Genomic DNA, 57671 nt, shown 5'->3' on the forward strand with positions numbered 1-57671 from the left:
GAATGTTTGCTCATTCGTTCCAAGATTCGCATCTCGGATTTATTTGCTTGCGAAATTGACTTCGCTCTTTTGTTTTGGGTTCTTTTAAACCCGCACATTTTTGCGAAAACATTGTTCAGTTTTCAAGGTACTACCTGCTGCTTTAAAGCAGCTTTTTTATTTTGCCAGATTCAGTTGCTTTTGTCAAGCACTTTTTTCTGACTTATTTTTGCCGTCTTACCGGACAGCGTTTATTATCTTACTAAAACAATTGTCTTTTGTCAACTGCTTTTGCTTGATTTTTTTACCCTGTCTTCGTGCTCGCGCCTTGCGGCTCATTGCCCGACGACAGTTATTAATACTAGCAAGTATTTTTCTTTTTTGCAAGTCTTTTTTGCATTTTTTTGAAATAAAAATATTTCTTCATTATATTTGAATTATTTTTGCTCAATTAATTAGCCTAGCTTCGCCGTAATCTAGTTAGAATTGCCCCACAATTTCCTTGAAATATTTGTCTCATCTCTTCTTTATTTGTCACAATTTCGTATCTCAAAAATAGCAAACGTTATCTAAACTTAATCCTTTCGTATAACCTAATTAATTTAAAAGTTTTATAATACAACTATCTTTTTAAGGAGATTAAAACTATTTTGAATCATAAAATCATTACACTAGCCACGTCCTTAGTCATGGCCGTAACACCCCTAGCCGCTGTTTCTACTACACAAGTCGAAGCAGCTCCAAGCAGCTCGCAGACAGAGATGTATAACTTTGTCAGAAATACCTTGCAAAAACATCATGTTCGCGGCATTGTCACCGTTGTTAAAAACGGTGTACCACAGACAATTAGCTATGGTTATGCTTGGTATGGCAAGCGTATCGGTAACGGCAATAGCAAAGTCGTCTATCCGACAGCTTCTTTGCAAAAAGTAATAACTGCGGCCATGGTAGTACAATTAATTAACGAAACCAAGGGCACTAACAATGAATTTACTCAATATACCAAAATATCTCGCTGGTACCCTAACCTCAAAAATGCGGATAATATCACTGTAGGCAATCTGTTAACTCATACATCCGGCATTATGGCGACTAAAACCGAAGTAGACAGGGGCCGAAACTATTCGGAAGAAAAAGCAATTAACTGGGTAGTTAACAACATTAATTCTTCTCCATCTGACACAATAGGTAATTATCATTACAATAATAGTAATTATATTTTACTTACAGGCATTATCAGACAAATCACCGGTAGATCGTATGCGGATAATATCCAGAGCCGAATTATTGACAAGCTGAACTTGCAGAATACATATCTTTACCAAAACATTCCTAAGGGTAAAACAGACCCTATTTCATACTATTCAAATGGTGGTAAAAATTATCAGCAAGCCGCTTATCTTAAAAAGAGTTTAGTCTCACAGATTCCAGGTGCCGGCAATCTATTTACTACAACAGAAGAATATTACAAAATGCAAGTTGGTTTAACAGATGGCTCTATTCTTAGTAAAAACGATTTTTATTATCTAACACACTTAAAAAGCAAAGTAGTTAATTATTCGGGCGGACTTTATTTATATAATAACGATAATATTAAAAACGCCTATGGGAGTTTTAAAGGGGTTCATTTTGGTACCTGGATGCAGTTAACTGCAGATAATCAAAACGGTATTGTAATGTTTTTAAATCAAACTGATGATAATGAAAACAACCAAAAAGATGTAGGTTACGAAATATTGCAGCACATCAAACCTAATACTTTCGTCGCGCGTTAGTTTTAGTTATCAACTCTTTGATTTAGCTTAACTTCTATAATTATTTAATTGCGATAAATTCAGTTTAAAACAAATAAGAGTCAGGAGAATTTCCTAACTCTTATTTTTTACTTGTAATATTTATTAAAAGTTACTCTTTTTGACGTATTGGTTTTTCCCTACGATATAGTATAGCTTCCGGTGGATCTTAACGGCTGCGCCATAAGTTCTTACCTTTTGCCCCCTCTTTAAAGCTTTTCGCTGCAGACGCCTCAACTTTTTTAGCCGTTTTACTGTAAATATAGCTGTTGCGTCTTAGCTTGCGCTTAACGCCAGAAACATTAGTAGCTTTAACATAGCTGTCCTGGCCTAAATCGTAATACTTCTTGCCCTGAATAACTTTAGTGCCATAGGTCCAAATGGTCTTACCCATCAGGTATTTGCCCGTTTTACGGCCGCCATTTTGGTCGTACAGGTAGGAATTATGAAAAACAGTTCTCCTGACTGCAGCTTGTCCTGTGACATTTTTAGTGTAAATATAGGTGACACTTTGCGGATTGGCGGTATAAAAGCCAGTCGCATTAGCTGGTCTTTGGGTCAGCTTATAGCCAGCCAGAGCTACTTCTTGCGTAAGGTAACCTTCACCGACATTACCGGTTAAAATCTGATCAGGTGCAAGCTGCTTGCCGGTTTCATCTTGATAGTGGACCGTAACCGAGCCACCCACAATTGGTTGCCTGCCAGCAGCACCGCCAGGGTTAACCGGGGCATTTTTAGTGTAAACATAGGTGACTTCGGTTTCGGTACCAGAAAACTTGCCAGTTGGTTTTGTTTTCAAAGTATAACCTTTGATATCTTTAACAGCACTGTCGGGATAGGGGTCACCAATAGCACCTGTTAGTTGTTCATCGGTTATACCAGCAATTGGCTTGCCATCCTGGTCAACATAATGAGCTACGACCGTGACTAATTTAGCGTAAACATAGGTGACTTCGGTTTCCGTGCTGGAGAACTTGCCAGTTGGCTTTGTTTTCAAAGTATAACCCGGGATATCTTTAACAGCACTGCCCGGATAAGGGTCACCGATAGCACCTGTTAGTTGTTCATCGGTTACACCAGCAATTGGTTTACCATCCTGGTCAACGTAGTGCGCCAGCACCTTGACCTGGTTAGTGTAAACATAAGTGACTTCCTGAGAGGCATCTGTAAATGTTCCCTTAGCATTTGCAGGAGTGGTTTTTAACACATAGCCAGCAATATCTTGGGGTTCACTGCTGTAGGAGTCACCGAATTTTCCACTTAAAATTTGATCTGGAGCCAGTGTTGCACCAGTTTCATCACGGTAGTGGACTGTAACTGCTCCGCCTAACCTGACATACGTATCTTGGTCTCTGCTCCCGGAATAGTTACTCATTAATTGACTAGAAGTCCAGCTCTTATTTCCCTGGGGTTTATCTATTGTACCATTGCCTACGTTCAACCAAACCCCAGTTGCATCAAGGTCAGTTCCCCGCAAATAGTTCTTAGGACCCAGAACTAAGGTTGACAAATTAGGTAGACTTTTTAACATTTCACTTTTACTAGTTACCTGAGCCATCTGGAAACTACTGATATTTAAAGTTTTTAAGTTTGTGCAATTTAAAAACATCTGGTGCATATCAGTAACTTTAACAGTATCAAAATTACTTAAGTCTAGACTGGTTAAACTGTTAGTGCTAGCAAACATATAATACATAGTAGTAACTTTAGCAGTATTAAAATTACGCAAATCAAGACTGGTTAAACTTCGACAATTGGAAAACATAAAGCTCATATCAGTAACACTAGAGGTATCAAAACTGTGTAAGTCTATGCTTGATAACTTGTAACAACTGCTAAACATCATAGACATATTAGTTACTTTCTTGGTGTTAAAGCTACTCAGATCAAGATGCTCTAAACTATCACACGAACTAAACATACCATACATATTAGTCACTTCAGAAGTATCAACTTGATCTAAGCCTTCAATTTCAGTTAGACCACTAAGCGAATCAAACATCCAATAGACGTTGCCTACAAGCTTCAATGGCCCTGTAATCTTGATTTTTTTAATAGATTTATACACTTGATTATCGTAAAAAAGTTGATAAAGGCGTTGAGGATTAGTCACCGTACCACCTGGTATAGTTAATAAACCAGTAGCAGTATCCAAGGTTACCTTAAGTCCATTCCAAGAAGCTGTCAAAACAGACCGCGGGGTAATTCCTTTAGCTTCTTCGCCCGCAGCTGGCGGTTCATTAGAGTCTTGAGCTTCACTGTTAGGAGATGTTGAGGGCTGCGTTTCATTGCTAGCCGCAGCTGCAGAAGTAGGACTTGCTGGATTGTTATTAGCAGCAGCACTATCAGTTGAAGCTGCAGTCTGATTATTATTGCTAGCCGGTAAGGAGCTGCTTTGAGCTCCTTGCTTTTTAGCGGCAGAATCAACTAAAGTATCAGCTTTAACCGTGTCAGGAGACATAATAATTAAGCCCAAAGTAGCAGCAGCTAAGCTAGTAAATATTAATTTGCCCCGATGGCGGCAGTTGGATTTAGAATTCATTGTCAAACCATAATTAAACCTTTCACAAATTAAAGAAAAAAACATAAAGATAAAGTAATAATACCATTTTAAAAGTAAAAAAACCGTATATTGCTAGAAATATTTTAAAAGTAACAACAGTTACGAGCCAATTTTTATTATTCGAATAGGGTTCTCATACACAGAACAAGAGACTGGTAAGGTCTTTAGTATCAGATTTTAATTCCACCATTTCCAAATAATTTTGTACTTAAATATAACTATTTGGAATTCACATCAGACTATGACTGGCTTATTTGATCCTTGAATAATAAGATAGCAGCTACATTTCACGTTATTAGTGCTTGTGTTAAAAAGATTTACTTATGCGGAAATAAATTAGATATAATAAAAGCCCCGAAATTGTTTCAATTTCGGGGCTTTTAGTCACAAGGTAATTTATCAACTTTTTACTTTATGTTTAAGTTTTTAATATTTAAAAGTTAAAATTATTTTTCACGTTTCTTTTTGATTTTGTCATACAGATACATCGTATCAGAGATAGCGAAATAGACAAGTGTAATAAAAAATGCAACTGTAGCAATTTTAAGAGCCAAACTAAAATTAGTTAATGCTGTCCACATTAAAAAGACTACATATAGAGCCGCAATTGGTAAAACAACTCGATTAATTCGATGTTCTTGACGCATAGCATGAATTGCTTTATTTTGATCTGCATCTTTAAGGTTACGTTCTGCCATTTTGTTACCTCCTTTTTATGGCCTACTTATTTAAATTTTATAGTATTTTAACATAATATTGGTAAAATAGATAATTTTATTAATATTTATTTAATATTTTTTATCTGTGTTATCAAGTAAAAATTCTAGAATGGCGACTCTTGAAGCGTTACAGCTAACACAAAAAGTCTAAGAAAATTAATTCTTAGACTTTTTCTTATTCATTAAATAATAACTCATACATTTTTGTACTCAACGGCTTTTCTAACAATAAATTCATCCCTACCGCTACTTTTTTCTTCGGCCCTAGCAATTCTTCTTTGACCGTGTCTTTTTGAATATCTACCTGTCCTAAATAGTAAAACTGCTTGCCAATCGCATCACTCTTCTTAACAAAAAGTAGCAACTTCATTTGCGGCGTATTAAGCAATCTCTGCACCTCATCTGATTCTAGATGACGTGGCGATCGCGTATACCAGCGTAAACAGCGGCCGTCTTCTAGCGTATTATGGTATAAAGCATTGCGCTTTTTAGCCGAGTCTTTTTGATAAGTGATAAAAATAGGAGTTTCATGTTCGTCCACACGGTAGCCATACATTGGTGCAGAAACATCTAAGGGCCAATTGAGCAATCGACAAGCATCTTTACGATCATATTGCTCGTAAAGAGTAAATTGCTTCTGGTTATCATATTTTTGATTCATTGCCAAACCTGTTTTAATCACATCAACAAACAATTTTTTAAAAGTATTATTTTGCAAAAGAGACTGTGTCAATTGCGGTGCTAATGCATAATCTAATAAATCAGCTTTAACTACAAGCGGCTGGCCGCCATACTGTTCTTTTTTGGTTGTCTTGCCCTGCTTAATGTCAAAAAAGCTTAATGAAAGAATGTCTTCTACTGATGTCAGCACTTTCTCATTAACATAAGCACCATAATCATGCAGTTCTTTCTCAAATTCTTCTTGACTAACCTGCTCTTTTTCTAAAAGTAGCTTTAAAAGCAGCAGTTCATGCGGCCTTTTGCCATTCAATAATTCTTTAGTAACAAAAGATAAAACCGCACTTTCATAGCCATTCAATTTTACAGGCTCACCCATCTTGGCTAGAAACTCGCCATAATGTTCAAGACTATGATTATTCGCGAAGACCATTGGTGAAGTTGAACCGTAACGATAAAAATCAAATAGCAGGGGTGGACGACCTATTTTTTCAGCTAATTCTTGGTAAGACTGCCGCAATTCCTTAATACTGTCTAATTTAATCTTATCCAGTGAAGCCAAAATTTTGGCAGAAGCAATTTGGCTAAAGTTAATCGTTGAAACATCAATAAAGCTCGGGAGCACACTTTCTTCACGCGCCTTATCCTGCGAACGACTGTCATCCTGATTCAAAGCGATCGGAATTAAATAGTTATTTTTATAGTTACCAATAAAGTCAATGACCGTGACATAATCTTTGCCCGGATATTTACGCAAACCGCGACCCAGTTGCTGGATAAAAACAATACTGGACTGCGTATTCCGCAACATAATTATCTGATTTAAAGCCGGAATATCAATTCCTTCATTAAAGAGATCAACTGTAATAATGTAGTCAATTTTACCCTGTTCCAGCTGCCTGACCACTTGCAGTCTTCTTTTTTCACTATCTTCATTAGTTAATGCTACTGCCGGATGTTTACGCTCTGAAAAAGCCTGAGCTAATTCGCGTGCTTCTTCTTGGCGGCTGCAAAAGACCAGTCCTTTAGCTTGAGAGCCACAGTAGCCGTAGTAATCCAGCTGCTTTAAGACATAGTCAACCCGCTCCGGTGCCAGTAATCTGCGTAAGTTGGCGGTCTCATCAATGCTTGCACCATCAACTTCATAGTCCGCAACTCCCACATAATGAAAAGGAGCCAGCATTTTTTCTTCTAACGCTTCCCGCAAGCGGATTTCATAAGCTAAATTATAATCAAAGAGGCGGTAGACATCCTGATCGTCCATTCTTTCTGGCGTGGCAGTCATCCCCAGCCAAAACTGCGGCTTAAACTTGGCAAAAATTCTCTGGTAACTTGGTGCGGCTGCTCTATGAGCCTCATCAATCAGAATATAGTCAAAGGCTGTTGCACTTAGGCTGGCAAGGATATCCGGCTGACTTAAAGTCTGCACGGTGGCAAAAACATATTTGCGCTCAAGCTGGTGCTTATGTCCGGTTAACAAGCCATAATCGGCTAACTTCCCGCCAATTACTTGGTAAAAACTTTTTAAAGCTTTTTTGGCAATTTGTTCACGATGGACTACATAAAGAAACTTACGCGGTTTAAAATCTTTAACCGCAAAAGCCCCTAAATACGTCTTACCTGTTCCAGTTGCTGAAACTACCAGGCCGCGTTTTTGCCCACCATCAACTAGTTCCTTTAGTTCATGCAATGCTTCTACTTGCATCTTATTTGGTACAATTTTAGCTGCTTCATTAACATAAACCTGGGAATGCGGTTGTGGCTTTACCCAATTTTGTTCATATTCTCTTATCCAGCTTGCGGATAATGGCGTGCTCGTCTTTTTTAATTCATGCAGCTGTTGAGCAATTTGTGTTGTCAGTGTCGCATTATTCTTCGAACTAATTTTCAAAGCCCACTCATAGTTACTTAAAAGTGCCGCACGGGTAAAATTGGCACTGCCAATAACCAAAGTTTGCCAATCATCATGGTCAAAGAGATAACCTTTAGCATGAAAACCGGCTTGCGGCGTAATTTTTACCGTTAAGTTGCTAATCTTCATTAATTCACGGAAAACTTTGGGATTGTTAAATCCTAAATAGTCACCTGTAATTAACGTACCCGTAACGTTTCTTTTAGCCAAATCGGCCATGACTACTTTAAAGGGGACAAGCATATCCTGCGTCACAAAAGCCACTGCCCAGGAAAAAGTATTGCAACTGAGCAGCTCTTGCCGCAAAGTCAGCCAAATGTTTTCCTGTTTATTATTTTGCAGGAGCTTTGGTCCTAATACTTCATGTCCCGGATAACTGGAATCATATAAACCGTTAAGAATGGCATCTTGCAGAGGCTCATTCATTCACATCACCTCAAAATTATTTTACACAAAAGAAAAAGGAACCCAACCTGATGTGACCCTTAATTTGTCCTAATTTTAGGGATCACATCAACCCTTTGGCTCTCTTTTGTTAGCTATTTATAAGTCTATTTCTAATAAAATTGGGCAATGATCAGCGCGCGCTCCTGTGTCCATCATTTCAGAACGCTTGACCTTGTCAGCAACTCTATTGCTTGTCAGCCAGTAATCAATTCTCCAGCCTGAGTTGTTTGCTTTGGCAGTTCTTACCCTTTGAGCCCACCAAGAATAGACCCCTTCAACGTTGCCGTGAAGTTTTCTAAAAGTATCCGTAAAACCGGCTTTAAGCATTTTGGTAAAATCTGCCCGTTCTTCATCAGTAAAGCCGGCAGAATGATGGTTAGTATCAGGGTGCTTCAGGTCGATTTCATGGTGCGCACAATTATAATCACCACTAGCCAAGACCGGTTTTTCTTGATCTAGTTGTTGCAAATATGCGATGTATTTTTCATCCCACACTTGCCGGTCATCTAGGCGCTTAAGGCCATTACCAGAATTGGGGGTATATACTTGTGTGACAAAATACTCAGGAAACTCTAAAGTAATGATTCTGCCTTCGTGATCCATTGGCTCCGGTGCTCCAATAATAGGATAAGTTACTTTAGGCTTAAGTTCTTTTTTATATAAAAACATAGTCCCGGCGTAACCTTTACGAGCTGGTTCTTCTGATGAACGCCAGACTATATCATATTCAGGGAACTCTTTAGTTAATATTTTCAAATGTTTTTTAGTAGGACCTGTGGAGCGTAATTTGGTTTCTTGAATGGCAACAATATCTGCATTTTGGGCATGTATTTTTTCTAAAACCTTACGTGTCTCCACTGCACGCGAGGAAGTTCCGGTTAAAGCAGCATTTAGTGAGTCGATATTCCACGAAATTAAGATCATATTCTTCTCCTTATTATTCATTTCTTTCATTATATAGTTTTTTCACGGGGACTCAAAATTTCAGTAATTTTACCAGTATTATTTTGACATAAAATTTTATCTGATTAGCTCAAAAATGCTGTTATTTTTTTCACGACCTCGGCAAAAAAATTCGTAATTTTTTTAATATTGCTTAATCCCTTGATACACAATATTGTAAGCGATTACTACTGCAGCGCGGTTTTTGCAAAAATTTATTTTTCACAATTTTATATTTTTAAATCATTTTAAGCAAGTGTATAATAGCACAAGAGATAACAATAATAATCTTTGGAGGTTAGATTTTATGACTAAAATTTATGCTTATGCCATTCGTAAAGACGAGGAACCGTATGTTCATGAATGGAAGGAAGCTCACAAGGATGTTGAGGTTGATTACACTGACCAACTTCTTACCCCTGAAACAGCTGAATTAGCTAAAGGTGCTGATGGTGTCGTAACTTACCAGCAACTCGATTATAAAGCTGATACAATTGAAGCTTTAGATAAATTAGGTATTCATAACTGGTCAATCCGTAACGTTGGTATTGACAATATCGACCTAAAGAAAGCTAAAGAATTAGGCTTCAAGATCACTAATGTTCCTGTTTATTCACCAGATGCCATTGCTGAACATGCTGCCATTCAGGCTGCCAGAGTTTTACGACAAGATAAGGCAATGGACGAAAAAATCGCTAAGCATGATCTTCGCTGGGCACCTACAATTGGTCGCGAAGTACGTGACCAAACAGTTGGTGTTGTTGGTACTGGTCATATTGGTCAAGTATTCATGAGAATTATGGAAGGCTTTGGCGCTAAAGTTATTGCCTACGATATTTTCAAGAACCCAGAATTGGAAAAGAAGGGCTACTACGTTGACGACTTAGATGAGCTTTACGCTAAGGCTGACGTTATTTCACTTCACGTTCCTGATACTCCAGAAAATGTTCACATGATTAACGATGATTCAATCAAGAAGATGAAGGACGGCGTTGTGATCGTCAACGTTTCTCGTGGACCATTAGTTGATACAGATGCAGTTGTGCGCGGTCTTGATTCAGGCAAGATTTTTGGCTTTGTAATGGATACCTACGAAAACGAAGTTGGTATTTTCAACAGTGACTTTAGTGGCAAAGAATTTCCTGACAAGCGTCTGGCTGACTTAATCGCACGGCCAAATGTTTTGGTTACACCACACACAGCCTTCTACACTACTCACGCTGTACGCAACATGGTCGTTAAGGCCTTTGACAACAACTTGAAGTTAATTAAGGGTGAAAAAGCTGATACTCCAGTTGATTTAAATAAAGAGTTTTAATTTCTACACTTATTTCCCTTCTTAAATACACTTTTAACATTTCAAATAATACAAAAAGACACCAGATAAAATTATCTGATGTCTTTTTTAGGCTTAATTTAATTGGCAGAAGCATTAACAGCTTGAATTAATGCGTTTCTAAAGCCCATTTCTTCCAGTTTGGTGACGCCTCTGATGGTTGAACCACCTGGGGTAGTGACTTCATCTTTTAACTCTTCAGGCAGCTTTTTACTAGCTAATGCCAATTTACTGGTACCTAAAAGCATTTGGTTAATTATCTGGTACGATTCTGCCCGTTTAACGCCGTTTTGCACAGCAGCATCACTAAGAGCCGCAACCATCAAGTCAACGTAAGCAGGTGTGCACCCGGCTATCGTACCGTAGATACCCAGTAAGTTTTCGGGTACGACATATACTGTTCCCATTTGAGTAAAAATCTTTTTCACAGCAGCGATTATTTCCGCCCTTTCATCTGGCAGAAAACTAATAACAGTAATGCCAGCTCCAACTTGAACCGGTGTATTAGGTACAACTTTGGCAAAGGTAGTGCCTTGCGGAAGATTTTCATTAATCTGAGTCAGGTCACCGCCACCAGTTGACAAAATTATGCCATGATATTTTGGGCCTAAATTTTTGATGATGGTTGCAGTAATTGAGCCGCCCACTGCAACTACCACCGCTTGACAATCCTTAAAATCATCATAATTATTGATCAAGGTTAAGTGCAGCTTAGCTGCAAGTTTTTGCGCTGTGTGATGCTGTCCGCCGTCAAAAACATAGATATCTTCACTGGGATTTTTAGCATTTAACAAGCCCTTAATAATTGCGGCGCCAATCTTACCAGCCCCAATAAAGCCAATTTTCATCACTTATTCACCTTTTAAAAATCCGTTTGATCTGGATCGTTTGCTAACTTACCTGCTCCATGCAAACCATCAAGTTTAGCCATATCTTCTTCAGATATAGTAAAGTCAAAGACTTGTAAGTTGGATTCAAGACGCTCGCGGTGGACCGATTTTGGTAATGGAACAAAGCCATGTTGCAACGACCAGCGTAACAGGACTTGTGCTGGACTTTTATCATAGTGTTGGGCTACAGAAACTACTGTTTCGTTGGCAAATAAATCTCCTCTGCCTAGTGGTGAGTAAGCTTCACTGAGAATACCCAGCTCTTTGTTATAAGCTGTTACGTCTTCCTCCATATCACTAGGATTCAAGTAAATTTGATTTACAGCCGGACGAATTTTGGCAGTTTTCAGTAGTTCAGCCAAATGCTTGCGTCTAAAATTAGAGACCCCAATTGCACGAATTTTCCCTGCCTGCACTGCCTCTTCCATTGCCTGCCAGCTCTCCGCATTTAATTCAGCCCAGTGATCACGCACAGGAGCAGGATTAGGCCAATGGATTAGATACAAATCAAGATAATCCAAGTCTAACTTAGTCAAGCTTTCGTCAATGGCAGCTTTAGTTTTTTGATAGCCGTGATGATCGTTCCACAACTTAGTGGTTACAAACAAATCATGTCTGTTCACTCCACTTACTTTGATCCCCCGACCAATACTTTCTTCGTTACCATATGCGGCAGCAGTATCAATTAGCCGGTAGCCTAGATCCAGTGCATTCTCAACGGTTTTTTGAGCAACTTCACCGTCAGGAGTTTGCCAGGTTCCCAGTCCGATAACCGGTATTTTGACGCCATTATTTAGTTCATAAGTATCATTTAAAGAATGAATTTTGCTAGTCATAATTTTTCACCTCTCCCATCATTATACCGGATTGAACTATACTTCTACAGTAAAAGATAGCAATTATTGCGGTTGTTTTTGGAAGTCGCTTTTAAGTAAAGCTACAAATTCAGGATAGGTAGTTACTTCGTATAACGGATGTAAGTTCATCGTGTTTTTCCGTTTCCGGTGGTTATACCAAATACTGTCAAAGCCATATTTTTCTGCACCTAGTATGTCTGACTGCAAACCGTCACCAAAGAAAACTGTTTGTTCCGGGCCGATTTTAGTATGAGCAAAAAAGTAGTCAAAGATACGGGCATCAGGTTTAGCAAATCCTGCTTCTTCTGATGTCACAATCAACGAAAAATAATTAGCGATTCCGGCTAATTGTAGCCGATGTCTTTGCATATATGCTTCGCCATTGCTTAAAATAGTCAATGCATAATTTTGTTTTTTGGCATAGCGTAAAGTATCAACTACACCCGGAAGCAGTTTGTGAGCTTCGCCAAAATAAGAGCGGTATTCGTTCATTACTGCTAAGCCGTCAATTTCAATCCCGAATTTAGCCTGAATAAAATTGGCAAAAGCTATTTTACTCAGCTGCTCATAGTCGATCTTGCCCTGCTCAAGCTCACGCCACAGACCTTGATTATATGCATGATAGTCCCGCTGCAGCTCATCAGTTAACGGCCATTGGTGCGCTTTAAAAAGACTCTGCAGAGCAAAACTTTCTGTAGCAGCAAAGTCAATTAAAGTATCATCAACATCAAAAATTATTTGTTTATAACGCAAGCATGTTCTTCCTCTCCAACTATTCCTCAGAATATAACACGTATTCACTAAAAATTAGTGTGGAGATTCATTATAACAATATTTCACAGATAAAGAACAAAATTAACTATTTTTAAATTTTGGGTTACATTGCTACTGTAATTTCACAAAATCAGCTATAATATCCTTTAATTTTAGCAAAAGGGGTGATTGGGCATGTTTACACTATTATTGGTTTTGTTTCTCATTTGGCTTTTTATCAAAATGGGTCTTGGCTTTTTTAAAATTCTATTTTTCCTTCTGACCTGTGCTCTGACCTTCTTTTTCTTTGTTCAATTACTGATTCCGGTAGCTGTTTTTCTGGGAGTCATTTTTCTCATATTTACCCTAGTTAGACGCTAGTTTATCTCCAAAATTAAACATATATTCAAGCATAATAAGTATCATTTTTAACTTATTATGCTTTTTTATATTTGCGAATGCTATATGATTTTTTATTAACCTCGATAACTTACTCGCACATCACGTTGTGACTTTTACTTGTGTTTGAGACTAAATTTTTCTCTATCAAATACAAGATATTGTGGTATAGTTCTATTGGACACCATAGATAATGTATCTGTGGAACAATAATTAATTTTAAGGAGTGACTTTGAATATGAAAAATACGAGCATAACGTTGGATCAGGGCTACATTGATCAAGTGAAACAAAATGTCACCCCCCATTGGGGAGAACTTGGCTGGGTTACTTATAAACGAACCTATGCCAGATGGCTTCCGGAAAAAAATCGTTCCGAAAATTGGGACGAAACGGTTAAACGTGTAATTGAGGGCAACATTAACCTTGATCCTCGTCTCAAAGGCACTCCTTCAAAAGAAGTAGTCGCTGAACTAACAAACGAAGCCAAGGATTTATTTAAACTAGTGTACGGTTTAGGAGCAACGCCTTCTGGACGTAATCTGTGGGTTTCCGGCACCGACTACCAAAAGCGCAATGGTGACTCGTTAAATAATTGCTGGTTTATTGCTATTCGGCCACAAAAATACGGTGATAGCCATATAGTTCCCGACTATTTAGGTCAAACGCAAGAAGCAGTTTCAATGCCTTTTTCATTTCTTTTTGACGAATCAATGAAAGGTGGCGGCGTTGGCTTTTCTGTTGTCCAAGACAATATTAAAAAGATTCCTACAGTTGATAATAAAATTGATTTAACGGTTGTAATTGATAAAAAGAGTGCTTCATACGCTGATTCAGTTAAAATTGGTGCAACGGATAAAGATGAGTGGGCCAAGCAAAGCAAGGACAAATCAGATTACGTTTATTACAATTTGCCTGATACTCGCGAAGGTTGGGTTTTAGCTAATGCCCGTTTAATCGACATGCACTTCAATCAAACTAATCCCGAGAATAAGACCAAGCTGGTACTTGACATCAGCAGAATTCGTCCTTACGGAGCTAAAATTCACGGCTTTGGCGGTACCGCTTCTGGTCCTATGCCATTAGTGGAAATGTTTTTCGATATTAACAACATTATTAACAACCGGGCTGACGGCAACTTAACTTCTGTTGATTGTACGGATATCTGCAACCTGATTGGTAAAACAGTCGTTGCTGGTAATGTAAGAAGGTCAGCGGAACTAGCTTTAGGTACAAGCACCGACCAAGACTTTATCACTATGAAACAAGATAAAGACAAACTTTACCACCACCGTTGGGCCTCAAACAACAGTGTAGCCATTGATTCTAACTTTGATGAATATGAACCAATCGCAAACGGTATTAGAGAAAATGGTGAACCGGGAATAGTTAACCTGGATTTATCTCGTAATTATGGCCGGATCATTGACGGTTATCAAAAAGATATTGACGGTGATGTTGAAGGTACTAACCCTTGTGGAGAAATTTCCTTGGGTAATGGTGAACCATGCAACCTGTTTGAAGTATTCCCGTATATTGCCGAACAAGAAAACTGGGATTTAAAAGATGTTTTCAGATTGGCAACTCGCTTTGCTAAACGAGTAACCTTTAGTAGCTACGACTGGGAGATATCCCGCAATATCATTTCCAAGAACCGGAGAATTGGTGTTTCAATGTCAGGCATTCAGGACTGGCTCTTAAATGATCTGGGTCACCGCGTTGTTACCGGCTTTGAAGACAGCGTTGATGAAGAAACCGGTGAAAAAATCAAGAAGCCAATTTACGATCCTCAGGGAATTAAAATGGTCACTTCCGCTTACCAAGCCGTCGTTGATGCTGATAAGGAATACAGCAAGACCTTAAACTGCAACGAGTCGATTAAACATACTACTGTTAAGCCTTCAGGTACTGTCGCCAAATTAGCCGGAGCTTCTGAAGGGATGCACTTCCACTATGCCGGTTACCTCATTCAACGGATTCGCTTCCAAGCTTCAGATCCACTGCTTAAAGCGCTCGATGCCTGTGGTTACTACTCAGAACCAGATATCTACTCACCAAACACAACTTGTGTCGAATTCCCATTGCGTGCAGCTCACGCCGACAGCAAGAACTTTGCCTCAGCTGGTACGGTTTCAATTGAAGAACAGTTTGCAACACAAGCCTTTTTGCAAACTTACTGGTCAGATAACGCAGTCAGTTGTACGGTTACCTTCCAAAGCGATGAAGGGGACAAGATTACACCACTGTTTAAACAATACCGGCATGTGATTAAGTCAACTTCTTTATTGCCATATTATGGTGGCTCACTGAAACAAGCGCCAAAAGAACCTATTGACAAAGAAAAATATGAAGAAAGAAAAGCTGAGATCACCGGTGATGTTGCTCAAGTATTTGCCGAGCAAAACGATGATCAAAAAGATTTGGAGTTAGTCGATCAAACCGACTGTGAATCTGGTGCATGTCCTGTTAAATAAATTAAGTAGGCGAAATTTTAGTCATGAAAAAAAGTAAATTACCAGTAATTGCCAGCGTCGCCGCTATTTTTGCCTTTAGCCTATCTGGTTGTCAGAACAACCAGACAAAGCCAAAACCTAAGACAAATAATAATATTGCCGTTAGCTATGTTTTAGCTGCTAAAAATGATACTGAAAAAAAGACAGTTAAAGTGCCGCAAAAATCTACTGTAATGACCGGCTTGAAAAAGGCGTGGAAAGTTGACAGTAATAAAGGCTTTATCACGGCAATTGACGGTAAAAAGCAAAATGCTAAAAAGAAAATTTACTGGACTTACACTATCAATGGCAAATACGCTACCAAGGGTGCTAACCAGCAAAAAGTCGCAAATAAAGACAAAGTTAAGTTTACTTTAGCCAAAATGAAGTAAAACTATTGGCCGTGCAAGTGACTAAGTACGAACTATTTTAGTGCTTGCACAAAAATATTAATAGATTGGGAGTTTATATATGAAAAGAAGCAAATTATCAGTTTTGACCGGAATAGCCACCATTTTTACCTTTACCTTTGCAGGCTATGAAACAACTCAAAATGTCCAACAGGTTGATGCCAGCAGTAAGATCAAAGTTACTTACACTCTAAAAGTACATAATAAGACCTACAAGAAGAAGACTATTAAATTGCCAAAGCATTCAACTGTAATGCGTGGTTTAAAAAAATGCTGGAAAATAAAGAGTGACCATGGACTTATTACTTCAATAGCTGGTAAGAGCCAAAATCCAAGTAAAAAAATCTATTGGACTTACAAAATAAATGGTAAGTTCGCTCAAAAAGGTGCCGCAATCCAAAAGTTGGCAAATAAAGATAAGGTTAAGTTTACTTTAGCAAAAGTTAATTTCTAATTTGTTATGGCACGTAATTCAACTAAGAAATTAGCATTACTAGCGATTTTAACAGCCATGTGCGTAGCGCTGAGAATTTTTAAAATAATTCCTGTGCCTAATGTCCAGCCGGTAACCGATATTTTAATGATTGTAACGTTGAATATCGGCTTCGGCTTTGGCTTTGCCTTAGCTCTTTTAACCATGGTGGTCTCCAACATTTACTTAGGCTTTGGCATTTGGACTGTGGCGCAAGTTTTAGCCTTTGGCGGCTGCGTCTTAACCGTTGCTTTGCTGGATAAATTCACGCCATTGAAAAAGCATTTTACTTTGCAACTAATTCTCGCCGTTTTTCTCGGTTGGGAATATGGCTGTTTTGTCGACTTTGGTATGTCTATTTTCGGCGGCTTTAACGCATTCTTGGCCTACTGGGCTGGTAGTTTAGTCTTTGATACCTACCACGCCATTGGTAATTTGGTATTCTACCCGATTCTCTACAAGCCACTGAATATTGCGCTTGATCATTACAAACGGAGGCTTTTATGACGATTAAAATTTATACTAAGGTAGGCGATCAAGGCTTTACCAAACAGGTTACCGGTAAAATGGTTCCTAAATATGACCTGCAAATTGTTGCTGTCGGTGATATTGATGAACTTGATTCATACCTCGGTGTCGTAATTGCCAATTTGTCTGCTAAATGCCAAGAATTGCATGATCCTATCCAAAACTTACAGCGGGACTTATATGAACTAGAAAGCGATATTGTTGTCAAAAGGCACGAAGAGATTACACCTGAAACAGTGACCAAGCTAGAAAAGAAAATCGACGAACTTAATAAGAAAATACCCCAAACAACCCATTTCATTTTGCCTGGCGGTTCAGTTACGGCAACTCATTTACATTATGCTCGGACAGTTGCCAGACGGGCTGAACGTTCCATGGTTAAATTAAACGCCGAAGAGCAAAAGTTAGCTCCTGCTTGTTTAAAGTATATCAACCGTTTATCAGATTACCTTTTCATTCTAGCACGCTATGCCAACGTACTGGATGGCGTTCCTGAAGTCAAAAGTAAAATCAAATAAGTTTATTAGCATTTAAAAAAGTGAAGTAGTTCCAACTAAGAATTACTCCACTTTTTCTTTATCTTAAATTAGTATTTTACTGCCACCAGAGTTTAATTAAACCTTGTGTGCCCAAATAACCTAAGTGCTTTTCATCAACAAGTATCTCATATAACTTCTTAGCTTCTGCAGTAGCCGGCAAGTCAATTTTCATTTCTTTTGCTGTCTCTAAAGCAATGCGCAAGTCTTTCAAAAAATGCTTACTGAAAAAGCCTGGGGTATAGTCACCTTTTAAAACTCTCGGACCGTAGTTACTTAAACTCCAGTTAGCAGCACTACCAGCACCAACAGTTTTAAGGACGGCTTCAAGATCAAGGCCGGCCTTTTTGGCATAAACCAGCATTTCTGTCATGCCAGTCATGGTGCCTGCAATCATGATCTGGTTAGCCATTTTAGTATTCTGTCCCGCACCAGCTGGTCCAAAATAGTGAACTTGCTTGCCGAAATCCTTAAAAATAGGTTCCAAGTTTTGGTATGCGGACTCATCACCACCAACCATGATGGTCAGTGTACCGTTTTTTGCTCCGAGGTCACCTCCTGAAACGGGAGCATCAAGGACTTTAGCACCCTGCTTTTCACCCGCAGTGAAAATCTTTTGCGCTAAAGCCGGCTTGGAAGTGGTCATGTCTACCAGATTTTTGCCCTTAACTTCAGCTTGTAAAATACCGTTATCGCCGAAATAAACTTGCTCAACATCAGTTGGAAAACCAACAATCGTGAAAATGGTATCAGTTTGTTCAACTACAGCTTTAGGATTTTCACACCAAGTAGCACCTTTTGCAACCAGATTATCGGTCTTACTCTTTGTCCTGTTATAGACCCACAGTTTGTGACCAGCTTTTAATAAGTTAAGGCAAATTGCGTTACCCATTACGCCAGTGCCAATAAAACCTATTTTCATCATTAACATCTCCCTTATTAAAACGTTTTCTGGACAATTTAATCATACCACTAACTTATCTTTAATAAGCAGGTATTTAGATTTTGATTAATAAATAGTTCTGCCTGTCCACCATATTCCGGCATCCCTAAAAAAAGTAAAGTTTTTAATGGCCCATTTACAATTAGCTAAATATTCTAATTTATGCTCAAAATGATATTTGATCATATTTTCCAACAATACTAATACATTTTGATAAAAAATAGTTTAAGCCTTATTTTAATGCTTTAGCAGCTTTAACAAAATGCCGCGCTTCTTTATAAGCCTGTTGTTCAATGCAGATCATTAAGAGATTGTAAATTACTCTTAATAATTCTTCTTGCTGGCGCAGCCTTGAAGCGCCCTTTAATTTTTCAACTATTTTTTACCTATTAGCAAATTGCTTTTCAAGTCATAAATCAGGATTAAATCAATTGCAAACATATCTGTAATTATAGTTTAAACGGTGCCATATCATTTTTAACTAAAAAATTAGGTTACTATTTGACTTAACCTTAACTTTAAGTACTACAATTTTGATAATTATAAAATTTATCCTGCTGAACATAGCAATTTATATAAATGTCAGCTCGTTACCACAATAAAGTATTTTATAATTATAATTAATAAATATGAAATAAATTAGTGCAGGGAGGCACTTTTATATGAACAAACATGAAGATTTCTTATTAAACCAAATTGCCGGACCCCAAGATCTTAAAAAATTAAGCATCCCTGAAATGGAAAAATTAGCCCAGGAAATCAGAACATTAATCTTAGAAAAAGATGCGGCTGAAGGCGGGCATCTTGGTCCCGACTTAGGAATTGTGGAGGCCACAATTGCCTACCATTATGTCTTTAATGCACCCGAAGACAAAATTATTTGGGACGTTTCGCACCAAACATATCCCCATAAAATGTTAACTGGACGGGCACAGGCCTGGCTTGATCCCGACCACTATGAAGATGTCACTCCATATACTAATCCGGACGAAAGTCCTTATGATTACTATTCAATCGGCCATACTTCAACCTCTATTGCGCTAGCAACAGGTATGGCTAAGGCCCGCGATTTAATGGGCAAGCATGAAAACATCATGGCTTTAATTGGTGATGGTTCGATGACTGGCGGACTGGCCTTTGAAGGCTTAAACAATGCTGCAATTGAAAAACATAACTTGGTAGTTGTAGTTAATGATAATCAATGGTCAATTGATGAAAATGTTGGCGGCTTAGTGACTGCTCTGAAGAAATTACGTGATTCAAACGGCCAGACTGCCGAAAATCCGTTTACAGCTATGGGCTTTGATTACCGCTATGTCGCAGACGGTAATAACCTGACTGATATGATTGCCGCTTTTAAGGCAGTTAAAGATATTGATCATCCCATTTTATTACACATTAATACGTTGAAGGGCAAGGGCTATGAGCCTGCAGTTTCTGATGAAGAAGCTCATCACTGGGTATCACCGTTTAATTTACAAAATGATCAACCACTTGCTCCAGAAAGTCAGGAGCCTACCCCTAATTCAGTGGCGCTTGACGTGATTAAAGATGAGATTAAAGCAGGAAAAAGCGTCATGGCGATTGATGCAGCCATTCCGGGTGTCTTTGACCTGGAAGAGTTTAAAAAAGAATTTCCCGATCATTACACGGACGTGGGCATTGCTGAACAAGAGTCTGTTGCTTTTGCCACGGGGTTTGCCAAAGAAGGTGGGATTCCAGTTCTAATGGAAAATTCTACTTTCTTACAGCGTGCTTTTGACCAACTTTCTCACGATACGGCTGCCAACGACCTGCCCGTTGTAATGTTAGTAGCTGGTGGCAGAATCTCTAATCAATCTAAGACGCACTTGGGAATCTTTGACCAAGTAATGATTTCTAACTTGCCTAACTGGATTTATCTGGCTCCTACTACACTAGAAGAAGAAAAAGCAATGATCAAGTGGGCTATTAGCCAAAGAAAACACCCCGTTGCTATTAAAATGCCGGCTAATGTGCCAGATTCAGACGAACAAACAATAGCGACTGATTATTCAGAAATTAAGTATCGGGTTAAACCAGGTAAAGATGTGGCTGTCTTAGCTCTGGGAGATTTTTATCAACTAGGAAAAGATGTAGCAAATAAGTTAGGAGCAACCCTAGTCAATCCACTTTCTGCTAATATTTTAGATAAACGAGCCCTAGACCAGTTAGCTGCTAATCATCAAGTAATTGTTACGCTTGAGGATAATTCGTTAGATGGCGGCTTCGGGCAAAAAGTGGCTTCTTATCTGGGCAAAGAAAAAGTTAAGGTGCTCAATTACGGTCAAAACCGCGTTTATACCGATCAAACTCCAGTTAAAGAAATTTACCAGCAAAATCATTTAACTACTGCTCAAATTGTGGCGGATGTACAGCAGCTTTTATAATTGCAAACTATGGCTGCAAGGAGTTGATTAATAATGACTAAAAAACATAAAACTATCATAGCAGGCACATTGCTATTAGTGTTATTGCTACTTGCGGTTTACATCTTCAAAAACAACTACCAAAAAGAAAATGGTGCCAGCTTTCGCATCGCTACGCCGACACTTTTTGTACATGGCTGGGGCAGCAGTTACCATGCTGAAGAAAGTATGGTCGCTTATGCCCAAAAAAGTCATGCTACTAATTCTGTTATTCGTGCCGATGTTAGCTCTAAAGGTAAAGTCACTTTACTAGGGACAATTAAAAAACGGGCCAAGAACCCGATAGTTGAAGTCAATCTTCAAAATAATAAGAGCATTTTTGCCGGATTAAGTAATCAAACTTCTGCCATGAATAAAAGCAGCAATTATATTAAAGACGTAATTAATGCACTGCAAAAAAGGTATCGTTTTAATCGCATCAATTTAGTAGGACATTCAATGGGTAATTTACAAATTGCCTATTACTTGCGCAATAATGCCACTAATGCGCACATGCCTCAACTAAATAAACAGGTTTCGATTGCTGGTCATTATAATGGCTATGTTGGGGAACAAGGAGCACCAAATAAAACTGTCTTAAATCGCGCTGGCAAACCGCAAAAAATGAGTGCAGGCTACCGCGGACTTATAAGTTTGAGAAAAAAATTTCCTCAAAAAGCCGCAGTTTTAAATATCTATGGTGATATGGGGTCTGGCAGTGATGGTGATGTCACCGTTAACTCTGCCCGTTCTTACCGTTACTTAGTCAGTAAACGCGCCCGTTCATATCAAGAAAAAGAAATCAGAGGTCCTCGCGCCCAACATAGTAAATTACATGAAAACACACAAGTTGACCGTTTGCTAGTTAACTTTCTCTGGTAATTAGCTTACTGTATTTTACCTTGATCATATAAACTTATTTTGTTTTTTAACCGCGCAATGGTAACTTGAATATTTTTGTCTTGCTTTTCTAGCCTATGCAATTCTTTGACTAAAATTTGCCGTCTGGGTTTCTTAGTATCACTGCCCTGCTGCATCAATTTAGTATATTCCAGCAAATCATTTACCGGAATTTTCACCTGACGCATGCACTTAATAAAACTAATCCAAGTAAGATCTTTTTCTTCGTAGTTTCTGACGCCATGTTCCTTCTTTATCGCAGGTATTAAGCCCATCTTTTCATAGTATCTGAGAGTTACAGGAGTCAAATCTACTTTTTCAGCCACTTCTGATATTTTCATTATTGTTCCTCTTTCTGATAGACCTAAACTTAGATTTAAGTTTAAGCATTAGCTAAAAAAATATTGAGCTAAACACAGCGATTGTTCTTGCTTGTTTTACCTAATATTGATTGAAAAGTAACCTATAGTTAATAGTTATAGGCGCTTTTTATCTTTCGATTTTACCGATTAGTTAAAATTTTAGTCATACTACTTTTTTATGTAAAATACTTTTTAAACATGATCTTGTATAACTTGTTTGCATTAAAGGGACTTTTTAGCGGCAAAAACAATTTAGCAAGGAGAAGATAATATGGAACTAAGAGTTTTAAATTACTTTGTAGCCGTGGCCCAAGAAGGCAATATGACCCGTGCTGCCAGAAAGCTGCTTATCTCCCAGCCAGCTTTATCAAGACAAATTGCTGAACTGGAGGGCGAACTTGGCGTTAAATTGTTTAGCCGTAAGTCGCGGCATTTAGCTTTAACTCCAGCAGGTCATTATTTACTTGAACAGGCACAAGAAATTTTAGATTTAACTGCTAAAACCAAAAGAAACTTGACAAAAGCTTCTTTTATTAGTGGCGACTTGACCATCGCTGCGGGAGAAAGCCTCGGGATGCAGCGGGTCATGAATGTGGTCAGCGCAATTATTAAAGAGCATCCTTCTGTTAAAATTCACTTATTAAGTGGGGACTACAGTTATGCCGAACGCAAGTTAGACAACGGGACGGTTGACTTTGCAGTCATTATTGGCAACGTTCCTTTAGCTAATTACGCCTCTTTAACTTTACCCGAAAGAGATACTTGGGGAATTTTAATGCCTGCTAATGATCCTTTAGCGCAAAAAGCAGTGATCAAACCAGGAGATTTACAAGGACGCTCTTTATTAAATTCACAGCAAGCGCAAAAAATGCACCTTTTTCAAAACTGGCTAGGAAATTATTACGATTCAGTCAATTTTATTGGCAGTTACAATTTAAATTTTAACGGTACTTTGATGGTTAAGAATCATGCCGCATTAATGCTTACTCTAGATAAATTAGCTGATACTTCGAAAAATTCGGGCATTACGTTTAGAAAATTACAGCCAGAGCTGCAGCAAGCTATTAGGGTAGTTTGGAAACGTGAAGTTAACTTATCACCAGTTGCAGAATTATTTTTAAAATTATTGCAGGAATCAATTTTTGAGTAATAGGATTTAATGCAATAAAAGAAAAAGAGTTTAAGAGACTTAAAAAGCCCTATAGCCATAAGCTACAGAGCTTTTTAGTGTTAGCTGCCAGTACTTTGGTATTTTTGTAAAAACACTCGCCATAACTGATAAATTAGGATAAAAAAGAATACACAGGCGCCAGGAATTAGTAAAAGCCAGACCCACTCGTGCTTAACTGCAATTTTTTCTTGTGGAATTGAAGCAACCCAGCCGATTGGCAAGATAAAGGTCATAATTAGCCTTAAAGCCGACGAATAGATCGCTAACGGGTATTTACTCATGTCAAAAAAGTCAAATGTTGTTTCTGCCAAGTTGGCTAAACCATTAGAAAGTAGTGCAACGATATTACCTAATACAGCTAGTCCTAAGAAGATGAGAGAAGTAAAAAGCGAGATAAAAATAAACATGACCGTGATATACCACGGATTATGTAACTGAATATCCACAATTATCAACAACAAAAGCGCAACAATTAAATCGCCCCACGCATCTTCATCGACTCGTTCATTAACAAGCTGAAATAAAGGATTGACGGGTTTAATTAAGATTGTATCTAAGCGCCCGTCATGAATATAATCAGAAATGTTGAGTGCATTGATAAAAAAGCAGCGAAAAATAGCAAAAGCTAAAGTTGCCAAGGCATAAGTTAAAAGCAGCTGTGCAAAACTATAGCCTTTAATGCGGGGCACAATATTAAAAATAAATCTTAAAGCGAGGATATTAAGCAAGTTTTGAATGATCATCCCTGCTAGCGCAAAATAAAAGTCCAGGTCATAAACAGCAAGTGATTTTAAATTTACTTTTAAATAAGTGGCTAACAATTTTAAATATCTCATTATTACCCTCCTTGAATCACAGTTGAAACAACGGAGCGCTTAAACAAGAATTTAAAAAGCACGTTGAACAGGATAATGTAGAAAAGCTGGATCAAAACTACTTGAATAAATAAACTCCACGATGGCTTTTGTGCCAGCATTCCTACTGCACCAAATGAATACTGAAATGGTAAAAAAGATGCCAGCTTTTTAATTATTGCAGGATAAAAATTGGCAGGAAACATGTTGCCGGCTAATACCAGCAGTATTGCTTCTTTAAAAGTGGAGATGCCCCAAATACTATAGGTATAAAAAGAAAATGTTCCTAGGAGTAGCTCCAGTTCAAAATACAATAAATACGCCAAAGTGGTTGTTACTAAGACCATGAAAATTGTGCTCACTGCAATTTGAAAATTCAGAATCCATAAAAAAACTAATAAATCCACTGTACCAATCACTGCAAATTTGACAACTGAATAGCCAATACTTTCCCACAGTAGCTGCGTTGCAAATGCTACTGGTTTTAACAGGTCAAGTGCAATATCACCAGAACGAACTTTATCATTCACATCGTAGCTGGTTTTAGGAAAAAGCACGGTCAAAAGCTGCATTAATACCAAATAACTAATTGTTTGTTTAAATTCACCGTTTGGCTTGCCAGTTAGAACAGCTTGCCACAAAAAATACTGTACGGTAAGCGAAATTAAAGATGAAAACAGCCAGAAAATCAAAGCATATTTTGAGGCTAGACCTTTTTTTATTCCTATTTTAATGAGCATTAGCCTATATTTCATTGCTGCACCTCCTGCTGTTTGAGGTGCGCCAATAAATATGCCAATTTATTGCTCTTAACTTCAATATTGGCAACTGGGATGCGGGCAGTAATTGTACTTAACACTTCTTTCAGATTTTCTTGCTTAATGCCTGCAATCTGATATGAACCGTTTTTAAGCTGCATCATGTTGGGCCATTGCTTAATTAAATCAGCACTTAATTTATCTGCACTGGTAAACGTGACCGTTGTGGGCACATCTAATTCTGCTAGTTGTAGACTACTTTGATCTAATACCAACTGACCTTTATTCAAAATTAAAATGCGTGAGCATACTTTGGCTACTTCATCGAGATCGTGCGAAGTGAAAATGATCGTTTTATCAGTTAATTGTTGTAAAAATTGCGTGATGCTATTTTTAGTCAGAACGTCAAGTCCAATTGTGGGTTCATCTAAAATAAGCAGTTCAGGATCGTGAATAAGAGCTGCAATAAATTCAGCCTTCATCCTTTGACCCAAACTAAGGTTGCGCACCGGTTGCGTTAAAAACTCGGTAGCCTGCAACATCCGCGCTAACTTTGTTACCCGTTTGGTAAAAATATCCTCCGGTACTTGATATATTTCACGGTTGAGTTTGAAGGTGTCTATTGCGGGCAAGTCCCAGCGTAATTGGCTTCTTTGCCCGAATACTACTCCTATTTTAGCCGCATTTTTTTGTCTGTTATTAAGCGGATCTCTACCAAAAGTCTTGATACTGCCGCCATCAGGCTGCAAAATACCTAAAATCATTTTGATCAAGGTTGACTTGCCGGAACCATTTAACCCCACTAAGCCAACATGATCTCCTTGATGAATCTCTAGAGAAACATTTTTTACTGCGTCAAAAATGCGATATTCTTTGTGAAACAGCTTAGCTGCTTTCACCTTACGATACCGTTTCGCCAGGTTCTTGGTTTCAATTATCATTAATTATTCCCCAATACTTAATTCAGAGTGCAGATTTCTTCCCCAAATAAAAACCAGCACTCACCTTGAACCGGCGTTTCCAAATCATAGCGCCATTATAGCGCTTAATTCTTATTTTTCCAAACTCCTGCAGTTACTTTGAAAACAAAGCCAAGATAAAAATGGCCACAATTACCAAGATATCTGCGAACTTCATCTTTTCTTTAAGGAAAATATCGCCAAAGATGACACTGTATAAAGAGGTCATGTTTAAAAAGATCCAGGCAATGCTTGAGTTGGGTGAAGACGTTGCCAAAGTATAAGTTACTTGCGCTAAAAGAGTCAAAATCGCCCGGGAACCATAAATTAGATAAACCTTACCTTTGAGATTTTCAGCGCTGATCTTGAGAGTCCTGTTTTTATAAATAAAAGTAATTAAGGTAATTAAACAACGCACATAAATTGTCATGATAGTAAAAAAGACCAGATCAATCGGTTTGATAAGGCCTTTGGTTAATAACGGTGAAAGTGCTGCTTGAATAATCAACAAGGGCGCAATTACGGCAAAAGTCGTCAACAAGTTTTTCAAATTTAAATTATTATGACGCTGCTCGAAAACAATATAAATAACTACTATTACAGTGGAAATAATAGAAACTAAATATGAAGATTTGCTAAAGTAGCCCATAGTCAGCAAGATGGCCCAAGGAATAAAAAGATCGGTCACCTTGCTCAAAAGCACAGACTGCATAATTGAAACTTTTTTGAACACATAGCTGTAACCATAGGCAACTATCTGCGCCAAAAAAGCATATAAAAGGACTTTAATAATATAGTTGTTGGTTATTCTGGGACTGGGAAAACTGTGCAGGACGTAAATTAGAAAGAAAGTTACTAAAACCGAACTGCATATATTATTTAAGAAGTTCACATCGATTGAACTTTGCTTCCGATACCCCATTTGGTAACGGTCAATAACTGATATTATTCCCCTGGAAAATGAAGAAATAGTGGCAAAAATAATCAACCAAATATTACTGATAATCATGGTTCCTCCAAATGACAAATTTTGTTTAAAACTATTATTAATATTTTGGTCTTTGCAGCCACAATTAAAAAGTCAGAGAAATAGTTATTACCAGTAACTAGACATTGTTCAGTTACTAAAATCCAGCCATTGGACATACAAAGTTTAAATGTATTCAAATGATATCCACTAAAGACTAATCATAAAAATACAGTATTTGGTTTAAATAGTATTTTATTATACACCAAGTTTTAAACTTGATCTTTATATTTATGCTTAATTTATATTCTTCCCTTAGACCATAACAAAAAAAGACTATAAAAGAGCTTTTTTATTGACAAAATTTCATTACAGTACTAGATTATAAACTGTAAGCGGATACTTTTAATCTTTTTTAAAGATATGAGTTATCATTATTATGAACGATTTTTAAAGAATATTGAAAGGAGATGTTATATGTTTTATGAAAAGAAAAAATAAAAAAAAGTTAACCGCTAAGTTAACTCTTGTTTCTATGGTATTACCGTTTGCAATACTTAATCTCTTTCCATATCAGAGCATTACTAACGATTACCATATATCCATTAGTATTAATGTACAATAATTTATCAATTATTGCAAGAATTAAATAAATATAGAAACTTATTTATGTTTCTTGAGTTATCATTATTGTTTTAGATGGTTGTTAGATCAATAATGGTTAATCATTAGTATTAATAATAACTTCGCCAATTTGTAATTTAAATTAGCATAATTATTAATTATAGTTTTGGGCTGACTTCTGATATTCGTCAAAGTCAGCCTTTTTGTCACTTAAAATTCATTTTTCTAACTCATTGTTCTTTACAAGTAAGTAACTACTTACTATAATATTTATTTGTGAGTGATTACTCACTTTAGGAGGAAATATGAACAATTTTATTGAAATTCATAACTTAGTTAAAAAATATGGTAAAGAAATCATTTTGAACAATGTTAATTTAACACTTAAAAAAGGCGAAATCATCGGGTTAATTGGTCCTTCTGGTGCAGGAAAAACAACAACAATAAAAACTGCTTTAGGAATGGAAAAGGCGGACTCGGGATCTGCCTTAGTTTTAGGAAAGCAGATGCCGAATAGAAAAATTTTAGGTGAAATTGGCTACATGGCGCAATCAGACGCCCTATATACTTCACTAACAGGAGCAGAAAACCTGGAATTTTTTGGTGAAATGAAGGGTGTTGCTAAAAAAGATATAGCAGAACAAATTGAATATGTTGCTGAGGTTGTTGATTTAACAGATGCATTAGATAAATATGTTAAAGAGTATTCCGGAGGCATGATGCGCCGCCTGTCGCTAGCAATTGCCCTACTTTCTTATCCTAAATTACTTGTTCTAGATGAGCCCACTGTCGGAATTGATCCCGCTTTACGTAGAAAAATCTGGCATGAATTAAATAATTTACGCAGTCAAGGCTGCAGCGTATTAATCACCACTCATGTTATGGATGAGGCTGAAAAAACTGACCGCGTCGCCTTGCTTCTTCATGGTGAAATTATTGCTTTTGATCATCCGCAAGTTCTTGAACAGAATTATGGCGTACCAACTATTGAAGATGTCTTTTTAAAAGCAGAACAAAAGGAAGGAGAAAAATAATGAGAGTAACAGCAATTGTCAAAAAAGTTTTAAAAGAACTTTTTCGTGATAAAAGAACTTTAGCAATGATTTTTCTGGCACCAATTTTAGTCTTGTGGTTGATGAATGTAATGTTTGCTTCCAATTCATCAACCAATGCTAAGCTGGCAGTGGTTGATGTCCCTCATCAAGTAAACAAAAACTTAGACAAAGTGGATCACGTTTCCATAAAACAATATACCGACAGAACTCAAGCAAGAAAGAAACTAAAACAAAATAAAATCGATGGTGTGATCTACTACCACCACAATAAATACTATGTAGATTATGCTAATACGGATTCGAGCAAAACTGCTCTGACCAAACAAGCTTTGAAAGCTGCAATCACAGGGCAGTCAATTACCAAAATAAAACTTGCATTAACTCGAAGTCAAAAACAATTAGTTAAATTATCTAAACAATTAGCTATTGTAGCGCAAAAAAATGGTATGCAGGTACCGACTAAACCAAGTGTGCAAAAGAAACCTAAACAAAAGAAGGCAAAAAAAGCTAAGATTATCAATAAGTATTACTACGGTAACAGTGATACAGGCTTTTTTAATAAGATTGAGCCCATCTTAGTTGCCTTCTTTATCTTCCTGTTTGTTTTTCTTATTTCAGGAATGGCATTGTTAAAAGAAAGAACCACAGGGACTTTGGACAGATTATTGGCCACTCCCGTTAAAAGAAGTGAGATCATCTATGGTTATATGATTAGTTATGGCATAGTTGCTGTCATTCAATCAATAATCATTATTGGTGTCACAATCTGGTTATTAAATATTGAAGTAGCAGGCAATGTGTTGTGGGTAATTTTAATTAGTATTCTAGTAGCAATGGTTGCTTTAGCTTTCGGTTTCTTGCTATCAACCATTGCAGAATCAGAATTTCAAATGATGCAGTTTATCCCACTTGTAGTTGTGCCACAAATATTCTTCTCAGGTATTATTCCCCTCGATTCAATGGCGAACTGGGTATCTTACCTGGGTAAAATACTGCCACTAACTTATGCGGGAGACGCATTAAATCAAGTAATACTTTACGGCCGCGGATTTGAATCATTTGCTGGCGATATGCTAGCTTTATTAATATTTATAGTTGTCTTAGTAGCATTAAACATTGTTGGCTTAAAACGGTACCGCAAAGTATAATTAAGCTAAAAGCAGAAAAAGGTGATATTTTTGGTCCAAGTTATTTCCGCATATGAAAAAGAACTAAACAATGAAAAAATTCCAGCCGGGAAAAAGAAGGTATTGTTAGCAGCACTTGATTTATTTTCAAATCAAGGCTTTCATGCTACTACCACCTCTAAAATCGCAAAAGCGGCTGAAGTGAGCGAAGCCACAATTTACAAATATTTTCAGTCTAAAGATGATTTGCTAAAAAAACTGCTCAGTCCCTTATTTATTGAATTACAGCAAGACTTTATTGGTAGTCTTTCCCAATATCAAACTTTGGACGCATTGGTCACTTTTATTGTCAAAGACCGACTTGAATTTATTAAAACCAACTTTGATTTTATCAAGCTGCTTTTACAAGAAATACTGACTGACCCCAAATTATTGCAATATTTTAAAGATCTAATCAGTAAGGAAACTGATTTTATTAATGTGTTCAACAGTTGGAAACAAAAATTTTCTGAAATTGACTCGAGCTTAACTCCAATTGAAATAATTAGAATAATTATTGGACCTATAGGAGCCTTTGCCTTACAAACAGATCTCTTTAATTACCAAGATTCAGACGCTGCTACTAATTATGCCTTAATCAAAAAGCAAATAATCGCTGGACTAACCAATTAAGAGCAGTTTAGTTTCACATAAAAAGACTAGGATTTTTTCACCCCAGTCTTTTTATATTATTTACGCTTTACTATATGCCAGTCCTCGTTTTAGTCTCTTCCAAAAACTGGTATCTTCTGTTTGTAAAATTACGCCTTGATAGATTTTACTAATGTATACTGTTAAACCAACAATACTTACTATTAAAATTACCAGCGACAGAATAACTTCCATATTACCAGCATGACCGTTAATTATACGAATTGGCATCATAAATGAGGAAAAGAATGGCACATAGGATAATACTTGCGGCAGAATTTGTTCGGGGTTGGAAATAAAGGCAAGCGACAGGAAAAAGGCAATAAGGGAAATCATCGTAGTGCCTTGAGCGGCTTTTGAAGAATCTTCTGGCTTGGCTACTAAAGCTCCTGAAAAAGCTGCCAATATCGTATAAATAATTACACCAAGAATCAGGAAAATGAGATTGACATTTACCAAATTGCCCAGAATTTTATTTATTACTACCTGGTTGTCATGCATGAAAGACGCCGTAATTTTTGCATGTAAAGCCCAACGGTAAGTGGCCCAGCCGCCAACAATATAGATTAAAAGTTGCGTAATAATTACACCAAAAATACCCAGAATTTTGCCTAAGAAATATTTTGCCGCAGTTGTACTGGAGAAAATGATTTCCATAATCTTCGTACCCTTTTCAGAAGCTATTTCTTGAGCTGTAATGCTACTGTAGGAAAGCAAAACCATGTAAACGACCATAATCACTATAATTAATGACACCATTTTAGCCAGTTTATCGCCCAGCTGCTTTTTCTGGAGGATCTCACTATACTGCGGTTGCTGTTGTAAGGCCTTAAGCTGATGTGGTGCTAATTGCGCCTTTTGCAAATTCAGTTGACTCTGCAAGACTTGTAAATAGCTTTTTACTTTGGGCTTTAGTTCATCATCAATAGATGATATTCCATGATAAATGGCCTTAACTTGGTTTTTTTGCATGCCAAATACCAGGTAACCATCAATCTTTTCTTTTTTGACAGCCTTTTTAGCAGATTCAGCGGTTTTAATTTTAGCATCAACATATTTATCATTATTTTTAATAAAGTTTTGGCGAACTTGCTCATTGGAACTGATAACTGCAATCTGGCTGTCTGGATCAGAACTAGCACCGATAGCTCCTCCTAAAGCACTACATCCAATTATGAAAAATGGGCCCAGAATCAAAAGCAGAAAAGACCAAGACTTAACTTGATGCCAATAAGTTTGCAGCGTTACGGTCCATAACTTATTCATGTTGTTCACCAGCTTCCATTCTAAATATTTCGTCAAGTGTTGGTGGTTGTTGCCGAAATTCTTCAATATATTCTCCATTTGTTAAGGCATCAAAGACTTCCGCACCACTATTTTCATCGTCAATTCGTAAAAGATATTGACCATGCGCTTTCTTTTCCACTTTTTTAACGTGAGGGAGCTGCAGCAATTCTGCAAGCGACTTATTTGTTTTGCAGTAAATTTCCGTTTTACCAAATGAGTCACGAACAGCGTCAACTGTACCACTTAAAACAACTTGTCCCTTTTTCAACATGATCAAACTATCGCAGATTTCTTCAACATTTGACATATCATGACTGGAAAAAATAATTGCTGCATTATTCTTTTTAGCATCTAAAACTGCGTTTTTAAGCAAATCTGCATTTACCGGATCCAAACCACTAAAGGGCTCATCCAAAATAATTAACTTGGGCTGATGAATTAAAGTACAAATTAACTGCACTTTCTGCTGATTACCCTTCGAAAGTGTTTTTATTTTGTCACTTTTCTTACCCTGGACATCAAAGCGTTTTAACCATTTATCAATTTGCGGTTTTATTTCTTTTGCCGGACAACTTTTTAGCTGCGCCAAATAAACAATTTGTTGTTCAATAGTCATTTTGGGTAGTAAACTGCGTTCTTCTGGTAAGTAGCCGATAGTATCGAAAGTTTTCTCAGTAATGGGCTGATCTTCCCAAGTAATTTTTCCTTCATAGTGCAGAAAGTTTAAAATACTATGGAAAGTCGTAGTTTTCCCTGCGCCATTTTGACCAATCAAACCCATGATTTCACCAGGCTGAATGGTAAAGTTAACGTCTTTAAGAGCCTGAAAATCACCAAAGCGCTTACTTAAATGCTCTACTTTTAGCATAGCTCCCTCCTTTATTCTAATAACAATATAAGCAGATTTTACTATATGCACTAATATAAGCGCAATACTTTTTTTAAGCAGACTTAAAGCAATAATATTTACACTACTACTTTCATTCATTTTTTATTGGGTTTTAGTCCAAAGTAAAAGGCTAATAAATTATGTTAACGAAGCATTAATTTATTAGCCTTTTAAAGTTTATGATCAAATATTTTTAGTGGAAGTTTGTAATTGCCTGTGCAATAGGTACTGAGCCATTGGTAATATCAAATTCCTTTTGGTGTAATTTTCCCGTTAAAATAATGTTAGCAACTGTTTTGGCCACATCTTGACGAGTAATTGTCATATCTGCAATAGAATCAGTAAAATGACTTGCTACTTTAATTTTCCCTGTTGCCTTTTGATTAGTCAGTGCAACTGGTCGTAAAATTGTGTAGTCCAGTGAGCTGTGTAACAACCATTGATCAGCATAATATTTTGCCGCATAGTAATAATTTTGCGGTCCTGCTGCTGGTGTATTATCCGACCAAAAGCTGCGATCGTCAGATTTAATTGCACTAATCATGATAAAACGGTGAACGCCAGTTTCTTTTGCCGCGTTAATTGCTTTGACTGCTCCATCAAGGTCAATCATCATCGTTGCATTAGCACCGGTTTTGCCACCTGAACCCGCCGCAAACACTACTACATCGACCGTTTGCATGGCTTTTGCCAATTGCCCTTGCGGTCCTGCTAGATCAATAAATGCGGTAGTAATTCCCTTTTCTTGATAGGCTTTTTCCTGCTCATGGGAGCGCAAACCGGCAATGACCTGGCAAGTCGTACTTTCTTGTAGCATTTTTACCAATAATTGCCCAATCTGTCCGTGAGCACCAATTATCAGAACTTTCATTTCAATCACTCCATCCACAATAGTTCATTTTATTATAGTTTAACCGCGTATTTCAAAAATGCATTATAAAAGGGCTCTTGACTAATCACTATTAGTTTTAGAACCCTTTTAGATAATTCAAATGTTTTATTAATTAATCATATCATTATATATTAGCTAAATTCTTCTTCTTGGGAGCATTCTTAGGACTATCAGCGTCATTCTCCTTATAGCCAAAGAAGTAAGTTAAAGCAAATGCTGCAATAATAGTAACAATAGAAGCAATCCAGAAGTTTAACAAGTTGTTTGGATTGCCTTGCCCAGCTTTAGGAACAAAGGATGGAAAGCCAATCAGGCTGCCAGTAAAGCCATACATATCAACTTTAAGCAGACCGTTGACCAGACCACCAATGGCAGCACCAAGACTTGAAGTCATAAATACACGACCATACTTTAAGTTAACACCGTACATTGCCGGTTCAGTAATACCAACAGCCGCGGAAATAGCAGCACTTAAAGATAAGCCCTTTAGGTCAGGATTGTGCTTTGTCTTAAACCAAACAGCAAGGGCGCCGGCACCTTGGGCGATCATTGTTACTGAAACAATACCGTTTAAGATACTGTGTCCAGTAGCTGCTATATCATTCGCAATAATTGGCACTACTGCCCAGTGCAGTCCGAAGATAACCAGTATCTGGTAAAGACCACCGATAATGAGACCAGAAAGTGCAGTGTTGACAGTTAACAGCCATTGCAATACTTTAGCAATTCCCGTAGAAATAAATGAAATTACAGGACCCACAATAATTAAGACTGTCATCCCTACTAAAAAGATTTCTACTAGCGGAGTAAAAATTTGTCTTAATGTGACTGGCATCCACTTTTTAATCCACGGTTCAATCTTAGCAGCCATCCAAGCCGCAAAAATCATTGGGAAAATTGAATAAGTATATTGTGGAATATGAATTGGAATACCAAAGAAATTGGCATTAATACCAACGCCAGCTAGAAAGTAACTGAATTTACCACTGGCATAAATTTTTACTAAATCAGGATAAATCAGAAAGCCGCCGATAATAGAAACAACTACCGGGTTAGAACCTAATCTTTGAGCAGCAGTAAAGCCAACGATTAAAGGCAGGAAGTAAAACGACGCATCCCCCATCGCATTGATAATAGTGTAAGTTGGAGAAGCCGTAGACATGTGGCAAAAGTTAGTTAAAATGTTGAGAATACCTTTTAACATACCACTGGCTGCCAGCAAACCAATCACAGGCATCATAGAGCCGGTAATTACGCCTATTAACTGGAAGAAGCCATTTTTAATCTTGCCACCAAGAGATTGATTAGTCTCTGGAGCAGGAGCAGCAGGTGCAGGCTCACCTTGTCCAGCATATTCAGGCCCAAGTAGTTTAATTAGCTCGTCGTAAACATCTTCTACCGTTTGCCCAATTACTATCTGATATTGGTTATTAGCACGAGTAACATCTATTACTCCTTTAATGTTGTTAACTTCATCATCATTCGGAATGCTATCATCGTTTAAAGTAAACCGCAAACGAGTAAAACAGTGCATAACGTTTTTAACATTATCGGCGCCGCCAACAGCCTGAACAATTTCACGCGCTGTAGTTTGATATTTATTTTCATTTTTATTAGCTGTAGCTGGTGCTGCTTTAGCCTGTTTTAATGTAATAGTAGCAGCTGATTCGCCAGCAGCTTTAGTACCCAGAGCAAGGTCAATGCCAGCTAGAACATCTTGAGTATTTGTAATTGCCAAGATGACGGTATCATCTTTTTGAGCATCTTTAATCGCTTGCAGATCCATCGTCCCCAATTGCTGTCCCGCTTTTACCTCAGAGTTTGCTGCTACTTGCAAATCAAATGGTTTGCCGTTAAGTTCGACAGTATCTATGCCAAAGTGAAGCATAACTTCCACACCGTCTGCAGTCTGCAGGCCAAGTGCGTGCTTAGTTTCAGCCACCATTATCACTTTACCTGTTACAGGCGAGACAATCTTCCCAGAGCTAGGTTTAACGGCAAAACCTTCACCTAGCTTCTTCTGAGAAAAAACCGGATCATTAACATCCTCGAGGTTAATGACCTCACCGGCAACAGGTGCCAGTATTTTTATCGTATTACTCATAATTACGCCTCCATGAAACAACCATATAGCAGGTCGTCATATATATTGATAACGCTTTCCTTAAGATTATAGTTCTTGTATAGACAAGTGTCAACAAATTGCTTATTATATTGTTGTAATAAATAATTTTGTATTATTTACCAGACTAGACAGGTTAAAAATTAACATAAGGTGGTATGATTAGTGTTAAAAGGTGGATAACAAATAATGAGAGCTAAATATTTACAAATTGCGGCAGATTTAACGAATAAAATTAGGCATGAGCAGTATGTTGCCGGTGATTTCTTGCCAAGTGAACCAGCACTATCAGAGCTATATAATGTTTCACGTGAAACCATCAGGAAATCTTTAAATGAACTCTTAGATGCTGGCCTAATTCAAAAAATAAAAGGTAAAGGTTCAGTAGTTATTAATGCCGCGCGCATTGCCTTCCCAATCTCTAATATTGAATCCTTTGATGAACTTAATAAACAAAAGCAAATGCATGCTACGACCAAAATATTGGAATTAAAAGACACGCAGGTGCCTTTGACTATTATTAAGCATTTATCTTTAACAGAAACTGCTGCAACTTATGTGTCCCGTTTACGATTAATCAATGATGAACCAATTGTGGTTGATGAAGATTATATTTTAAAAAAATATGTACCTAAAATCTCGGCTAAGCAAGCTCAAAGCTCGTTATATCAGTATTTTGAAGATGATTTAGGACTTGAAATTGATTATGCCACTAAAACTATTACCGTAGAACCAGCCAGTCAAAACGTAATGAAACAGTTGCAGCTTACCGATACCAACTTGGTTGTAGTAGTGCGCAGTTTAACCTATTTAAAAGATACATCTTTTTTTCAATATACTATTTCCCAACATCGGCCCGACAAATTTAAATTTGTAGACTTTGCACATAGAAAAGCACAAAATGGAGGACTTATATTATGAGTTTAGCTGACAAAGTGATTTACCAAATATATCCCAAATCATTTTATGACAGCAATGGTGACGGGATCGGTGACTTAAGGGGGATTATCCAAAAAATTCCTTACTTAAAGAAATTAAATATTGATATGATTTGGTTTAATCCGTTTTTTGTATCTCCCCAGAATGATAATGGTTATGATATTGCTGATTACTATAGTATTGATCCACTGTTTGGTACAATGGCTGACTTTGAAGAACTAGTCACAAAGCTTGGGCAAAATCATATTGGTGTGATGCTAGATATGGTCTTAAATCATTGTTCTACTGATCACATTTGGTTTAAAAAAGCCTTAGCTGGAGACGAATATTATCAGAAGTTTTTCTACATTAGAAAGCCTAAAGCAGATGGCAGTATGCCCAACAATTGGACATCTAAATTTGGTGGCTCAGCCTGGGCACCTTTTGGAAATAGTGGTAAATATTATCTTCATTTATACGACAAAACTCAAGCTGATTTGGACTGGCACAATCCTGCAGTGAGAAAAGAACTATTTAAGGTAGTTAACTTTTGGCGTGACAAAGGGGTTAAAGGCTTTCGCTTTGATGTAATTAATGTTATTGGCAAAGATGAAAAACTTACTGACGCACCCCAGAACACCGCCAGTAAGCTAATGTATACTGATCAGCCCATAGTCCATCAATATCTAAAAGAATTAAATCAAAAAACTTTTGGTCAGCAGCCAGATACAATTACTGTCGGGGAAATGTCATCGACGACTATTGCTAATTCTGTTGCTTACACTAGAAAAGATAATCATGAGCTGTCAATGGTTTTCACTTTTCATCATCTAAAAGTTGATTACAAAGATGGCCAGAAATGGACCAGGATACCTTTTGACTTTTCCGCTTTAAAAAATGCTCTTAACGAGTGGCAGATTGGAATGAGTCAAGGTGGCGGCTGGAATGCTCTCTTTTGGAACAATCATGATCAGCCTTGGGCCTTAAGTCGTTTTGGTGATCCTATTAATTTTCGCGAAAAATCTGCAGAAATGCTGGCTACCGTAATGCATCTATTACGTGGTACACCTTATATTTATCAAGGTGAAGAAATTGGCATGGTCAATCCTAATTACCAGACAATCACTGACTATGTAGATGTAGAAACGCTTAACGCTTATGACGAGCTTAAACAGGAAGGCTTAAGTGACGCCCAAGCTCTGGTAATTATTCAGGCTAAATCTCGTGATAATAGCAGAACCCCCATGCACTGGGATGACACTGCTAATGCCGGTTTTACTACAGGAACTCCTTGGCTTAGGCCTAAAGATCAAGATAAAATTAATGTTGCAGCTGAATTGGATCACGGTGAGATTTTCCCTTATTATCAAAAACTGATTTACTTGAGAAAACATTATCCCATTATCGCCAAGGGAAGTTATGAACCGCTTGACTTGGATCATCCACAAATTTTTGCTTATTGCAGACTTTATCACGGGCAAACCTTACTGGTAATTAATAACTTTTATGGTAAAAAAATTACTTATAGCTTGCCTGACACTTATCAAGGACAACAAGCACAAACATTGATTAGCAATTATCATAAAAATTTACAGGAAGTACCAAAAACTGTAGAGTTACATCCTTATGAATCACTGGCCTTGTTAATATAGATTAACGCAAAAATACCTCCAAATTTGTCCTAAATTTGGAGGTATTATCTTTGAAAATCGAATCTATTTTTGTTTATCAAAAATACCTAGCCGATAAGTAAATCATTAGCTTTAACTTCTGCACCGTCGTCCTGGTTCAGTTTGATTTCTTTTTCATATCCACTAGTGAACACAACAATGACAGTAGGGTCTAATTTGTTATCAGTTACTACGTTCTTATCAAATACTTCTAATTTTTGACCTTGAGTTACCTCGTCATCTTGGTTTACCATCACTTCAAAGCCTTCTCCTTTTAAGTTCACAGTATCAATCCCAATATGAATAAGAATTTCGACACCTTGTGCAGTTTTTATACCTACGGCATGCTTTGTCTTGGGAAGAGCCTCAATTTTACCTGCTACAGGTGCATAAACGGTTACTTTATCCTCATCTGGAATAATGGCAAAACCGTCTCCCAGCATTTTTTGTGCAAAAGCCGGATCGTTTACCTTTTCAATTTTTTCAAGTTTGCCACTAATTGGTGCAGTGACCGTAAAGTCTTCCTGCTTCTCTTGTTTCTTACCAAACCACTTAAACATTCTTCTGACCTTCTACTTTCATTAATCTTAAGTAATTAATTTCATGTTTTATTACAATTTTAGCTTTCTAACTATTAACAAATATATACTTTTAATCAAGAAAAACTAGTAATGAAAAAACATTTTCTTGTTTTTTAAGAAAATCACTCCAAAAGTGCTTTTTCCGTTAACTCTCGATATAGCAGCTTGTTCATACTTAATTCACAAAAAAATCCAATACGTAACAGTAAAAATACTTCTCTCTAATCTCATCTTTAACAAGAGAATTCTGTACTATTCAAAATCAAAATTAAAATCTTGAATAAACTTGATAAATTGATAGACAATTCTTTTCGCATTATTTTTCTGTGTAATGGCTACTAAATCAACTTGCGGTTCCCAGTCAAGGGGAACATAGGCTAAGCTGCTGTCAAGTTCAGGATAAATACAGTAAAGACCTAATCCCAGACCTTGATTTGCCTTAAGCAAAACATTTAAAGAAGATATTTCAGCGGCATAAGTAATATTTAAATCTCTATTCAGATGAATAATCTTATTTTGTAAATTAATGATATCTGTCGCTGCCCATCTGTTATCTAAAAACAGTAATTTTTCACTCTGAAAATCCGTCAATTTAATTATACTTTTTTTACTCAAAGAGTTATTTCGAGGAACAATTACTTTGAACAGCTCTGTTTCAATTGGATAGACCTTAATATTATTTAAATCTTCAGCTTCCAATCCAGTTGTCAGCATAACATCCAAATTGTTAGACACCAATTGCTGCTTTAATTCGTTGCGATTCAAATTTACCAGTACAAATTTAACTTGAGGGAACATTTTTTGAAATTGACTTAGCCAAAGGGGAATATATTTATCATTAAAAGGATTATATGAATAGCCAAAATTTATTTGCAATCTTTCTTTTTTATCTTTTTCCTGAATCTCCTGTACTGCAGAATTATAGTTATTAATTAATGGCCTTATTTTTTGATAAAAAACTTCACCACTTTTCGTTACATTAACATAGCGCTTGTTACGATTAAACAACTTAACGCCAATTTCATCCTCGATAGCATTAATATCATGTGTGACAGTTGGCTGGGTTACATGAATTGCCTTAGCAGTTTTGGTAAAATTTTTTGTTTCAACTAAATTAACAAAAGTAACAAGTTTTTTTATATCCATATCTTTTTCCTTATAAGTTATTTCTATTATTAATAACTGATATTAATTTCACTTATAATTATAAATAAAATATACTATTTTTGTAAACGGTTTATACAATAAATAAGGAGATCAAAAATGGTTAAACATACAGAAGAAGCTACCAGTGCCTGGATTACCGAAACAGCTAAAAAAGTTAATGCTGCTAAGGGTACAGATTATGTAGAATTAGATCAAGGATTATTAACTGTTGACCAAATCGATGCATTGCTCAACTGCTTGCCACTTGAATTAATCACTATTGACAAAGACGATCGTTATGTCTATTGCAATAATGAAATTCCTAAGAAAATGTTACTTTCACCTCGGTGGCCTGAAAAACTTGGCCAAACTTTATCTGAAGTTCACAAAAAGACTTCAATGCCTCATGTTCAAGAAATAATGGATTACGCCAAGACTGGCCAAACCTATAAACTTATTAAACCAAGTGATAACGAATATATGGTTGCCTCTTTTAAGAATATGACTGACAAAAATGATCAATATGCTGGCGTGACTGAATGGATTGTTGATTTATTACCAATCATTAACTGGTACCTAAAACAAACGGGACAGAAACTGGTTCCTGATGAAACTAAAAAGGCAACCGATGTAGATTCCGGTGCCTCAATGCAGTCATAAATAAAATTTTTATGTTTCTTAGCCCCTAGCTGTGGACTAATTTCTGATATTCTATCGGAGTTAGTCCTTTTTAGTTTGACCCTATTTTTTCATTGTAGTAGTCACTGTATTACGATTCAATTTAGATTCTTAAACATAAAAGTTAATGCTTTTTCTCTGTTATAATGAAGCTGGAGGCAACAGCCTATCTGATATGGATAGGAGGTGGTTCCAATGGAAATAGCAAAATTATTTATACAATTTTTTCTTGATTTGCTTAGAGAACTAACAGTTTTCTTAGTTAAAAAACGCTGGCTAAACGACAAGAAAAAAAAGAAGTAAGTTGCCTTCCTTCTTTAATAATTAGCATGCAAAAAAGCTCTATTGTTGGGATAGAGCTTTTTGTGTGATTCCAGTGGGATCGCTAAACTATTTATACATTTATATTTTAGCATAAAATTGTTGCAAAAAGAAAACAAAAGTAACGAAAAGCTAACAAAAGTGCCTAAAAAAGAGAATTACCAATTTTCAAAGTAATAGTTCTTAATCGTTATCTTTATTAAATTCACATGACACCCTGTGCCGCAATCATTTCCTTATTTTTGCAGGGGACAATTAGCACTCAATCTACAACTCTACATTTTCCAATGAGTGCAGAACGTTTTTAGTATCTTGTAACACATCCGCAATAATTTGTTTAACGGGTTTTGTTTCTTTAATTAGGCTCAAATCCTGACCAACCATAATTGCGCCATTTTGCGTATCACCTTGATACATCCCCATTTTGATAGTTTTAGCATCAAGACCAGCTTCTTTTTGAGCTGCTTCAGCCTTCAGATGAGTAGCTTCTAAGTCTTTGATCTGATCAGAAAGGTTATTGGCAATCATTCTAAAAGGCGCGTCATTAGCATAAGAAACTTCAGCAGTAGCCATATCTCCTGCAGCAATAATTGCTTGTTTTGCTTTATCACTAATCGGTAACTCATCTGCTACTAAAAAAGCAGTGCCCATTTCTATCCCTTCGGCTCCTAAAGCAAATGCTGCAGCACCACTATGGCCATCTACAATACCACCAGCAGCTACTACAGGAATATTAACTGCCGCTACCACTTGTGGTACTAAAGCCATTGTGGACTCAAAAGAAACATGGCCGCCACCTTCCCAGCCTTTGACAACTACCAAATCAGCTCCTGCTTTTTCTGCAGTGACCGCATCAGCCAAATAACTGGCCTTGACAATTATTTTCATCCCGAGTTTATGCCAACGAGGGAAATACTTTTGGCATAAAGCGCCATTAAGCCGCATAGCGTCAGCATAAACTACAGGCGGCTTGGTTGCTGCTAATACTTCATCTGCTTGCTCAACAATTCCCTCTTGCATGATTGCGTTAACGGCAAACGGCTTTTCAGTCAATTTTTTAGTCTGGTTAATTTCTGCAATGCTGGCATCTTTAGGCATATAACCTAAGCCCAATACGCCCAAACCACCAGCGTTTGAGACTGCAGATACTAAAGGAGAAAGTGAAGTAAACGCCATTGCACCCTGAATTACGGGCTTTTCAATTCCTAATGCTTCTTTTACTCTATTTACCATTTAGTTTTTACCTCCATCACTTATAAATTTGCTAAAATTAGCATAACGATTCCTTGGTTAAGGTGTAATGACAAATATTTAAATTTTGTCGAGTCAGAAGAAGGCATTACTTAATGGAAAAGCAAAATCCCAGTTTAGAGTTACGCCTAAGTAACGCGTTATTTAGCTTGTTAAGTGATAAAGATTATGAACAAATCACAATCTCAGATATCACCAGAAAAACTAAAGTGGCCAGAACAACTTTTTACATTTGTTTTGACAATAAAGATGAATTGCTGCGCTTTTCTATTAACCGGTATATGATTCCGTTTGTAGCCGGTTTGCGCAACTCACTTGAACTTAAACCTAAAGACAACATGACTAGAACTATCGCTGCACTGAGGGACATAGCACCACAAATTAAATTTCTGCCGCTTTTGCTTAGCATCAAAACCGCAACATTTAATCCCAGTCGCGAAATCGAAAATAATGTTAAAAAAGAAATCAGGCAGATATTACAAAAACAGCAAATTGATCCCGCTATTTTAGAATACTTTGCCAGTCTTTATTTTGTCAGTTTATTAGAAACACAAAAATGGTGGGCCCAACATCCCAAGGTTGCCCCAGCTAAAGTCGCTCAACTAATTCACCAAAGCTGCTATCACGGACTTATTTCACTTCTTAATTAACAAAAAAAAGAACCAAGTAGTTATTAGCTTCTTAGTTCTATTTGTTAATATATAGTAATGCATTGCTGATTAATACACCTTGCAACCAAAATAGTCTGTTCAGCTTAATCAGTTTTATTACCTCTTATAAATCAAAAGGATAGTTACTCTTGATTTAACAAGATATTGCCTGATCGCATTTTCTTAAATGCAATATCAATATCATCTGTATCTGCAATGTGTAACATTTCACTGTAGGTACCTTGAAAAACACATTTTTTGTTCCCAACGAATACAATATGCGCCTGCATGAAATCTAATTTATCCAGCTGGTGTAAAGTCATAATGACTTTTTTCTTTTTCTCAACAACTAAAGATACAATTAAGTCTAGAATTAAATTTTCAATATAACTGTCAATTCCACTAAGAGGTTCATCGAATAAATATAATTCCCGCTCCATTATGCTAGTACAATAAACCATAACAGATTGGTATTCCCCACCGGATAAAGACCTTAGTTTAGTATTTATTAATTCCTTTATGATCTCATTATAAAAACTAACTTGTGCATTAGTGACTGCAACAGTATGATCATTCATCGATTTAAAAAAATTTATTACTTGTTTTACTGTCAGTTCATCAAAGAAAGACATGTTTTGAAATTTATAAATAATATTAGGCATAGAAGGAAAATCTATCATAGCTGTAGCAGGACGATCAATAAAGCCGTAAATTAGATTAAGTAAAGTCGTTTTACCAGCACCATTACCGCCAATTATTACATTTAACTGATCGGCAATAAATTTTGCGTTAAAATCGGCAAAGATTTCTTTATTTTTATAAGAAAAGTTCAAATGCTTAATTTCCATATTGTCTCCTTACAACTATTTTTCAAAAACTGTAGAAATATTTTGTTTCGCAATAAAAATCATCCCAAATACGACATAAATTAGAATAACGATCAACAAATTAACAAGAGTAGCCCAATTTACTCTAGAAAACATCATTTGCATTATTACTTCATACCCCTTCATTAGGTATTTAACAGGTGTACATAGCAATAACAAATTTAATATTTTGTTTTTTGCTTCAACAGCTGACACCATGAATGAGGCCAAAATAATCAATGTAATAACAATATTGTAAGTTTGCAATTTTAATTTTGTTGTTAACAAAAAATACAAGCCCATAGTTAAAGGCAAAACCAACACAGTCGCAGCTATGATAGTGGTTAACAGTAAATAACCCAGATAGGCAAAAGACTTAAACATTAGTGCGGTAATTAAGTTAAATAGAAATAATTCTATTATTAAAAACGTCCATTGCGATAAAAATTGACTAATCAGTACTAGATATTTTGAATTGGTTACCATGTAAATAACTTTATAATAGCCATAGTCACGATACTCAACCATTGCCAGAATCACTGAGTTTAGAACAGTTGTTAAAGCAATATAGGCAAAATAGTATGCACTGCCGCTAATTAGTTTACTCTTACTGACAGTATAGTTATTAATAAAAACCGGAGCGTTAGATATAGCAAAATATATAACTGGAAAGACAATGTTAAACATTAAAGCAATTTTGTTGCTAAAAGCATTAATAAGGAAAATCTTGTAGAGCGAATAAAATTTTTTCATATAGAAATCTCCGTGAATATTACCTAACATTTTTGAAATAGTCTAAACTTATCGCCTAAAAGGTGTACTCAAATTTAACTAAGAATCAAAATTCAGCTAATTTTCATTTCAAATAGATTCTCAGCTTAGCAGCAACAGTCAGTTTACTAATAGTCTTCAATGTATAATAATTATTAAAATTATATGTTATTTTTATATGCCAGTCAATTAAATTTCATATTTTTGATATTTAAAGTTATAAACATACTCCTTTTAGTCTTCCTAGATTATTTTATATTGCAGTTGCTATTACACAAATTAAGTTTTACTACAAAGTCTACTAAATTAACCTGTAGCTTTTTGCCAAAACAAAAAGAACAAGCGGTTAATGCGCCACTTGTCCTTAATTATATTAAATTAAATCCTATTCCTTTACCCCAATTTCTTCATTCAGCCAGTAAACTCTGCCGTCATCCGTTCTGTTTAAAAAATGATTCTCAATTAGGTCTCGTCTTCTAGTAACATAGTCTGACACAAAGTGCATTAAAATCAGGTTCACTTCCTGCTCAGAATATTTTTTAGCTGGTTCAAATTTAGTTGCCAAATATTGTAAAATTAGCAGCCGGTTTTTAGCCTTACCAGGCCAAACTTTAACAACTCCATTATCATCAATATAGCGCATTAATACTTCTTTATTCTTCATTTTCTCCATTTAAATTAATTATTCGATCAAACAATGATTTTTCAGTAGCAGAAATTTTATGAGCCACTTCAATTACTGCCAAATTAGGCTTTTTTAATAACGTTTTATGAATTGCAAGTGACAGCTCTGGATCAAGGGCACTAGTAGCCTCATCTGCCAGCAATACGGGCCGTTCAGAGAGAAAAGCACGTGCAATTTCAATTCTTTGGATTTGTCCGCCGGATAAATTTGCCCCCTTTTCACCAACTTGATAGTCCCAGCCTTTTTCATCTACGAGCTCTGTTAGTCCCGCCGCTTCGACTGCTTTAGCCAAACTTGCTGGGGAAACCTTTCGACCTAATAAAATATTAAATTTGATTGTATCATCAAAGATAAATGGCTTTTGGTTGACGTAACTAAAATTATCGTGAGCTGCGGCCCAATTACCGGTAACATCTTTATCATCAATAAAGACATGCCCCTCACTGGGCTTAATTTTACCCAACATTAAGTTTAACAGTGTAGTTTTACCCCAGCCACTAGGTGCCATGAGTAAAATTTTTTCGTTAGGTGCTACCGTCAAGTTAAGATGAGCAAAAATCTTTCTTCCACCTTGACTATAAGTGGCATCTTCAACTTTCAAGCCAGTAAATTGACCAGTTTTCGCACTTTTAATACTGTCAGCTGAAAAAGACAGAGCCTGCTCTACTTTATTCCACATTGGTTTAGTAGACTTAATAGCATTTAATTGCTGAAAAATATTAACTATCGGATTAATAAATTCATTTGATAGTTGCACTATCATAATTAAGGTACCAACACCGATCTGTCCTTGCAGCATTAAGATAGCACCTACTAAAAATGGTAGTATAAAGCTGAAAATATCTGCGAAAGCCATAATGACTTCTCCCGCTGCAGCTTGTGTGAAGTTTAATGACTTCAATGCCTCTTCCATTCTTTTTGCACTGTTAACGACTTTACTAATAGTCGAACTTTGGGCATCGTACAATCCAACAGTTTGCGCTCCGTTTAGCCCGTCATTCACACTCTGGGTATACGAAACATTATTTGTCTCCCAGACTTTTGCTTTGGCTTGAATAGTTTTGGTAAATGCTCTTTGCACCAGTCCGGGAATTAAAGTAGTTACCATAAAAATTAATGTTAAAATCCAGGAATTGATTAAACCAACCACAACTGACAGTAGAAAAGAAGCTAATTCTGCAATGATCATTAGTTCATTTGTAGTCTTAGACGTTTCAATTTGTTTCAGATCGTTGGTCATCAGACTTAAACCATCCTTTTGTGAGTCACTACGCTGTTCAATCAGATAGCTCATCGTTTTCTCTTTAAGATAAACATTGACATCTTGAATAATAGAACACTTGATATAGCGGTATACAAAATTAGACAACATAATAATTAAGATTGTTGCAGCACCAATGCCAGCAATTTTAATTAAATTACTACTGTCGCCTTGACGATATTGCGCTGCATTTAACATGATCTTGGTGACATAAGCAATCACAACATTGCCAAACGCACTGACTATTGCTAAAAGTGTGTATGCACCTAATTTCCATTTAGGCGCAAATTTTAATGAAGATTGCATTTTTCTACTCCTTTTTCATTATTAAAACAGTTAAGATATTTTTTGATTAGCTATATTAAAGCATGACTAATTTTTGAATATCTTTCTTTTCTCATATATGAGAAAAAAGTGCCATAATATAGCAAAAAGGACAAAACAACATGCAATCAGGAATTGAATTTAAACAATTAAGAAGAAAACAGCATATTACGCTTAAAGAAGCAGCTAAAGGTATTTGTTCCATTCAAATGCTTTCTCGCTGGGAAAATAATCAAGGACACATGGATTTTAATCGGGTATTAAAATTGTGTGAAAAGCTTAGTTTATCCGCAACTGAATATATTGCGCTTGCCAAACTAGACCCGCAGGATCATATTGCACTTATTTTAGAAGAATCTTGGAGTAACCACGATAAAGACTATTTGGAAAAACTGGCTCAATCGGCATTAAATAAATACAAGTTAAGCCAAGATCCTTTTGATCTCGATTATGCAGCAATTGCCTGCAGTTTGTATTATAAAACTTCACAGCACAATATTTTTCCTATAGCCCAGCAAAATGAATTAAACCAGCAATTAAGTAAAATAACTGTTTGGGGTCATGAATTTCTTTCACTATTTGCCAATGTTATCCCTATTATTAGTCCCAGAATCATTTACCAAATTTCTGTTCAGGTTATCAATAATATTTCTTTTATTAGAAAAGCAGGAGAAGGTACATTTCATTTTGGTATAGCAGCACTATTTGAAGGTGTAATCGGCTTAATTACAAATAATCAGTTTAAATTTGCAGATAAACTGCTCACGCAAATAAATCAGATTGACTTACCAGATAACGAAATGTTGCTAATTGTTGGACGCAAATTTTTAAATGCAATTCTCACCTTTCACAATACTGCCAATGATGATCTAGCTGTTTCTATCATTCATTTTTTAACCAGTATGAACATGCAAACTACGGCTACTTACTTTTTACAAATATTAAATCGGGTTAAAGCTCTAAACTAATTATAAAATTTGTTAAATAAGTCTTCGATATCAATTCTTTCAACCGAATACTGAATATCGGCTTGCATTAGGTTTGCTAGCAGCTGAGTCAACTTATCCGGAGTAATTTCTGCCAAAGGAACCAGTAGCAGATTATTGGGCAGAGTCTCGTAATGATAATCAGATAGCAGCTGAGTAGCTTCAGGACTAGACTGCATTTTTAAATAACGCTTTTTTTGCTTTTTATTGTCTAAATCTTCAATGATATGTCCCTTACCCATAAATAAGACTCTATCAGCATACTGCTGCAAGTTGGACAAAAGGTGTGAGGCCATAATGATCAGCTTCTTTTCCTTTTTTAATTTAAGAAGTATCTGTGAAATTAAAGCCACATTCTGAGGATCAAGTCCATTCATTACCTCATCTAACAGCATTACTGGAGAATCAGCTGCTACTACCATGGCAAAGCAAAGTCTCTGTTTCATTCCCAAAGAATATGTCTGCACTTTCCGATCGACATAACTTTGCATTTGCAAGTCTGCAATAATTTGATCGACAGATTTAGCAGAATTGTGCCAAAGATCAGCATATAAATTAAGATGGTCCCGTCCCGTCATGAAAGGAAATAAATCGCTTTGCTCGGGAAAAGAGCAGATTTGCTGGTGCAATTTTATCGTATCTTTTTGACTTTGATAACGTGTACCTTCATACTCAACAAACCCTTTTTGCGGTGTTAAATTATGCAAAATAACATTAATCAGAGTTGACTTACCTGTTCCATTAGGAGCAACCAAGCCAACTATTTCACCTTGTTTAAATTTGAGGTTAATGTCATCTAAAACAACATTTTTCCCAAAAGCCAATCTGACATCTTTTAGTTCTAACATTTTAATCACCCCGCCTAACTAAAGGAATACTTTTAATTTGGGTAAACAGAAACAGTAATATTTCGATGGCAAGCATAGCTATAAGTAGTGGCCCTAGTCCTGAGTTAAAGCCCCAACCAGGAGTATCCATTAAATAAGCTAAATTGCCTGTAGTGCTGTCACCAATTGAAAAATAAGTCATGGGCAGCTTCTCCAACACTGGATGAACAAAGCCCATTCCGAATGAGAAGTACAGTACTTTGGCACTGATGGCAAACAGACTACTGAGCATCCCTGCCACATAATCATTACGAAAAGTCAAAGACAGCAAAATTGTGAGCCTGATAAAAATAAAGGAAACAATGATTGCAAAAATAATGAATTGCAAGTAATACATACCCAGCGTTTCCGTTTTAAAGATAAGTTTGAAGTTAATCCGCCCTAAATAGGCGACTGTATTCAATTTTAATGACCCCATACCATATTTAGGTGCGATACAGAGAAGAGCTATTACACTAGCTACAATAAAATCTAGTAGCACTCCTACTTCGACAACCCCTGTTTTAAGCCAGAGAATGGTTCGTTTACTTAAGGGAATATTTTCCAGTACCGTATAATATTTCCGGTCATTAGTCACAATATCAGCAGCAAAAAAGCAAACTATTACTACTAATATTAGAACTGTCCAGCCAGAAAGCGAATTTTGCATTACCTGCAAAGCCGTGCGCTCTTCTAGAATATTTTTATTCAGCGGCGTTTGCCTGTTCTTTTTACCAGCTAAAAGTGCATTGTATAAATGACGCGTGCGCTGATAACCAAAATGCCCATCCTGTTGGTAATTATTACTTTTATTATAAGCAGCTGGATACAAGAAATTTTGGTTTCCTTCTATATGAATCAGATTATCAATATATTGATAACGTCTGCTAGCATACTTAGTATATGTTTGCAAATCATTTTTCTTTAAAGCCCTTAAAAGCTGTTTATCGTATGCTAAAACTTTTGGATATGTACCAACCGCATCTATCGCACCCTTACTGGGAAAATAAAAATAACCCGGTTTATTGGAATAAGCTATCTCTTGCCGTGCTACTTTGAGAAAAGCTTTATCGTCAATATATTCTTTTTGAATTGGTTTAGCATCGACTTGCTCAATTACTTCATGATTGGGCACACTGACCAAACCAAAATAAAGAGACATAATAATGGTAGCAATAAATAGACCAATATTTTTAGGATTGAGCAAAAATGCCTTTAATTGGAAAAGAAAATAACGCCATCTCATCGTGCAGCCCCCTTTTTATTAACCAAGTACCTAAACCAAACTACACAGACAAGTGACCAAATTAACAATATTACTGCTGCGGTGGCAAAATTTAGTCCTGCAAATCCAGTTTTACTTGCCACAGTGCCGTTAAGCACATCATTAACATTTAAGTATACAGACGGTAGCCAAGTAATGGCTTTAAGCAACTTGCTCGGTAAATAAGATAAAACATAAAGGGCAATGCCAATAAAGGTACTTAAATAAACATTTTTGGTTAGTTGGTTAAGAAGCAGCGTCAGACTGGTCACAAAGACCACCAAGACCGCTGTGTAGAACAAAAAGATTAAACAATCCAGCCATATAGGAATTGCCCTAATTTTATTAAAATAAAAAACATTAGGATAATTCAAACTGCGAAAGCCGTTAAGAAGGCCGGCAAACAGATACGCGCCAATTAAACCAATAATTAATGGTATTAAAGTTAAAACTAGATTAATCATTGTTTTACCTTTTACTTCATCTTCTACGCGATACGGAATGTTACGTAAAACCGTTTCATGATCTAATTTAACCATCCACACATCATTAGCAATAAGCAAGATATAAAAGAAGATCAGGACAGCTATGAAGTTCACAATATAAATTAAATAAGTTACGGATACTTTTGAGCTCATTGCAGGTGGTATATGATGCTGATAAAGATATTTATATGTAACCAGTCCCTGACGCAATTGGTATTTAGGGGGTACATTTAAGGTACTGGCACCCAAATAATTATTTTGATAACCATCAAGCATAGTTTGAAATAAGTTAAGTGAACTCTCTAAATATGTTTGTGGCGACTCTAAAACTTCACCATTTTGCAGGCTGGCAATACAACCTTCCTGGGCGTTTAAATTGTCATAAGTTTGCTTATATTTTTGCTTACGTAATAAGTTACCGTTAAAGTAGCTGATATTAATTTCCAGTGAGTCATAATATGACTGCCACTGACGGTAATTGTCGCCCAGATTCTGATTTCCAACTAATAAAACGAAGAAAACCATGAACACAATTAAGGCTCCCATTAGCAGAATGTTTTTCTTAGATTTGCGTGCAATATTGAAATTGGCTTTAAAATACGTGCTCTTCATGAATAATAACACCTGACTTTATGAAACTCACTAGAAACCGGTAAAAGTAATTAATAATGATTTTATCATATTTTAATCAAATTTATTATTGCTTCTAAAGGATAATGGCTTAATTTAAAACAAAAACTAAACTCGTCTTTAATTTACATCAAGTAAAAAAAGCCGCTGAATTAACGTTTTAAGACGTAATCCAGCGGATTTTTAATGTTTAATTATAGTAATACGTATTTAATTAAGTGTCAGCAAATAATTATAACCATCTGCAAAATTAATATTATTGGCCAAGCGATTTCCCGTATTACTGTAACCAGTAAATTTAAAGGCTAAATGCTTTTTTCATGATAATTCCTCGGTCATAATTTAAACCAATTGATGCCATCTGCCCACTGACATTCATTAGCCAGACGTGCCGTACTACCATTAGTAGCAAGCAGTTTGACTCCGACTTTGTCAGGCTGATCAGATTTAGTCAATGGAATAACCGTAGTTATTTCATTATTAGTTTGTAAAGTACTTTTTTCTACTAAAGCTTTACCAATAACATCCTGCTGTTTATTCACAGCCAGCAATTCTATTTTTGCCAAAGCTAAAGGTGCAGCAAAACCTGTATTTTTCAGTGTCAGGTAAACTGCGGCATTTAAAGCGGAATTATAGCTAATTTGTGTAGTCTCTAGGCGATAGCCTAAATAATCACGTAAATATTCAAAATAATTTCGTTTAATTGGCTGCTTTTTCTGATCCCAAAACCATGAAGATTGATATGGCCAATGCTTTTCATCTAATAAATCCGGTGTAACAGGAACATGCTTCCAATATTCAAATGAACCTGTTTGAGGGAATTTAAGCCCTTCTGATTTGCCAGTTCTCTTTAATTCATTTTCTAGCGTCACGTTAAAATATGAATTAGTTTCTATTTCATGATAATTATGCGCAATACTCAAAGTAGTGAAATGATTCTCAACCATTCTTTGCGTCATTAATTCTGGAGCGACATATTTTGTTTCTAAATACATAGGATTGGCAAATAACCAAATGCTTTCCCCATCAACAACTGTATTTTTGGATTCTCTTAATAGTTGCTGGTATTCATTAGATTCATGATTTTTACCAGCCGTATTCCATTCGTGGTCAATACCAATTAGAAAATCATCATGAAAGCCAATTCGCTGTTCATTCCATTTTTCAGTAACATTTATATTACGGTTTTTAATATTTAAGTAGCGTACTTGAACCGTCAAATCTTGGGGAGAATTTAACAACAAACTATGAAGAATTGTTGATTCATCAGTAGTATCACGAGCATGTTGCGACCACTCACCCCAAGGGCCAATGATTCCTGCTTGTAAAGCGTGAATCTGCCTGCGGTGTTCCTGCAGCCAACCTGATAACTGCTCCAAATGCTGCTGTACCCTGTGCACACTAGGAGCTTGTCTATAAGGCCTCTTATCTTCAGAAATATATGCAAAACGCAGCAGTGCCTTTAAGTTTAACTTAGCAAGTTCGTCAAAAAAGGCATTCATGTGGTTAAAAGCTTGTGCATCCAGCGGTTTATGTTGATAACCTGTTAAGTAAAAATAAACCTGCACTATTCGCGGCTGATCATCGGTATACAGTGACGCTTCTCTTTTCAAAGCAGCAATAGCATCTTGATCAGCATATTCATAAATGCTCTTACCTGTTTTTACATCTAAATAAACTTCAAAGCGAAAGCCACGATCAGGATTTATTAATAAAGTCTTAGTCTGATCTCCACTTAACTGCTTGGGATAATAATTTGACATCATTGGCCTCCAATATTAATTGCCAGTACTTTCTCGCAAAATTAGTTTAACTTCTAATAATGTTGTAGCGGCGCGCGTCTTTTTTTCTATTATGTCTTCTCTAATTAAATGGACAGCAGTTATACCCAGGTCTTTTTCCGGAACAGAAACTGATGACAATCTGGGAATATAATATTGCGCCATTTGAATATTATCGAACCCAATAATATGGTAATCGGCAGGAGCATGAAAACCTTTTGTATGCAATTCCTGCATTATTCCAATTGCCAATTGATCATTTCCAGCTAAAATTCCTTTGGGTAAAGTAGGTAATTGTGCAATTTCTTTACCCGCCTGGACGCCATCTTCAATGCTCCAACCCGGAGTAAGAATTGAACACTCATCTTGATCATGCAGTTTCATCCACTCTCGGTAGCAATTTAAACGAACCTCACCTTTTGCTTGAGTTTTTTCTCCTTGCAAATTAGTCATATAACGGGGACCACCAACATATACAATATTGGTTTGAGCAAATTTTTCTAGTTGTGTTAAAGCTTCTTTTACTCCGGCAGTTAAATTAGCATTAACCAGCTTGACGGAATTATTTTTATATCTTGCTTCAATAATGACGATATTAGAGTTTAATTTTTTTAGTTCGCTAATGGCTGATTCGGACAAGCCGCCGATAACAATCACGCCGTCCCAATAATACAGTCCATCCCAAAATGAACTATCCAAAGAGCTATTTAAATAATAGATAGAACTCAATGTCATTTTTTCTCTTTTGAGTTCTTCAATGATTCCCTGTTTTATTTGTTGGTAATACGTATATTCTGCTACTTGATCCAAGTCCATAGTTGTTAATACACCAACAACTGGACATTTTTTACTTTTATTTTTGATATGATAATTTAATTTTTTTGTAGCCGCTAAAACTTTGGTCCGTGTTTGATCAGTAACACTTAAAGAAGTGTCATCATTTAATATTCGTGAGACTGTACTTGCTGAAACACCTGCTAACTTAGCTACCTGTCTGATATTAGCCATCTTATCTTCTCGTCTTTCATATTTGGGTGTTATAACAGGTGCTATTAATATAAATTTCTTAAAAATATAAACTTTTAGAACCTGATATTCTACACATAATTGTTGCTATTACGGCATTTTTGCAATTATGATAACAAATATTTTTTGCAGTTCAAAGAAAAGACGGTTGTATTATTATTGAAAAATACATCCGTTTTTTCTTACTTTACCTGCTTAAATTTAGTAATATGCTTTTTCTCAGCAGATAATCTGATTACTTATTAATTTCTATATTTCATGCTATTAAGCAACAACTTTCAAGTTGAACAAAACAATAGCCAAGATTAGAACAAACCAAGTTGCTCTAGTCGAGTTCATATGCTTACGATCCAGCAGCCAATAAATAAAGGCAACTAGCAAAACTGGCAGAAGCGATGGCATAATCTGATTAAAGATATCCTGCAGCTTCATCGAAACTTTCCCAGCTCTAAAGATGAACGGAATCTTTAACGTAATAACAGTTGGAATCAAGGCTCCTACAACCGTTACCCCCAGCAAAGTTGCTGAATCAGTCAGTGCATTAAGCTTAGAACTCATTGAAGTAACTAAGTTGACACCTTGCTTGTAGGCAAATGGCATCCAAGTATACGCCCAAATGTAGAGAACGCCTAGTGCAACCATCCATAAAATAGCACCAAATGGGTTACCTTTAAGGGCCATGTATGATGCAATCGCACCAAAGATAGTTGATTGAACGGTACCTAATAAGGTGTCACCTACGGCAGCAAATGGTCCCATAAGACCAGTTTTAATACCTCTTACACCGTCAACTGACTTAATACCCTCTTTTTCTTCAAGAGCAATATCGACACCTTGGATAATGGAACCCATATGCGGACTAGTGTTAAAGTATTCAGACTGCACCCGCATCATTTTCTTCATATCTTCAGGCTTGTCACCATACAACTTACGTAAGATTGGCATTTGTGAACCAACATAACCTGGAGCCATCATAGTTTCGTAGTTCCAGCTTAATGCAGAGGTAAAAATCCAGCGTAAGTTAGCGCTACGAATATCTTTTTTAGTTAACTTATGACTTTGTTCCGTCGTAGTCTTTTCTGTAGTATTATTCTTCATCACCGGTAATTACTCCTTTATCATCAATACCCATTTCAGCAGCTTTTTGTGTATCTAAGCCATTACTGTCGCCACCAGATTGGTTCTTATTATGAATGATAGAATTATAATGATTAATGGCAAAGCCGACTCCGATCAGCGCAACACCAAGCATTGGCACATTTAAGTAAGCAGCAGCTACAAAGCCAAAAATCATGTACGCACCAAATTTCTTAATAGGCAGATAATGCATTAAGATGGCAATACCAACAGCTGGTAACATAGTTCCGGCAGATTTTAATCCACCCATTAACCATTGTGGCATATAGTTCAGCACATTTTTAACAAACGCTTCACCAAAAATTAGCACTAATAATACAGGCACTGACCGTGAAAGCCCCCACGGAATAGCCCCATAAAGACTATTTCGTACAACAGCTTTATCATCGTTACGATCAATTGCCTTATCAATTCTGTGTGCAAAGTAGGTATTAGCAAAACGAGCCAAAATATCAAGTTGCACCATCAATAGGCCAACAGGAATAGCAACACCAATACCGTAGTTAATTCCTTTTCCTGAAATATGTGCAATTGCAGTACCTATGATTGCTCCAGTGGCATAATCAGGAATCGAAGCACCACCAAAAGTACCGACACCCAATATCATTAACTGTAATGTTGCTCCTACGGCCAAACCTAATTTCATATCGCCGACAATTAGTCCTGCAATTAATCCAGCATTAACTGGGTTACCAAAACCAATACCAACTGTGACAATTTCATTGATTTGGAAGAAAGCGAACAAAGACAGCAAAATTATTTGAACTACACTCAATGAATTCATTATTATTTCTCCATCCGTTTATTTAATTCAGACATAAAGTCCTCTCTAGGATCGTTCGGGACCATCTGATGGTAAAGCTTTACTCCCCGAGCATCAAGTTCCTTAAAAGACTTTATTTCTTCGTCATTTACTCCCACGCTCTTGAACAGTTGCAGTCTGCCTTCACCACTTGGCAAGTTACCAACGTTAACTTCTTTAATTGGTACTCCTGCATCAACCATCTGAACCAGAGCTTCCGGTTCACGTGTTATAATAAATATTTTTTGGTCGGCGTAACGGCCTTGAACAATATTGTTACTTGCACGATCCGGTGGCAAAATACTTAAAGCTGCCTGGGTAGGACGAGCTAATTTCAAAGCAGTTTTTTCCAAGTCATCTTTAGATACTTTATCGCCAACGACCATTAATCTTTCTGCTCCTAATTGCCCAGTCCACACACGAGCTACTTGACCATGAATCAGACGGCTATCAACTCTGACATTTACTAACTGCACAATTCATTACCTCCTTCTTGTTATCGCTTACATCAACTTACACTAAAATTATAGTTTATATATTTTGTTTTGTAAACATAATTTTTTTTAGTAAACAACATTGACATTGATTTGTTTTATTAATAAGCTAATCTTAAACAACTATTATTAAAGAAAGCGTGCCGGTATGATTACAGTTCAACGATCAAAAAATAATATTTCAATGGGTAAACCTACAACTGTAATAGTCAATGGTTTAAGAGTAGGCAGTATCGCTGCAGGTTATGCTTTAAAACTAAACTTAAAAAAAGGAGACACACTGCAACTCACCCAAGGCGGTCTAAATCGCTCGCCCAAAATGGTTATTAATAAGACTGACGCTCATTATAAAGTTATTCCTAATCCCAAATCCTCAGTCTTAATAGCTGTCATGGTCGCAGCCTTATTGTTAATTCCGCCAATGATTAAAAGCTATGTTTCTTTTTCACAAAACGTTTCAGCTATTATTATTTTTTTAATCTTTTTACTTATTGAATTAGTTTTCAATTTCCGCTGTGGTTTACTTATCGAAGAAATTTAATTAAGTGTCAGCAAATGTTGCAGTTTTAACTTTTATATGCAAAAAAGCTTATTTTCTTTTTCAGAAAGTAAGCTTTTGTTAACTATGGCTCTTTTCGAAATATAAATTCTAGATATAATCATTGAAATCAATTACGGCATCATAACGCTTCAGTTCTGCCGGTTCATAGTGGTGAATAACCTCAATGAAAGTAAAGTCTGAGTCAAACAGATAATTATGAATTGCTTGAGAAGTAGCCTTATCTAGTGAGGCATTGACTTCGTCCAGTAATAAAATTGGTCGTTTGGCTAAAATTGCCCTTGCTAATTCAATTCGAGCTAATTGCCCGCCAGATAATTGGTCGGCATTATCACCTAACTGGTAGTCAAAGCCTTTTTCTTTAACCAGCTGTCCCAATTCCAAATGTTCGCAGACGTCTGTAACTTTTTCTCGCGGGATATTCGCACCTAACGTAAGGTTAAACCATAATGAGTCGGCAAAGATAACCGCACTTTGGCTTGAATATGCAAACAGGTTGGTAAAAGTACCAGGTTTAACAGCCTTTTGATTAAGCAGTTCTTCTTCTGCCTGACCGTAATCGCCATACATTAAATATTGGAGCATGGTAGATTTACCAGAACCAGAAGGTCCAATGACCGCAACCTTTTGTCCTTTGGCGACTGCGAAATTGATTTGATTAGCCAATTCTTTACCTTGTCGTTTTAAAGTCAGATCTTTTATTTCTAGTTGCTTAAAGTCGTCAGTGACAACGCCATTTTGCGGTTTTTGTTCTCCTTTAGCAATAAACTGCTTGATCTTGTTAACAA

General features: G+C 36.6%; 53 protein-coding genes (1 of these 53 running past the window's edge). 19 read left to right on the forward strand and 34 right to left on the reverse strand.

Going from position 1 to position 57671, the window contains the following annotated elements; all coding sequences use genetic code 11:
* The first annotated feature begins 668 nt into the window (after nucleotides 1–668).
* The gene (locus H3R29_RS08135) at nucleotides 669–1754 is read left to right on the forward strand and encodes a serine hydrolase (RefSeq protein ID WP_232352262.1); all 1086 of its coding nucleotides are present in this window, start codon (nucleotides 669–671) and stop codon (nucleotides 1752–1754) included.
* Between the two features lie 123 nt (nucleotides 1755–1877).
* Here the strand turns inward: H3R29_RS08135 and H3R29_RS09160 are convergent, their stop codons facing one another.
* The 5 genes from H3R29_RS09160 to H3R29_RS08155 form a co-directional block, all read right to left on the reverse strand.
* Complete coding sequence (locus H3R29_RS09160) at nucleotides 1878–2000, reverse strand: SLAP domain-containing protein (RefSeq protein WP_232352263.1); 123 nt, start codon at nucleotides 1998–2000, stop codon at nucleotides 1878–1880.
* Complete coding sequence (locus tag H3R29_RS08140; RefSeq protein WP_198202077.1) at nucleotides 1942–4314, reverse strand: MucBP domain-containing protein; 2373 nt, start codon at nucleotides 4312–4314, stop codon at nucleotides 1942–1944. Before H3R29_RS08140 ends, H3R29_RS09160 begins: the two co-directional genes overlap by 59 nt.
* 467 nt (nucleotides 4315–4781) lie before the next feature.
* A complete protein-coding gene (locus tag H3R29_RS08145; protein WP_046324090.1) occupies nucleotides 4782–5033 on the reverse strand; it encodes a hypothetical protein in 252 nt (83 codons plus the stop codon).
* Nucleotides 5034–5229: 196 nt separating this feature from the next.
* Nucleotides 5230–8070 (reverse strand): DUF3427 domain-containing protein, encoded by a 2841-nt coding sequence (locus H3R29_RS08150; protein WP_198202076.1) that lies wholly within the window; start codon nucleotides 8068–8070, stop codon nucleotides 5230–5232.
* A 117-nt stretch (nucleotides 8071–8187) separates the two neighbouring features.
* Complete coding sequence (locus tag H3R29_RS08155) at nucleotides 8188–9015, reverse strand: exodeoxyribonuclease III (protein WP_198202075.1); 828 nt, start codon at nucleotides 9013–9015, stop codon at nucleotides 8188–8190.
* Between the two features lie 325 nt (nucleotides 9016–9340).
* Between H3R29_RS08155 and H3R29_RS08160 the strand changes: the two genes are divergently transcribed.
* Nucleotides 9341–10351: a D-2-hydroxyacid dehydrogenase gene (locus H3R29_RS08160; RefSeq protein WP_046324087.1), complete on the forward strand. Its 1011-nt coding sequence runs from the start codon at nucleotides 9341–9343 to the stop codon at nucleotides 10349–10351.
* A 98-nt stretch (nucleotides 10352–10449) separates the two neighbouring features.
* Here H3R29_RS08160 and H3R29_RS08165 read toward each other — a convergent pair whose 3' ends face one another.
* The 3 genes from H3R29_RS08165 to H3R29_RS08175 form a co-directional block, all read right to left on the reverse strand.
* Nucleotides 10450–11217, reverse strand: a complete 768-nt coding sequence (locus H3R29_RS08165; RefSeq protein ID WP_198202074.1) for a pyrroline-5-carboxylate reductase — start codon at nucleotides 11215–11217, stop codon at nucleotides 10450–10452.
* A 14-nt stretch (nucleotides 11218–11231) separates the two neighbouring features.
* Nucleotides 11232–12095, reverse strand: a complete 864-nt coding sequence (locus H3R29_RS08170) for an aldo/keto reductase (RefSeq protein WP_046324085.1) — start codon at nucleotides 12093–12095, stop codon at nucleotides 11232–11234.
* 63 nt (nucleotides 12096–12158) lie between these two features.
* Nucleotides 12159–12869 (reverse strand): YjjG family noncanonical pyrimidine nucleotidase, encoded by a 711-nt coding sequence (locus tag H3R29_RS08175; RefSeq protein WP_198202073.1) that lies wholly within the window; start codon nucleotides 12867–12869, stop codon nucleotides 12159–12161.
* Nucleotides 12870–13506: 637 nt separating this feature from the next.
* Between H3R29_RS08175 and nrdJ the strand changes: the two genes are divergently transcribed.
* From nrdJ to H3R29_RS08200, 5 genes are all read left to right on the forward strand, one after another.
* A complete protein-coding gene (gene nrdJ / locus H3R29_RS08180; RefSeq protein ID WP_198202072.1) occupies nucleotides 13507–15741 on the forward strand; it encodes a ribonucleoside-triphosphate reductase, adenosylcobalamin-dependent in 2235 nt (744 codons plus the stop codon).
* Between the two features lie 23 nt (nucleotides 15742–15764).
* Nucleotides 15765–16151 (forward strand): DUF4430 domain-containing protein, encoded by a 387-nt coding sequence (locus H3R29_RS08185; protein WP_046324081.1) that lies wholly within the window; start codon nucleotides 15765–15767, stop codon nucleotides 16149–16151.
* A 79-nt stretch (nucleotides 16152–16230) separates the two neighbouring features.
* On the forward strand, nucleotides 16231–16623 hold the full coding sequence (locus H3R29_RS08190) for a DUF4430 domain-containing protein (protein ID WP_046324080.1): 393 nt from the start codon (nucleotides 16231–16233) through the stop codon (nucleotides 16621–16623).
* A gap of 6 nt (nucleotides 16624–16629) precedes the next feature.
* Complete coding sequence (locus H3R29_RS08195; RefSeq protein ID WP_046324079.1) at nucleotides 16630–17148, forward strand: ECF transporter S component; 519 nt, start codon at nucleotides 16630–16632, stop codon at nucleotides 17146–17148.
* On the forward strand, nucleotides 17145–17687 hold the full coding sequence (locus H3R29_RS08200) for a cob(I)yrinic acid a,c-diamide adenosyltransferase (protein ID WP_198202071.1): 543 nt from the start codon (nucleotides 17145–17147) through the stop codon (nucleotides 17685–17687). The genes H3R29_RS08195 and H3R29_RS08200 overlap by 4 nt, the downstream gene beginning before the upstream one ends.
* Nucleotides 17688–17763: 76 nt before the next feature.
* On the opposite strand, the gene H3R29_RS08205 is transcribed toward H3R29_RS08200, so the two are convergent.
* Nucleotides 17764–18627, reverse strand: coding sequence for an NAD(P)-dependent oxidoreductase (locus H3R29_RS08205; protein ID WP_198202191.1), 864 nt, complete (start codon nucleotides 18625–18627; stop codon nucleotides 17764–17766).
* 683 nt (nucleotides 18628–19310) lie between these two features.
* Here H3R29_RS08205 and H3R29_RS08210 point away from each other — a divergent pair.
* Nucleotides 19311–21056 carry a 1-deoxy-D-xylulose-5-phosphate synthase gene (locus H3R29_RS08210; protein ID WP_198202070.1) on the forward strand — a complete coding sequence of 582 codons (1746 nt, stop codon included), beginning with the start codon at nucleotides 19311–19313 and terminating at the stop codon, nucleotides 21054–21056.
* 33 nt (nucleotides 21057–21089) lie between these two features.
* On the forward strand, nucleotides 21090–21956 hold the full coding sequence (locus H3R29_RS08215; protein ID WP_198202069.1) for an alpha/beta hydrolase: 867 nt from the start codon (nucleotides 21090–21092) through the stop codon (nucleotides 21954–21956).
* 5 nt (nucleotides 21957–21961) lie between these two features.
* On the opposite strand, the gene H3R29_RS08220 is transcribed toward H3R29_RS08215, so the two are convergent.
* Complete coding sequence (locus H3R29_RS08220; RefSeq protein ID WP_198202068.1) at nucleotides 21962–22315, reverse strand: MerR family transcriptional regulator; 354 nt, start codon at nucleotides 22313–22315, stop codon at nucleotides 21962–21964.
* Between the two features lie 292 nt (nucleotides 22316–22607).
* On the opposite strand from H3R29_RS08220, the gene H3R29_RS08225 reads away from it, so the two are divergent.
* Nucleotides 22608–23486: a LysR family transcriptional regulator gene (locus H3R29_RS08225; RefSeq protein ID WP_198202067.1), complete on the forward strand. Its 879-nt coding sequence runs from the start codon at nucleotides 22608–22610 to the stop codon at nucleotides 23484–23486.
* A gap of 80 nt (nucleotides 23487–23566) precedes the next feature.
* Here H3R29_RS08225 and H3R29_RS08230 read toward each other — a convergent pair whose 3' ends face one another.
* The 4 genes from H3R29_RS08230 to H3R29_RS08245 all read right to left on the reverse strand — a co-directional run bounded on the left by H3R29_RS08230 (nucleotide 23567) and on the right by H3R29_RS08245 (nucleotide 27087).
* A complete protein-coding gene (locus H3R29_RS08230; RefSeq protein WP_198202190.1) occupies nucleotides 23567–24346 on the reverse strand; it encodes an ABC-2 family transporter protein in 780 nt (259 codons plus the stop codon).
* Complete coding sequence (locus H3R29_RS08235; RefSeq protein WP_198202066.1) at nucleotides 24346–25116, reverse strand: ABC-2 family transporter protein; 771 nt, start codon at nucleotides 25114–25116, stop codon at nucleotides 24346–24348. The genes H3R29_RS08230 and H3R29_RS08235 overlap by 1 nt, the downstream gene beginning before the upstream one ends.
* A complete protein-coding gene (locus H3R29_RS08240) occupies nucleotides 25113–26060 on the reverse strand; it encodes an ATP-binding cassette domain-containing protein (protein ID WP_198202065.1) in 948 nt (315 codons plus the stop codon). The genes H3R29_RS08235 and H3R29_RS08240 overlap by 4 nt, the downstream gene beginning before the upstream one ends.
* A gap of 133 nt (nucleotides 26061–26193) precedes the next feature.
* Nucleotides 26194–27087, reverse strand: coding sequence for an EamA family transporter (locus tag H3R29_RS08245; protein ID WP_198202064.1), 894 nt, complete (start codon nucleotides 27085–27087; stop codon nucleotides 26194–26196).
* 887 nt (nucleotides 27088–27974) lie between these two features.
* Between H3R29_RS08245 and H3R29_RS08250 the strand changes: the two genes are divergently transcribed.
* The 3 genes from H3R29_RS08250 to H3R29_RS08260 are packed head-to-tail and all read left to right on the forward strand — an operon-like array spanning nucleotide 27975 to nucleotide 30523.
* Nucleotides 27975–28703, forward strand: a complete 729-nt coding sequence (locus tag H3R29_RS08250; protein ID WP_198202063.1) for an ABC transporter ATP-binding protein — start codon at nucleotides 27975–27977, stop codon at nucleotides 28701–28703.
* Nucleotides 28703–29872 (forward strand): ABC transporter permease, encoded by a 1170-nt coding sequence (locus H3R29_RS08255; RefSeq protein WP_198202062.1) that lies wholly within the window; start codon nucleotides 28703–28705, stop codon nucleotides 29870–29872. Before H3R29_RS08250 ends, H3R29_RS08255 begins: the two co-directional genes overlap by 1 nt.
* Nucleotides 29873–29902: 30 nt before the next feature.
* Complete coding sequence (locus H3R29_RS08260) at nucleotides 29903–30523, forward strand: TetR/AcrR family transcriptional regulator (protein ID WP_198202061.1); 621 nt, start codon at nucleotides 29903–29905, stop codon at nucleotides 30521–30523.
* 60 nt (nucleotides 30524–30583) lie between these two features.
* On the opposite strand, the gene H3R29_RS08265 is transcribed toward H3R29_RS08260, so the two are convergent.
* The 4 genes from H3R29_RS08265 to H3R29_RS08280 all read right to left on the reverse strand — a co-directional run bounded on the left by H3R29_RS08265 (nucleotide 30584) and on the right by H3R29_RS08280 (nucleotide 35713).
* Nucleotides 30584–31807, reverse strand: coding sequence for an ABC transporter permease (locus H3R29_RS08265; RefSeq protein WP_198202060.1), 1224 nt, complete (start codon nucleotides 31805–31807; stop codon nucleotides 30584–30586).
* Complete coding sequence (locus tag H3R29_RS08270) at nucleotides 31800–32696, reverse strand: ABC transporter ATP-binding protein (RefSeq protein WP_198202059.1); 897 nt, start codon at nucleotides 32694–32696, stop codon at nucleotides 31800–31802. The genes H3R29_RS08265 and H3R29_RS08270 overlap by 8 nt, the downstream gene beginning before the upstream one ends.
* A 214-nt stretch (nucleotides 32697–32910) precedes the next feature.
* On the reverse strand, nucleotides 32911–33588 hold the full coding sequence (locus H3R29_RS08275; protein WP_198202058.1) for an NAD(P)H-binding protein: 678 nt from the start codon (nucleotides 33586–33588) through the stop codon (nucleotides 32911–32913).
* Nucleotides 33589–33733: 145 nt separating this feature from the next.
* Complete coding sequence (locus tag H3R29_RS08280) at nucleotides 33734–35713, reverse strand: PTS glucose transporter subunit IIABC (RefSeq protein WP_198202057.1); 1980 nt, start codon at nucleotides 35711–35713, stop codon at nucleotides 33734–33736.
* A 207-nt stretch (nucleotides 35714–35920) separates the two neighbouring features.
* Here H3R29_RS08280 and treR point away from each other — a divergent pair, with 207 nt between their 5' ends.
* Complete coding sequence (treR, locus tag H3R29_RS08285; RefSeq protein ID WP_046324060.1) at nucleotides 35921–36652, forward strand: trehalose operon repressor; 732 nt, start codon at nucleotides 35921–35923, stop codon at nucleotides 36650–36652.
* On the forward strand, nucleotides 36649–38301 hold the full coding sequence (gene treC / locus H3R29_RS08290; protein WP_198202056.1) for an alpha,alpha-phosphotrehalase: 1653 nt from the start codon (nucleotides 36649–36651) through the stop codon (nucleotides 38299–38301). The genes treR and treC overlap by 4 nt, the downstream gene beginning before the upstream one ends.
* Nucleotides 38302–38387: 86 nt before the next feature.
* On the opposite strand, the gene H3R29_RS08295 is transcribed toward treC, so the two are convergent.
* Both H3R29_RS08295 and H3R29_RS08300 read right to left on the reverse strand, forming a co-directional pair.
* A complete protein-coding gene (locus tag H3R29_RS08295) occupies nucleotides 38388–38879 on the reverse strand; it encodes a PTS glucose transporter subunit IIA (protein WP_174794526.1) in 492 nt (163 codons plus the stop codon).
* 273 nt (nucleotides 38880–39152) lie between these two features.
* Nucleotides 39153–40046 carry a LysR family transcriptional regulator gene (locus tag H3R29_RS08300; RefSeq protein WP_198202055.1) on the reverse strand — a complete coding sequence of 298 codons (894 nt, stop codon included), beginning with the start codon at nucleotides 40044–40046 and terminating at the stop codon, nucleotides 39153–39155.
* A gap of 117 nt (nucleotides 40047–40163) precedes the next feature.
* Here H3R29_RS08300 and H3R29_RS08305 point away from each other — a divergent pair, with 117 nt between their 5' ends.
* Nucleotides 40164–40706, forward strand: coding sequence for a PAS domain-containing protein (locus H3R29_RS08305; protein WP_198202054.1), 543 nt, complete (start codon nucleotides 40164–40166; stop codon nucleotides 40704–40706).
* 606 nt (nucleotides 40707–41312) lie between these two features.
* Here H3R29_RS08305 and H3R29_RS08310 read toward each other — a convergent pair.
* Complete coding sequence (locus H3R29_RS08310) at nucleotides 41313–42278, reverse strand: nitronate monooxygenase family protein (RefSeq protein ID WP_198202053.1); 966 nt, start codon at nucleotides 42276–42278, stop codon at nucleotides 41313–41315.
* Between the two features lie 113 nt (nucleotides 42279–42391).
* Between H3R29_RS08310 and H3R29_RS08315 the strand changes: the two genes are divergently transcribed.
* A complete protein-coding gene (locus tag H3R29_RS08315; RefSeq protein ID WP_198202052.1) occupies nucleotides 42392–42946 on the forward strand; it encodes a TetR/AcrR family transcriptional regulator in 555 nt (184 codons plus the stop codon).
* 143 nt (nucleotides 42947–43089) lie between these two features.
* On the opposite strand, the gene H3R29_RS08320 is transcribed toward H3R29_RS08315, so the two are convergent.
* From H3R29_RS08320 to H3R29_RS08335, 4 genes are all read right to left on the reverse strand, one after another.
* Entirely contained in the window at nucleotides 43090–43794 is a 705-nt protein-coding gene (locus H3R29_RS08320; protein ID WP_198202051.1) for an ATP-binding cassette domain-containing protein, read from the reverse strand.
* A gap of 15 nt (nucleotides 43795–43809) precedes the next feature.
* Nucleotides 43810–44565, reverse strand: coding sequence for a hypothetical protein (locus H3R29_RS08325; protein ID WP_198202050.1), 756 nt, complete (start codon nucleotides 44563–44565; stop codon nucleotides 43810–43812).
* Nucleotides 44566–44968: 403 nt separating this feature from the next.
* Complete coding sequence (locus H3R29_RS08330; RefSeq protein ID WP_198202049.1) at nucleotides 44969–45247, reverse strand: DUF2087 domain-containing protein; 279 nt, start codon at nucleotides 45245–45247, stop codon at nucleotides 44969–44971.
* Complete coding sequence (locus H3R29_RS08335) at nucleotides 45237–46835, reverse strand: ABC transporter ATP-binding protein (RefSeq protein ID WP_198202048.1); 1599 nt, start codon at nucleotides 46833–46835, stop codon at nucleotides 45237–45239. Before H3R29_RS08335 ends, H3R29_RS08330 begins: the two co-directional genes overlap by 11 nt.
* A gap of 140 nt (nucleotides 46836–46975) precedes the next feature.
* Here H3R29_RS08335 and H3R29_RS08340 point away from each other — a divergent pair, with 140 nt between their 5' ends.
* On the forward strand, nucleotides 46976–47821 hold the full coding sequence (locus tag H3R29_RS08340) for a helix-turn-helix transcriptional regulator (protein ID WP_198202047.1): 846 nt from the start codon (nucleotides 46976–46978) through the stop codon (nucleotides 47819–47821).
* Here the strand turns inward: H3R29_RS08340 and H3R29_RS08345 are convergent.
* The 8 genes from H3R29_RS08345 to H3R29_RS08380 all read right to left on the reverse strand — a co-directional run bounded on the left by H3R29_RS08345 (nucleotide 47818) and on the right by H3R29_RS08380 (nucleotide 56306).
* Complete coding sequence (locus H3R29_RS08345) at nucleotides 47818–48687, reverse strand: ATP-binding cassette domain-containing protein (RefSeq protein WP_198202046.1); 870 nt, start codon at nucleotides 48685–48687, stop codon at nucleotides 47818–47820. The genes H3R29_RS08340 and H3R29_RS08345 overlap by 4 nt on opposite strands.
* Before the next feature lies 1 nt (nucleotide 48688).
* Nucleotides 48689–49951, reverse strand: a complete 1263-nt coding sequence (locus H3R29_RS08350; protein WP_198202045.1) for a tellurium resistance protein TerC — start codon at nucleotides 49949–49951, stop codon at nucleotides 48689–48691.
* Nucleotides 49948–51066 carry an ABC transporter permease subunit gene (locus H3R29_RS08355; RefSeq protein ID WP_122037075.1) on the reverse strand — a complete coding sequence of 373 codons (1119 nt, stop codon included), beginning with the start codon at nucleotides 51064–51066 and terminating at the stop codon, nucleotides 49948–49950. The genes H3R29_RS08350 and H3R29_RS08355 overlap by 4 nt, the downstream gene beginning before the upstream one ends.
* Nucleotides 51067–51419: 353 nt before the next feature.
* Nucleotides 51420–52850 carry a DUF4874 domain-containing protein gene (locus H3R29_RS08360; protein ID WP_198202044.1) on the reverse strand — a complete coding sequence of 477 codons (1431 nt, stop codon included), beginning with the start codon at nucleotides 52848–52850 and terminating at the stop codon, nucleotides 51420–51422.
* Nucleotides 52851–52862: 12 nt separating this feature from the next.
* Entirely contained in the window at nucleotides 52863–53873 is a 1011-nt protein-coding gene (locus H3R29_RS08365; protein ID WP_198202043.1) for a substrate-binding domain-containing protein, read from the reverse strand.
* Between the two features lie 282 nt (nucleotides 53874–54155).
* A complete protein-coding gene (locus tag H3R29_RS08370) occupies nucleotides 54156–54989 on the reverse strand; it encodes a PTS system mannose/fructose/sorbose family transporter subunit IID (RefSeq protein WP_046324039.1) in 834 nt (277 codons plus the stop codon).
* Complete coding sequence (locus H3R29_RS08375) at nucleotides 54979–55812, reverse strand: PTS sugar transporter subunit IIC (RefSeq protein WP_122025435.1); 834 nt, start codon at nucleotides 55810–55812, stop codon at nucleotides 54979–54981. Before H3R29_RS08375 ends, H3R29_RS08370 begins: the two co-directional genes overlap by 11 nt.
* A 2-nt stretch (nucleotides 55813–55814) precedes the next feature.
* The gene (locus H3R29_RS08380; RefSeq protein WP_198202042.1) at nucleotides 55815–56306 is read right to left on the reverse strand and encodes a PTS sugar transporter subunit IIB; all 492 of its coding nucleotides are present in this window, start codon (nucleotides 56304–56306) and stop codon (nucleotides 55815–55817) included.
* A gap of 166 nt (nucleotides 56307–56472) precedes the next feature.
* On the opposite strand from H3R29_RS08380, the gene H3R29_RS08385 reads away from it, so the two are divergent.
* The gene (locus H3R29_RS08385) at nucleotides 56473–56865 is read left to right on the forward strand and encodes a hypothetical protein (protein WP_198202041.1); all 393 of its coding nucleotides are present in this window, start codon (nucleotides 56473–56475) and stop codon (nucleotides 56863–56865) included.
* 108 nt (nucleotides 56866–56973) lie between these two features.
* Here the strand turns inward: H3R29_RS08385 and H3R29_RS08390 are convergent, their stop codons facing one another.
* Nucleotides 56974–57671, reverse strand: the 3' end of a protein-coding gene (locus H3R29_RS08390) for an ABC transporter ATP-binding protein (RefSeq protein WP_198202040.1). The gene runs 874 nt beyond the window's last position; 698 of the gene's 1572 nt are visible here — the last part of the coding sequence; its start codon lies beyond the right edge, outside the window — the gene reads right to left on this strand; the stop codon is at nucleotides 56974–56976.

The organism is Lactobacillus sp. M0393 (genome assembly GCF_016102025.1).
GTDB lineage: Bacteria > Bacillota > Bacilli > Lactobacillales > Lactobacillaceae > Lactobacillus > Lactobacillus melliventris.

Coding starts and splice junctions, on each gene's coding strand:
- H3R29_RS08270 (WP_198202059.1), bottom strand. CDS start 32,696: ATGCTAAAAGTAGAGCATTTAAGTAAGCGCTTTGGTGATTTTCAGGCT.
- H3R29_RS08210 (WP_198202070.1), top strand. CDS start 19,311: ATGAACAAACATGAAGATTTCTTATTAAACCAAATTGCCGGACCCCAA.
- H3R29_RS08355 (WP_122037075.1), bottom strand. CDS start 51,066: ATGAAGAGCACGTATTTTAAAGCCAATTTCAATATTGCACGCAAATCT.
- H3R29_RS08195 (WP_046324079.1), top strand. CDS start 16,630: ATGGCACGTAATTCAACTAAGAAATTAGCATTACTAGCGATTTTAACA.
- H3R29_RS08190 (WP_046324080.1), top strand. CDS start 16,231: ATGAAAAGAAGCAAATTATCAGTTTTGACCGGAATAGCCACCATTTTT.
- H3R29_RS08205 (WP_198202191.1), bottom strand. CDS start 18,627: ATGAAAATAGGTTTTATTGGCACTGGCGTAATGGGTAACGCAATTTGC.
- H3R29_RS08350 (WP_198202045.1), bottom strand. CDS start 49,951: ATGAGATGGCGTTATTTTCTTTTCCAATTAAAGGCATTTTTGCTCAAT.
- H3R29_RS08160 (WP_046324087.1), top strand. CDS start 9,341: ATGACTAAAATTTATGCTTATGCCATTCGTAAAGACGAGGAACCGTAT.
- H3R29_RS08245 (WP_198202064.1), bottom strand. CDS start 27,087: ATGATTATCAGTAATATTTGGTTGATTATTTTTGCCACTATTTCTTCA.
- H3R29_RS08215 (WP_198202069.1), top strand. CDS start 21,090: ATGACTAAAAAACATAAAACTATCATAGCAGGCACATTGCTATTAGTG.
- nrdJ (WP_198202072.1), top strand. CDS start 13,507: ATGAAAAATACGAGCATAACGTTGGATCAGGGCTACATTGATCAAGTG.
- H3R29_RS08305 (WP_198202054.1), top strand. CDS start 40,164: ATGGTTAAACATACAGAAGAAGCTACCAGTGCCTGGATTACCGAAACA.
- H3R29_RS08330 (WP_198202049.1), bottom strand. CDS start 45,247: ATGAAGAATAAAGAAGTATTAATGCGCTATATTGATGATAATGGAGTT.
- H3R29_RS08165 (WP_198202074.1), bottom strand. CDS start 11,217: ATGAAAATTGGCTTTATTGGGGCTGGTAAGATTGGCGCCGCAATTATT.
- H3R29_RS08280 (WP_198202057.1), bottom strand. CDS start 35,713: ATGAGTAATACGATAAAAATACTGGCACCTGTTGCCGGTGAGGTCATT.
- H3R29_RS08295 (WP_174794526.1), bottom strand. CDS start 38,879: ATGTTTAAGTGGTTTGGTAAGAAACAAGAGAAGCAGGAAGACTTTACG.
- H3R29_RS08170 (WP_046324085.1), bottom strand. CDS start 12,095: ATGACTAGCAAAATTCATTCTTTAAATGATACTTATGAACTAAATAAT.
- H3R29_RS08255 (WP_198202062.1), top strand. CDS start 28,703: ATGAGAGTAACAGCAATTGTCAAAAAAGTTTTAAAAGAACTTTTTCGT.
- H3R29_RS08300 (WP_198202055.1), bottom strand. CDS start 40,046: ATGGATATAAAAAAACTTGTTACTTTTGTTAATTTAGTTGAAACAAAA.
- treR (WP_046324060.1), top strand. CDS start 35,921: ATGAGAGCTAAATATTTACAAATTGCGGCAGATTTAACGAATAAAATT.
- H3R29_RS08265 (WP_198202060.1), bottom strand. CDS start 31,807: ATGAATAAGTTATGGACCGTAACGCTGCAAACTTATTGGCATCAAGTT.
- treC (WP_198202056.1), top strand. CDS start 36,649: ATGAGTTTAGCTGACAAAGTGATTTACCAAATATATCCCAAATCATTT.
- H3R29_RS08185 (WP_046324081.1), top strand. CDS start 15,765: ATGAAAAAAAGTAAATTACCAGTAATTGCCAGCGTCGCCGCTATTTTT.
- H3R29_RS08365 (WP_198202043.1), bottom strand. CDS start 53,873: ATGGCTAATATCAGACAGGTAGCTAAGTTAGCAGGTGTTTCAGCAAGT.
- H3R29_RS08235 (WP_198202066.1), bottom strand. CDS start 25,116: ATGAAATATAGGCTAATGCTCATTAAAATAGGAATAAAAAAAGGTCTA.
- H3R29_RS08155 (WP_198202075.1), bottom strand. CDS start 9,015: ATGATCTTAATTTCGTGGAATATCGACTCACTAAATGCTGCTTTAACC.
- H3R29_RS08320 (WP_198202051.1), bottom strand. CDS start 43,794: ATGGAAATTAAGCATTTGAACTTTTCTTATAAAAATAAAGAAATCTTT.
- H3R29_RS08275 (WP_198202058.1), bottom strand. CDS start 33,588: ATGAAAGTTCTGATAATTGGTGCTCACGGACAGATTGGGCAATTATTG.
- H3R29_RS08135 (WP_232352262.1), top strand. CDS start 669: ATGGCCGTAACACCCCTAGCCGCTGTTTCTACTACACAAGTCGAAGCA.
- H3R29_RS08370 (WP_046324039.1), bottom strand. CDS start 54,989: ATGAAGAATAATACTACAGAAAAGACTACGACGGAACAAAGTCATAAG.
- H3R29_RS08385 (WP_198202041.1), top strand. CDS start 56,473: ATGATTACAGTTCAACGATCAAAAAATAATATTTCAATGGGTAAACCT.
- H3R29_RS08220 (WP_198202068.1), bottom strand. CDS start 22,315: ATGAAAATATCAGAAGTGGCTGAAAAAGTAGATTTGACTCCTGTAACT.
- H3R29_RS08145 (WP_046324090.1), bottom strand. CDS start 5,033: ATGGCAGAACGTAACCTTAAAGATGCAGATCAAAATAAAGCAATTCAT.
- H3R29_RS08325 (WP_198202050.1), bottom strand. CDS start 44,565: ATGAAAAAATTTTATTCGCTCTACAAGATTTTCCTTATTAATGCTTTT.
- H3R29_RS08240 (WP_198202065.1), bottom strand. CDS start 26,060: ATGATAATTGAAACCAAGAACCTGGCGAAACGGTATCGTAAGGTGAAA.
- H3R29_RS08200 (WP_198202071.1), top strand. CDS start 17,145: ATGACGATTAAAATTTATACTAAGGTAGGCGATCAAGGCTTTACCAAA.
- H3R29_RS08140 (WP_198202077.1), bottom strand. CDS start 4,314: ATGAATTCTAAATCCAACTGCCGCCATCGGGGCAAATTAATATTTACT.
- H3R29_RS08340 (WP_198202047.1), top strand. CDS start 46,976: ATGCAATCAGGAATTGAATTTAAACAATTAAGAAGAAAACAGCATATT.
- H3R29_RS08335 (WP_198202048.1), bottom strand. CDS start 46,835: ATGCAATCTTCATTAAAATTTGCGCCTAAATGGAAATTAGGTGCATAC.
- H3R29_RS08150 (WP_198202076.1), bottom strand. CDS start 8,070: ATGAATGAGCCTCTGCAAGATGCCATTCTTAACGGTTTATATGATTCC.
- H3R29_RS08315 (WP_198202052.1), top strand. CDS start 42,392: ATGGAAAAGCAAAATCCCAGTTTAGAGTTACGCCTAAGTAACGCGTTA.
- H3R29_RS08250 (WP_198202063.1), top strand. CDS start 27,975: ATGAACAATTTTATTGAAATTCATAACTTAGTTAAAAAATATGGTAAA.
- H3R29_RS08375 (WP_122025435.1), bottom strand. CDS start 55,812: ATGAATTCATTGAGTGTAGTTCAAATAATTTTGCTGTCTTTGTTCGCT.
- H3R29_RS08345 (WP_198202046.1), bottom strand. CDS start 48,687: ATGTTAGAACTAAAAGATGTCAGATTGGCTTTTGGGAAAAATGTTGTT.
- H3R29_RS08225 (WP_198202067.1), top strand. CDS start 22,608: ATGGAACTAAGAGTTTTAAATTACTTTGTAGCCGTGGCCCAAGAAGGC.
- H3R29_RS08360 (WP_198202044.1), bottom strand. CDS start 52,850: ATGATGTCAAATTATTATCCCAAGCAGTTAAGTGGAGATCAGACTAAG.
- H3R29_RS08310 (WP_198202053.1), bottom strand. CDS start 42,278: ATGGTAAATAGAGTAAAAGAAGCATTAGGAATTGAAAAGCCCGTAATT.